The sequence below is a fragment of the Pseudomonas sp. FG43 genome (assembly GCF_057809175.1).
Genome location: NZ_JBMDJL010000001.1, coordinates 515,877 through 571,647, shown reverse-complemented (window position 1 = coordinate 571,647; position 55,771 = coordinate 515,877). Strand labels below are relative to the sequence as shown.

Sequence of the window (55,771 nt, the reverse complement as noted above, 5' to 3'; positions counted from 1 at the left end):
CGTATCGACCGTCGTCGCAAGCTGCCTGCTTCCGTATTGCTGCGCGCCCTTGGTTATACAACCGAGCAAGTGCTTGATGCGTTCTACACCACCAACGTTTTCCATGTTCGCGGTGAAAGCCTGAGCCTGGAGCTGGTGCCTCAGCGCCTGCGTGGTGAAATTGCTGTCCTCGATATCCAGGATGGCAACGGCAAGGTTATTGTCGAGCAAGGTCGCCGTATTACCGCTCGTCACATCAATCAGCTGGAAAAAGCCGGGATCAAAGAGCTGGAAGTGCCACTGGACTACGTCCTGGGTCGCACTACCGCCAAGGTCATCGTGCATCCTGCGACTGGTGAAATCATCGCTGAATGCAACACCGAACTGAACACCGAAATCCTGGCAAAAATCGCCAAGGCCCAGGTTGTCCGGATCGAGACTCTGTACACGAACGACATCGATTGCGGTCCGTTCATCTCCGACACATTGAAGATCGACTCCACCGGCAACCAACTGGAAGCCCTGGTCGAAATCTATCGCATGATGCGTCCTGGTGAGCCACCAACCAAAGATGCCGCTGAAACACTGTTCAACAACCTGTTCTTCAGCCCAGAACGCTACGATCTGTCTGCTGTAGGTCGCATGAAGTTTAACCGTCGTATCGGTCGCACCGAGATCGAAGGTTCGGGCGTACTGTGCAAAGAAGACATCGTTGCCGTTCTGAAGACTCTCGTCGACATCCGTAACGGTAAAGGCATTGTCGATGACATCGACCACCTCGGTAACCGTCGTGTTCGTTGCGTTGGCGAAATGGCCGAGAACCAGTTCCGTGTCGGTCTGGTCCGCGTAGAGCGTGCTGTCAAAGAACGTCTGTCCATGGCAGAAAGCGAAGGCCTGATGCCTCAGGACCTGATCAACGCCAAGCCTGTCGCAGCGGCAGTCAAGGAGTTCTTCGGTTCCAGCCAGCTTTCCCAGTTCATGGACCAGAACAACCCGCTTTCCGAGATTACCCACAAGCGTCGTGTTTCTGCACTCGGCCCTGGTGGTCTGACTCGTGAGCGCGCCGGCTTTGAAGTTCGTGACGTACACCCGACTCACTATGGTCGCGTATGTCCGATTGAAACACCGGAAGGTCCGAACATCGGCCTGATCAACTCCCTGGCAGCCTATGCCCGTACCAACCAGTATGGTTTCCTTGAGAGCCCGTACCGTGTTGTGAAGGAAGGTCTGGTAACCGACGAAATCGTTTTCCTTTCGGCAATCGAAGAAGCGGACCACGTCATTGCACAGGCTTCGGCCGCAATGAACGACAAGCAGGAACTGATCGACGAGCTGGTAGCCGTTCGTCACCTGAATGAATTCACCGTCAAGGCGCCTGCCGACGTAACCCTGATGGACGTTTCGCCCAAGCAGGTAGTTTCGGTCGCAGCTTCCCTGATTCCGTTCCTCGAGCACGACGACGCCAACCGTGCGTTGATGGGTTCGAACATGCAGCGTCAGGCTGTACCAACCCTGCGTGCCGACAAGCCGCTGGTCGGTACCGGCATGGAGCGCAACGTTGCCCGTGACTCCGGCGTTTGTGTCGTGGCTCGTCGTGGCGGTGTGATCGACTCGGTTGATGCAAGCCGCATCGTTGTGCGTGTTGCCGATGACGAAGTTGAAACGGGCGAGGCGGGTGTAGATATCTACAACCTGACCAAGTACACCCGCTCCAACCAGAACACCTGCATCAACCAGCGTCCGCTGGTGAGCAAGGGTGATCGCGTTCAGCGCAGCGACATCATGGCTGACGGTCCGTCCACCGATATGGGTGAACTGGCTCTGGGTCAGAACATGCGCATCGCGTTCATGGCCTGGAACGGTTTCAACTTCGAGGACTCCATCTGTCTGTCCGAGCGTGTAGTTCAGGAAGATCGTTTCACCACGATCCATATCCAGGAACTGACTTGCGTTGCTCGTGACACCAAGCTTGGCCCAGAGGAAATCACGGCTGACATCCCGAACGTGGGTGAAGCTGCTCTGAACAAGCTGGACGAAGCCGGTATCGTTTATGTCGGTGCTGAAGTAGGCGCTGGCGATATTCTGGTAGGCAAGGTCACCCCTAAAGGTGAAACCCAGCTGACTCCAGAAGAAAAACTGCTGCGCGCCATCTTCGGTGAGAAAGCCAGCGACGTTAAAGACACTTCCCTGCGCGTACCTACCGGTACCAAGGGTACTGTCATCGACGTACAGGTCTTCACCCGTGATGGTGTTGAGCGTGACGCTCGCGCACTGTCCATCGAGAAGTCGCAACTCGACGAGATCCGCAAGGATCTGAACGAAGAGTTCCGTATCGTCGAAGGCGCTACTTTCGAGCGTCTGCGTGCTGCTCTGGTTGGTCGCGTAGTTGAAGGCGGTGCTGGCCTGAAGAAAGGTCAGGAAATCACCGATGAAGTTCTCGACGGTCTTGAGCATGGTCAGTGGTTCAAGCTGCGCATGGCTGAAGATGCTCTGAACGAGCAGCTTGAGAAAGCCCAGGCTTACATCGTTGATCGTCGTCGCCTGCTCGATGACAAGTTTGAAGACAAGAAACGCAAGCTGCAGCAGGGTGATGACCTTGCTCCAGGCGTTCTGAAAATCGTCAAGGTCTACCTGGCAATCCGTCGTCGCATCCAGCCGGGCGACAAGATGGCCGGTCGCCACGGTAACAAGGGTGTGGTCTCCGTGATCATGCCGGTTGAAGATATGCCGCACGATGCCAACGGCACACCTGTGGATATCGTCCTCAACCCGCTGGGCGTACCTTCGCGTATGAACGTTGGTCAGATTCTCGAAACCCACCTGGGCCTTGCGGCCAAAGGTCTGGGCGAGAAGATCAATCGCATGCTCGAAGAACAGCGTAAAGTTGCTGAGTTGCGCAAGTTCCTCAACGAGATCTACAACGAAATCGGCGGTCGCCAGGAAAGTCTGGATGACCTCTCCGACAAGGAAATCCAGGATCTCGCGAAGAACCTTCGCAATGGCGTACCTATGGCTACTCCGGTTTTCGACGGTGCCAAAGAGCGTGAAATCAAGGCAATGCTCAAACTGGCAGACATGCCGGAAAGCGGCCAGATGCAACTGTTTGACGGTCGTACCGGCAACAAGTTTGAGCGCGCTGTAACAGTTGGCTACATGTACATGCTGAAGCTGAACCACTTGGTGGACGACAAGATGCACGCGCGTTCCACTGGTTCTTACAGCCTGGTTACCCAGCAGCCGCTGGGTGGTAAGGCGCAGTTCGGTGGTCAGCGTTTCGGGGAGATGGAAGTGTGGGCGCTGGAAGCATACGGCGCGGCGTACACTCTGCAAGAAATGCTCACAGTGAAGTCGGACGATGTGAACGGTCGTACCAAGATGTACAAAAACATCGTGGACGGCGATCACCGTATGGAGCCGGGCATGCCCGAGTCCTTCAACGTGTTGATCAAAGAAATCCGTTCGCTCGGTATCGATATCGATCTGGAAACCGAATAACACGTGACGCGAATCGGGAGTGGTGCCGTATGGCCCGCTCCCTGCTCCGCCAGGAGGGAAAGCCTTGAAAGACCTACTGAATTTGCTGAAAAACCAGGGTCAAGTCGAAGAGTTTGACGCGATCCGTATCGGGTTGGCGTCGCCTGAGATGATCCGTTCGTGGTCGTTCGGTGAAGTTAAAAAGCCGGAAACCATCAACTACCGTACGTTCAAGCCTGAGCGTGACGGTCTGTTCTGCGCCAAGATCTTTGGCCCGGTCAAGGATTACGAGTGCTTGTGCGGAAAGTACAAGCGCCTGAAGCACCGTGGCGTCATCTGCGAGAAGTGCGGCGTTGAAGTTGCACTGGCAAAAGTTCGTCGTGAGCGTATGGCTCACATCGAGCTGGCTTCGCCGGTTGCCCACATCTGGTTCCTGAAGTCCCTGCCGTCCCGTATCGGCCTGCTGATGGACATGACCCTGCGTGATATCGAGCGCGTTCTCTATTTCGAGAGCTATGTCGTTATCGATCCGGGCATGACTACCCTTGAAAAAGGTCAGTTGCTGAACGACGAGCAGTACTTCGAAGCGCTGGAAGAGTTCGGTGATGATTTCGATGCCCGCATGGGTGCTGAAGCTGTCCGTGAACTGCTGCACGCTATCGATCTGGAGCACGAGATTGGCCGTCTGCGTGAAGAAATTCCGCAAACCAACTCCGAAACCAAAATCAAGAAGCTTTCCAAGCGTCTGAAGCTGATGGAAGCCTTCCAGGGCTCGGGCAACCTGCCTGAGTGGATGGTTCTGACCGTTCTGCCGGTTCTGCCGCCAGATCTGCGTCCATTGGTTCCGCTGGATGGCGGTCGTTTCGCGACTTCCGACCTCAACGATCTGTATCGTCGAGTGATCAACCGTAACAACCGTTTGAAGCGCCTGCTGGATCTGTCTGCTCCGGACATCATCGTGCGCAACGAAAAGCGTATGTTGCAGGAAGCTGTCGATGCGCTGCTCGACAACGGCCGTCGCGGTCGTGCAATCACCGGTTCCAACAAGCGTCCTCTGAAATCCCTGGCTGACATGATCAAGGGTAAGCAGGGTCGTTTCCGTCAGAACTTGCTCGGTAAGCGTGTTGACTACTCTGGTCGTTCGGTAATTACCGTTGGTCCGACCCTGCGTCTGCACCAGTGCGGTCTGCCGAAGAAAATGGCTCTCGAGCTGTTCAAGCCGTTCATTTTCGGCAAGCTGGAAATGCGTGGCCTGGCTACGACCATCAAAGCTGCCAAGAAAATGGTCGAGCGCGAGCTGCCAGAGGTTTGGGACGTTCTCGCTGAAGTGATCCGCGAACACCCGGTCCTGCTCAACCGTGCGCCAACTCTTCACCGTCTGGGTATCCAGGCGTTTGAACCGGTTCTGATCGAAGGTAAGGCTATCCAGCTGCACCCGCTGGTCTGTGCTGCGTACAACGCCGACTTCGACGGCGACCAGATGGCTGTTCACGTACCGCTGACGCTGGAAGCCCAGCTTGAAGCGCGTGCGCTGATGATGTCGACCAACAACATCCTTTCGCCAGCGAACGGTGAGCCAATCATCGTTCCTTCGCAGGACGTTGTATTGGGTCTGTACTACATGACTCGTGAAGCGATCAACGCCAAGGGCGAAGGTCGTGTGTTTGCGGATCTGCAGGAAGTCGACCGCGTATTCCGCGCCGGCGAAGCTGCTCTGCACGCCAAGGTTAAAGTCCGTATCCATGAAACGGTCAATGATCGTGATGGCGGCAGCGTCAAGAACACCCGTATCGTCGACACTACTGTCGGCCGTGCGCTGCTGTTCCAGGTGGTTCCGGCCGGCCTGTCCTATGACGTCGTCAACCAGCCGATGAAGAAAAAGGCGATCTCCAAGCTGATCAACCAGTGCTACCGCGTGGTTGGTCTGAAAGAGACCGTTATTTTCGCTGACCAGCTGATGTATACCGGTTTTGCCTATTCGACCATTTCGGGTGTTTCGATCGGTGTTAACGACTTCGTTATCCCGGATGAAAAAGCTCGCATCATCGATGCTGCTACCGAAGAAGTTAAAGAGATCGAAAGTCAGTACGCCTCGGGCCTGGTAACTCAGGGCGAGAAGTACAACAAGGTGATCGACCTCTGGTCCAAGGCCAACGATGAAGTCTCCAAGGCGATGATGTCGAACCTCTCGAAAGAGAAGGTTGTCGACCGTCACGGTGAGACTGTTGACCAGGAATCGTTCAACTCGATGTACATGATGGCTGACTCCGGTGCCCGGGGTTCCGCTGCTCAGATTCGTCAGCTGGCCGGTATGCGTGGTCTGATGGCCAAGCCTGACGGCTCCATCATCGAGACGCCGATCACTGCGAACTTCCGTGAAGGCTTGAGCGTACTTCAGTACTTCATCTCGACTCACGGTGCTCGTAAAGGTCTTGCGGATACCGCGTTGAAAACCGCGAACTCCGGTTACCTGACTCGTCGTCTGGTGGACGTTGCCCAGGATCTGGTCGTTACCGAAGTTGATTGCGGTACCGAGCACGGCCTGCTGATGACTCCGCACATTGAAGGCGGTGACGTTGTCGAGCCTCTGGGTGAGCGCGTTCTGGGTCGAGTTATCGCCCGTGACGTATTCAAGCCGGGTACCGAAGACGTCATCGTGCCTGCCGGTACGCTGGTAGATGAGAAGTGGGTAGAGTTCATCGAGCTGAACAGCATCGACGAAGTTATCGTTCGTTCGCCAATCAGCTGTGAAACCCGCTACGGCATCTGTGCCAAGTGCTACGGTCGTGACCTGGCTCGTGGTCATCAGGTCAACATCGGTGAAGCTGTCGGCGTAATCGCTGCTCAGTCGATCGGTGAGCCTGGTACCCAGCTGACAATGCGTACGTTCCACATCGGTGGTGCTGCAAGCCGGACCTCCGCTGCTGACAGCGTTCAGGTCAAGAACGGCGGTACTGTTCGCCTGCACAACCTGAAACACGTTGAGCGAGTGGATGGTCACCTGGTTGCCGTGTCGCGTTCCGGTGAGCTGGCCATCGCTGATGACTTCGGTCGTGAGCGTGAGCGTTACAAGCTGCCTTACGGTGCTGTGATTTCGGTTAAGGAAGGCGACAAGGTCGACGCTGGTTCGATCGTGGCCAAGTGGGATCCGCACACCCACCCAATCGTTACCGAAATGAAAGGTACCGTGACCTACGTGGGCATGGAAGAAGGCATCACGATCAAGCGTCAGACAGACGAATTGACCGGTATGACCAACATTGAAGTTCTTGATGCCAAGGACCGTCCAGCTGCCGGTAAAGACATTCGTCCTGCCGTGAAGATGGTTGGTCTGGATGGCAAGGATCTGCTGCTGCCAGGTACCGACGTACCGGCTCAGTACTTCCTGCCAGCCAACGCCCTGGTCGGCGTGGCGGACGGTGCGCAGATCGCGATCGGTGATGTTATCGCTCGTATCCCGCAAGAAACTTCCAAGACCCGTGACATCACCGGTGGTCTGCCGCGTGTTGCCGACTTGTTCGAAGCTCGTCGTCCGAAAGAGGCGTCGATCCTTGCTGAAGTCAGCGGTACCATCGCGTTCGGTAAAGAGACCAAGGGCAAGCGTCGCCTGGTCATCACCCCGAACGACGGTAGCGATCCGTACGAAGAGCTGATCCCGAAATGGCGTCACCTGAACGTCTTCGAGGGTGAGCAGGTCAACCGTGGTGAAGTTATTTCCGACGGTCCTAGCGATCCGCACGACATCCTGCGTCTGTTGGGTGTCAGCGCTCTCGCCAAGTACATCGTCAACGAGATCCAGGACGTTTATCGTCTGCAAGGCGTGAAGATCAACGACAAGCACATCGAGACCATTCTGCGTCAGATGCTGCGTAAAGTTGAGATCGCCGAGTCTGGCGATTCCAGTTTCATCAAGGGCGACCAGATGGAGCTGACTCACGTTCTGGTAGAGAACGAGCGTCTGAGCACGGAAGACAAGTTTGTCTCCAAGTTCACTCGTGTATTGCTGGGTATCACCAAAGCTTCCCTGTCCACCGAGTCGTTCATCTCTGCGGCCTCCTTCCAGGAGACAACCCGCGTACTGACCGAAGCGGCAGTGACCGGCAAGCGTGACTACCTGCGCGGCCTGAAGGAAAACGTAGTCGTGGGTCGTCTGATCCCGGCTGGTACCGGTCTGGCGTACCACAGCGAGCGTAAGCGTCGCCGTGATATCGACAAGCCGTTGCGTGTCAGTGCGAGCGAAGTAGAAGCCGCTCTGACTGAAGCGTTGAACTCCAGCGGTAATTAAGAGTAAAGCCTCGGCATTTTCCTCCGGCAGCCACAGTATTCAGCTGTGGTCGCTGGAGGAAGAGGTCGGGGCTTTGTCTTGACTGGGGGCAGGATCCTCTTTAGACTCTTGTACCCCTAAATTTGGCGGGGCTTGCGCCCTGTCATTTGCTTTTCTTGTAAGACAATAGCGTCGCAAGACAACAGTGGAGCTAGTAGATGGCAACTATCAACCAGCTGGTACGTCAGCCGCGTAAGCGTATCGTCGAGAAATCCGACGTGCCTGCGCTGCAGAACTGCCCGCAACGTCGCGGTGTGTGCACTCGTGTGTATACCACCACGCCGAAAAAACCTAACTCGGCATTGCGTAAAGTCTGCCGTGTGCGCCTGACCAACGGTTTCGAGGTTTCCTCGTACATCGGTGGTGAAGGTCACAACCTGCAAGAGCACAGCGTGGTACTGATCCGTGGCGGTCGTGTAAAAGACTTGCCAGGTGTTCGTTATCACACCGTTCGTGGTTCTTTGGATACTTCCGGCGTTAAAGGTCGTAACCAGGGTCGCTCGAAATACGGTACCAAGAAGCCTAAGTAGTATTCGGCTTCTGTTTGAATTTGCAGATTTCTATTTTTCTGAGTCGATAAGAGTAAGGTCGGACGCATTCCTCTGGGGATGGTGGTTCCGAGCTAACCTGAAGACCGTTTGAGGGCTTATCCATGCCAAGAAGACGCGTAGCAGCCAAGCGCGAAGTGCTTGACGATCCAAAATACGGAAGCCAAATCCTGGCCAAGTTCATGAACCACGTGATGGAAAGCGGCAAGAAAGCCGTTGCCGAGCGTATCGTTTATGGCGCGCTGGACAAGGTTAAAGAACGCAAGAACAGCGACCCCCTGGAAATCTTCGAGAAAGCTCTCGACGCCATCGCTCCGCTGGTCGAAGTGAAGTCGCGCCGTGTAGGCGGTGCTACTTACCAGGTTCCGGTTGAAGTTCGTCCGTCCCGTCGTAATGCATTGGCAATGCGCTGGCTGGTAGACTTCGCGCGCAAGCGTGGCGAAAAGTCTATGGCTCTGCGTTTGGCTGGCGAACTGTTGGACGCCGCTGAAGGTAAAGGTGCTGCAGTTAAGAAGCGTGAAGACGTGCACCGTATGGCTGAAGCTAACAAAGCTTTCTCGCACTACCGCTTCTAATTCCGGCGTCACTAATTTTGCGAGGGCTTTATGGCTCGTACTACTCCGATTAACCGCTACCGTAACATCGGTATCGTTGCTCACGTGGATGCTGGTAAAACCACGACCACCGAGCGCGTCCTTTTTTACACTGGCGTAAACCACAAGATGGGCGAGGTGCATGATGGCGCCGCGACCATGGACTGGATGGTGCAAGAGCAGGAGCGGGGTATTACCATTACTTCCGCTGCAACCACAGCCTTCTGGGCTGGTTCTGCCAAGCAATTCGACAAGTATCGCTTCAACATCATCGATACCCCCGGCCACGTTGACTTCACTATTGAAGTAGAGCGTTCGCTGCGTGTTCTCGACGGTGCTGTCGTGGTTTTCTGCGGTACTTCGGGCGTTGAGCCTCAGTCGGAAACCGTATGGCGTCAAGCCAACAAATACGGCGTTCCGCGTCTTGTTTATGTAAACAAGATGGACCGTGCTGGTGCGAACTTCCTGCGCGTGATCGGTCAGATCAAGCAGCGTCTGGGTCACACTCCAGTGCCAATCCAGTTGGCTATCGGTGCAGAAGACAATTTCCAGGGTCAGATCGATCTGATGACCATGGAAGCTGTTTACTGGGATGATGCTGACAAGGGTATGGCTGCTCGTCGCGAAGCGATCCCTGCTGAGCTGCAGGAATTGGCTGAAGAGTGGCGCAGCAACATGGTTGAAGCTGCTGCTGAAGCCAGCGAAGAGCTGATGAACAAATACCTCGAGGGCGAAGAGCTTTCCATCGAGGAAATCAAGGGCGCACTGCGTCAGCGTACAATCGCTGGTGAAATCGTTCTTGCTGTTTGCGGTTCTTCCTTCAAGAACAAGGGTGTTCCCCTGGTTCTCGACGCCGTTATCGACTACCTGCCGGCGCCAGTCGACATTCCTGCCATCAAGGGTTCCGATCCGGATGACGAGACTGTTGAGATGGAGCGTCATGCAGACGACAACGAGCCGTTCTCGGCTCTGGCGTTCAAGATCGCTACCGACCCATTCGTGGGTACCTTGACCTTTGCTCGCGTTTACTCGGGCGTGTTGAGCTCCGGCGACGGCGTTATCAACTCGGTAAAAGGCAAGAAAGAGCGCGTGGGTCGTATGGTGCAAATGCACGCAAACACCCGTGAAGAGATCAAGGAAGTACGCGCTGGCGACATCGCGGCCCTGATCGGCATGAAGGACGTCACCACTGGTGATACCCTCTGCTCCGCTGAAAAGCCAATCATCCTGGTTCGCATGGACTTCCCGGAGCCGGTTATTTCGGTTGCCGTTGAGCCAAAAACCAAGGATGACCAGGAAAAAATGGGTATCGCTCTGGGCAAACTTGCTCAGGAAGACCCGTCTTTCCGCGTCAAGACTGATGAAGAGACTGGTCAAACGATCATCTCTGGCATGGGCGAATTGCACCTGGACATCCTGGTTGACCGGATGCGCCGTGAGTTCAACGTCGAAGCCAACATCGGTAAACCACAGGTTTCCTATCGTGAGAAGATCACGAAGGCTTGTGAGATCGAAGGCAAGTTCGTTCGTCAGTCCGGCGGTCGTGGTCAGTTTGGCCATTGCTGGATCCGTTTTGCCCCTGCTGATGAAGGTCAGGAAGGTCTGCAATTCGTGAACGAAGTAGTGGGTGGTGTTGTTCCTAAGGAATACATCCCGGCTATCCAGAAGGGTATCGAAGAGCAGATGAAGAACGGTGTTGTTGCCGGCTATCCGCTGATCGGCCTGAAGGCTACCGTTTTCGATGGTTCTTACCACGACGTCGACTCCAACGAGATGGCGTTCAAGGTGGCGGCCTCCATGGCGACCAAGCAACTGGCTACCAAAGGTGGCGGTGTTGTTCTTGAGCCGATCATGAAGGTTGAAGTTGTAACACCTGAGGACTACATGGGTGACGTGATGGGTGACCTGAACCGTCGTCGTGGTCTGATCCAGGGTATGGAAGATACGGTTTCCGGCAAGGTTATCCGCGCCGAAGTTCCGTTGGGTGAGATGTTCGGTTATGCAACCGACGTCCGCTCCATGTCTCAGGGTCGCGCGAGCTACTCTATGGAATTCTCCAAATACTCCGAAGCTCCGTCGAATGTCGTCGAAGCTATCGTTAAAAAACAAGGCTGATTCAGCCCCTTTAGGCTAGGAGTTCACTGTCGTGGCTAAAGAAAAATTTGAACGTAACAAACCGCACGTCAACGTTGGCACCATCGGTCACGTTGACCACGGTAAAACCACTCTGACCGCTGCTCTGACTCGCGTTTGCTCCGAAGTTTTCGGTTCCGCAAAGGTTGACTTCGACAAGATCGACAGCGCCCCGGAAGAGAAAGCTCGTGGTATCACCATCAACACCGCTCACGTTGAATACGATTCGTCCGTGCGTCACTACGCACACGTTGACTGCCCAGGTCACGCCGACTACGTAAAAAACATGATCACCGGTGCTGCTCAGATGGACGGCGCTATCCTGGTTTGTTCGGCTGCTGATGGTCCGATGCCACAAACTCGTGAGCACATCCTGCTGTCCCGTCAGGTTGGCGTTCCGTACATCGTTGTCTTCCTGAACAAGGCTGACATGGTTGACGACGCTGAGCTGCTGGAACTGGTTGAGATGGAAGTGCGCGATCTGCTGAGCACTTACGACTTCCCGGGCGACGACACTCCGATCATCATCGGTTCGGCTCTGATGGCTCTGAACGGCCAAGACGACAACGAAATGGGTACTTCGGCTGTCAAGAAGCTGGTTGAGACTCTGGACAGCTACATCCCAGAGCCTGAGCGCGCTATCGACAAGCCGTTCCTGATGCCAATCGAAGACGTATTCTCGATCTCCGGTCGCGGTACTGTTGTAACTGGTCGTGTTGAGCGTGGCATCATCAAGATCCAGGAAGAAGTAGAAATCGTAGGTCTGCGTGACACTACCAAAACTACTTGCACTGGCGTTGAGATGTTCCGCAAGCTGCTGGACGAAGGCCGTGCTGGTGAGAACTGCGGCGTTCTGCTGCGTGGCACCAAGCGTGACGACGTTGAGCGTGGCCAGGTTCTGGTCAAGCCAGGCACCGTCAAGCCGCACACTCAGTTCGAAGCTGAAATCTACGTTCTGAGCAAGGAAGAAGGCGGTCGTCACACTCCGTTCTTCAAAGGCTACCGTCCACAGTTCTACTTCCGTACTACCGACGTAACTGGTAGCTGCGAACTGCCGGAAGGCGTTGAGATGGTAATGCCAGGTGATAACGTGAAAGTTTCCGTTACCCTGATCAAGCCAATCGCAATGGAAGACGGTCTGCGTTTCGCTATCCGTGAAGGCGGTCGTACCGTCGGCGCTGGCGTCGTAGCCAAAATCATCGCTTAAGCGTTGATTCAAGAAAAAGCCTCCGCTTGCGGGGGCTTTTTTATTGGGTTGACACTCTGTTAGCTCGTCTATAGAATTGCGCCTCCTTTTAACGGGCGTATTGCGCTCGGTGGGAACAGCAATCTGGAGTCTGAAATCCAATGCAAAATCAGCAAATCCGTATCAGGTTGAAGGCTTTTGACCATCGCCTGATCGACCAATCAACCCAGGAAATCGTGGAAACCGCGAAACGTACTGGTGCTCAGGTGCGTGGTCCAATTCCACTGCCGACCCGTAAAGAGCGGTTCACCGTTCTGGTTTCCCCGCACGTCAACAAAGACGCGCGCGACCAGTACGAGATCCGCACTCATAAGCGCGTTCTGGACATCGTCCAGCCAACGGATAAAACCGTTGATGCTCTTATGAAGCTTGATCTTGCGGCCGGTGTGGAAGTGCAGATCAGCCTCGGCTAAGACTCGGGTCTTAGTCGTGTAACGCTCTGAAATGGGCGGCCATAGCGGGTGAAAGCCCCGTACACTCATGAGGTTTACAACATGACTATTGGTGTAGTCGGTCGTAAATGCGGTATGACCCGTATTTTCACCGAAGAAGGTGTCTCCATTCCGGTCACGGTCATTGAGATCGAGCCGAATCGCGTCACTCAGTTCAAAACCGAAGAAACCGATGGCTATCGTGCAGTGCAAGTCACTGTCGGCGAGCGTCGCGCTTCGCGTGTTACAGCTGCTCAAGCTGGCCACTTCGCCAAGGCGAATGTAGCTGCTGGTCGCACTGTTCTTGAGTTCCGTCTTGAAGAAGGCGAATACAAGGCTGGCGATCTGATCAACGCTGAAATCTTCGCTGCTGGTCAACTGGTTGATGTAACCGGTCAGTCCAAAGGTAAGGGTTTCCAGGGTACGATCAAGCGCTGGAATTTCCGTGGCCAGGATAACACCCACGGTAACTCCGTATCCCACCGCGTCCCAGGCTCTATCGGCCAGTGCCAGACTCCTGGTCGTGTATTCAAGGGCAAAAAAATGTCCGGTCATATGGGCGCTGAGCGCGTGACCGTGCAGTCCCTCGAAGTAGTGCGCGTGGACGCTGAACGCAATCTGTTGTTGGTCAAGGGCGCTGTTCCTGGCGCTACTGGCGGCAATCTGGTTGTACGTCCAGCAGCCAAGGCTCGCGGTTAAGGGGAAGCTGACATGCAATTAAATGTAAATGACGCTCAAGCAATCGAAGTTTCCGAACTGACATTTGGCGGCGAATTCAACGAGACACTGGTGCACCAGGCAGTCGTAGCCTACATGGCTGGCGGTCGTCAGGGCAGCAAGCAGCAAAAGACCCGTTCCGACGTTTCCGGTGGCGGCAAGCGCCCATGGCGTCAGAAGGGTACTGGTCGCGCTCGTGCCGGTACTATCCGTAGCCCAATCTGGCGTGGCGGCGGTACCACTTTCGCAGCACGTCCTCAGGACCACAGCCAGAAACTCAACAAGAAGATGTATCGCGCTGCTCTGCGTTCCATCCTTGGTGAGCTGGTTCGTACTGAACGTCTGGTCGTGGTTCAGGACTTCGCTGTTGAAGCACCGAAAACCAAAGATCTGCTGAGCAAGCTGAATGGCATGGGTCTGACTGATGTTCTGATCGTGTCGGACGCTGTTGACCAGAATCTGTACCTGGCTGCTCGTAACCTGCCTCACGTCGACGTGCGTGACGTTCAAGGTTCCGATCCAGTTAGTCTGATCGCATACGACAAAGTGTTGATCACTGTGTCGGCCGTGAAGAAATTCGAGGAGCTGCTGGGATGAACCAGGAACGCGTATTTAAAGTTCTACTTGGCCCGCACGTTTCCGAGAAGGCCACGGTTCTGGCTGACAAGAAAGGCCAGTTCGTTTTCAAGGTTGCTACTGATGCAACCAAGCTGGAAATCAAGAAGGCCGTCGAAAGCCTGTTCAGCGTGAAAGTAGAGCGTGTTACTACCCTGAATGTTCTGGGTAAGAGCAAGCGCACTGCTCGCGGTCTGGGCAAGCGTAATGACTGGAAGAAGGCAGTTATCTCCCTTCAGCCAGGCCAAGATCTCGATTTCAGCAGCAGTGCTGAGTAAGGAAGGGGTGCATCATGGCAATCGTTAAATGCAAACCGACTTCCCCTGGCCGCCGTTTTGTGGTCAAGGTGGTCAATCAGGAGCTGCATAAAGGCGCTCCTCACGCACCGCTGCTCGAGAAAAAATCGAAGTCTGGTGGTCGTAACAACAATGGCCGTATCACTACACGTCACGTGGGTGGTGGTCATAAGCAGCACTATCGTTTGGTTGACTTCCGTCGCAACGACAAAGATGGCATCGCTGCCACTGTCGAGCGTATCGAATACGATCCAAACCGTACTGCTCACATCGCTCTGCTGCTGTACGCAGATGGCGAGCGCCGCTACATCATCGCCCCTAAAGGCGTGAGTGCTGGCGACCAGCTGATTGCTGGTGCTTTGGCTCCAATCAAGCCGGGCAACGCTCTTCAACTGCGCAACATTCCAGTTGGTAGCACCGTACACGGCATCGAACTGAAGCCAGGTAAAGGCGCACAGATCGCTCGTTCCGCTGGTGCTTCTGCACAGCTGATCGCTCGTGAAGGCGTGTACGTTACCCTGCGTCTTCGCTCCGGTGAAATGCGCAAAGTACTGGCTGAGTGCCGTGCAACGCTTGGCGAAGTCTCGAACTCCGAGCACAGCCTGCGTTCCCTGGGTAAAGCTGGTGCCAAACGCTGGCGTGGCGTTCGCCCAACCGTTCGTGGTGTTGCCATGAACCCGGTTGACCACCCACATGGTGGTGGTGAAGGTCGTACCTCTGGTGGTCGTCATCCGGTATCGCCGTGGGGCTTCCCGACTAAGGGCGCGAAGACTCGTGGTAATAAGCGTACCGACAAAATGATCGTCCGTCGTCGCAAGTAAATAGAGGGATACGACAGTGCCACGTTCTCTGAAAAAAGGTCCTTTTATTGATCTTCACCTACTGAAGAAGATCGAAGTGGCGGCGGAAAAGAACGATCGCAAACCAGTGAAAACCTGGTCGCGCCGTTCGATGATCCTGCCACAAATGGTCGGTCTGACCATTGCTGTGCATAACGGTCGTCAGCATGTTCCAGTTCTCGTGAACGAAGACATGGTCGGCCATAAACTGGGCGAGTTTGCCGGTACCCGCACTTATCGTGGGCACGTGGCAGACAAGAAAGCCAAGCGTTAAGGGGTAAGGAACGATGGAAGTAGCCGCTAAGTTGTCGGGCGCTCGAATCTCCGCCCAGAAAGCCCGCTTGGTCGCCGACCAGATCCGCGGGAAGAAGGTGGGCGAAGCGCTCAACCTGTTGGCTTTCAGCAGTAAGAAAGCCGCCGAGATCCTGAAGAAAGTGCTGGAGTCGGCTGTAGCCAACGCCGAGCATAACGAAGGCGCAGACGTTGATGACCTGAAGGTCTCCACCGTTTTCGTCAACGAAGGGCGTTCGCTGAAGCGCATCATGCCACGTGCCAAAGGCCGTGCTGATCGCATCGTCAAGCGGTCTTGCCATATCACTGTCAAGGTCGCTGACAAGTAACGGAGTCGAAGAGATGGGTCAGAAAGTACATCCCATTGGCATTCGCCTGGGAATCGTCAAGGAGCACACCTCCGTCTGGTACGCAGACGGTCGCACTTACGCAGACTACCTGCTGGCAGATCTGCAGGTGCGTGAGTACCTCCAAGACAAACTAAAAAGCGCGTCCGTAAGCCGTATCGATATCCATCGTCCGGCTCAGACAGCACGCATCACCATCCACACCGCTCGTCCAGGTATCGTTATCGGGAAGAAAGGTGAAGATGTTGAGAAACTGCGTCAGGACCTGACCAAGCAAATGGGTGTGCCTGTGCACATCAATATCGAAGAGATCCGCAAGCCGGAGCTCGACGGTATGCTGGTTGCGCAGAGCGTAGCTCAGCAGCTGGAGCGCCGCGTAATGTTCCGTCGCGCTATGAAGCGCGCTGTACAGAACGCCATGCGCATTGGTGCCAAAGGCATCAAAATCCAAGTGAGCGGTCGTCTCGGCGGTGCTGAAATCGCACGTACTGAATGGTATCGCGAAGGTCGTGTGCCACTGCACACCCTGCGTGCCGACATCGACTATGCCAACTACGAAGCTCACACCACTTATGGTGTGATCGGTGTAAAGGTTTGGATCTTCAAAGGCGAAGTAATTGGTGGTCGCCAAGAAGAACTGAAACCACAAGCACCAGCGCCTCGTAAAAAAGCTGCTAAGTAAGGGGTACGCCAAATGTTGCAACCAAAGCGTACGAAGTTCCGCAAGCAAATGACTGGCCACAACCGTGGTCTGGCATTGCGCGGTAGCAAAGTCAGCTTCGGCGAGTTCGCGCTGAAGTCTGTTGCTCGTGGTCGTCTCACCGCTCGTCAGATCGAGTCAGCGCGTCGTGCACTGACACGTCACGTTAAACGTGGCGGCAAGATCTGGATCCGTGTATTCCCGGACAAGCCTATTTCCAAAAAGCCCCTCGAAGTTCGTATGGGTAAAGGTAAGGGTAACGTCGAGTACTGGGTTGCCCAGATTCAGCCAGGCAAAGTCCTGTATGAAATCGAGGGTGTTACTGAAGAGCTGGCGCGTGAGGCTTTCGCCCTGGCTGCTGCAAAGCTGCCGCTCGCCACCTCCTTTGTTAAGCGGACGGTGATGTGATGAAAGCGAATGAACTTCGTGAAAAATCAGCACAGCAGCTGAACGAGCAACTGCTCGGCCTGCTGCGCGACCAGTTCAATCTGCGTATGCAGAAAGCAACTGGCCAGTTGGGGCAGTCTCACCTGCTCTCGCAAGTTAAGCGTGACATCGCTCGCGTGAAGACTGTGCTCAACCAGCAGGCAGGTAAGTAATCATGGCTGAAGCCGAAAAAACCGTCCGTACGCTGACTGGCCGTGTTGTCAGCGACAAGATGGACAAGACCATCACCGTTCTGATTGAGCGTCGCGTCAAGCACCCAATCTACGGTAAATACGTTAAGCGTTCGACTAAGCTGCACGCGCACGACGAAACCAATCAGTGCCATATCGGCGACAAGGTCACTATTCGTGAAACTCGTCCGGTAGCCAAGACCAAGTCTTGGGCGTTGGTTGATATCCTCGAACGCGCTGTGGAAGTCTAAGGACTAGGGGTCGGAGAAATTATATGATTCAGACTCAATCCATGCTCGATGTGGCCGATAACAGCGGCGCTCGCCGCGTTATGTGCATCAAGGTGCTGGGTGGCTCCCATCGTCGTTACGCTGGTATCGGTGACATCATCAAAGTGACCGTCAAGGAAGCAATTCCGCGCGGTAAGGTGAAAAAAGGCCAAGTGATGACTGCTGTTGTAGTCCGCACTCGCCACGGTGTTCGTCGTGCAGACGGCTCCATCATCCGCTTCGATGGCAACGCTGCTGTTCTGTTGAACAACAAGCAAGAGCCGATCGGTACCCGTATCTTTGGGCCAGTGACCCGTGAACTTCGTACTGAGAAGTTCATGAAGATCGTCTCGCTCGCCCCAGAAGTACTGTAAGGAGATCCGACATGCAAAAGATTCGTCGTGACGACGAGATCATCGTGATCGCCGGCAAAGACAAAGGTAAGCGCGGTAAGGTGCTCAAGGTTCTCGCTGATGACCGTCTGGTCGTTGGTGGGATCAACCTGGTGAAGCGTCATACCAAGCCAAACCCGATGTCGGGCGTACAGGGCGGTATCGTCGAGAAAGAAGCGCCACTGCACGCTTCCAACGTCGCCATTTTCAACGGCGCAACCAACAAGGCTGACCGCGTTGGTTTCAAAGTTGAAGACGGCAAGAAAATTCGTGTCTTCAAGTCGACCCAAAAAGCGGTTGATGCTTGAACACTGCTAGGTAGAAGACCATGGCACGACTAAAAGAGATTTACCGGAAGGAAATCGCTCCGAAGCTTAAGGAAGAACTTAAGCTGGCGAACGTGATGGAAGTTCCGCGCGTTACCAAAATCACCCTGAACATGGGTCTGGGCGAAGCGATCGGCGACAAGAAAGTCATCGAGCACGCTGTTGCTGACCTGGAAAAGATCACCGGTCAAAAAGTTGTTGTGACTTACGCTCGGAAATCCATCGCTGGCTTTAAAGTCCGTGAAGGTTGGCCGATCGGCGTCAAAGTAACTCTGCGCCGCGATCGTATGTACGAATTCCTGGATCGTCTGCTGTCGATCTCCCTGCCTCGGGTTCGCGACTTCCGCGGCCTGAATGCCAAGTCCTTCGATGGTCGTGGTAACTACAGCATGGGCGTTAAAGAGCAGATCATCTTCCCGGAAATCGACTACGACAAGATCGATGCTCTCCGCGGTCTGGACATTACCCTGACCACCACTGCCAAGAACGATGACGAAGGCCGCGCACTGCTGCGTGCTTTCAAATTCCCGTTCCGCAACTGATTGGAGTAGGAAAATGGCCAAGAAGAGCATGAAAAACCGTGAGCTGAAGCGTCAGCTCACTGTTGCCAAGTTCGCCGTAAAGCGTGCAGCGCTCAAAGCAATCATCGTTGATCTGAACGCAAGTCCAGAAGCGCGTTGGGAAGCTACCGTAGCTCTGCAGAAGCAACCACGTGACGCAAGCGCTTCGCGCATGCGTAACCGTTGCCGCATCACCGGTCGTCCACACGGCGTCTATCGCAAGTTCGGCCTTGGCCGTAACAAGCTGCGTGAAGCAGCAATGCGTGGCGACGTTCCAGGTCTGGTTAAAGCCAGCTGGTAAGACGTACCTCTCGCTACCTGTCGTCGGTTTCGCAAGAAATCGACGCCAGGTAAGCCGGGAAATCAAATCAAGCCCCTTTTGGGGCTTGATTCGTTTCTGGTGTAGGTCTAGAATTGTCGGCTCGCCTGAGCCCGTGTTTTTACTTGCCCGGAAAATCTCGGCGACAAGCTGTAGCCGCAAGGCTAATTATTTTGTATTAGGAGCGTCTAGCCCATGAGTATGCAGGACCCGTTAGCGGACATGCTAACTCGTATCCGTAATGCCCAGATGGCTGAAAAGCCCGTCGTGAGCATGCCATCTTCCACGTTGAAGGTTGCTGTAGCCAAAGTCCTGAAAGACGAAGGTTACATTGCGGGTTATCAGATCAGCAGCGAAATCAAACCGTTGCTGTCCATCGAGCTGAAGTACTTCGAAGGCCGTCCAGTCATCGAAGAAGTGAAGCGCGTCAGCCGCCCAGGCTTGCGTCAGTACAAGTCCTCCGATGATCTGCCAAAAGTTCGTGGCGGTCTCGGTGTGTCTATCGTCTCCACCAACAAAGGTGTGATGACGGATCGTGCTGCGCGCGCTGCCGGTGTCGGTGGCGAAGTGCTTTGCACTGTGTTCTAAGGGGGGATAAGCATGTCACGCGTAGCTAAGAACCCCGTTAAGTTGCCATCCGGCGTCGAGATCAAACTCGTCGGCCAGCAGCTTTCGGTGAAGGGTGCCAAGGGTACTCTGGAACTGAACGTCCATTCGTCCGTTGAAATTGTTGAAGAAGCTGGTGAGCTGCGTTTTTCTGCTCGCAATGGCGATCAACAGACTCGCGCAATGGCAGGCACAACTCGTGCACTGGTTAACAACATGGTCCAGGGCGTAAGCCAAGGCTTCGAGCGTAAGCTCCAGCTGGTCGGTGTTGGTTACAAAGCGCAAGCAAAAGGCTCGGTCCTGAACCTGGCACTTGGCTTCTCGCACCCGGTGGATTACGAATTGCCAAATGGCATTACCGCTGAGACCCCCAACCAGACCGATATCCTGATTCGTGGTATCGACAAGCAGTTGGTTGGTCAAGTGGCCGCTGAGATCCGCGACTTCCGCCGTCCTGAGCCGTACAAAGGCAAAGGTGTGCGTTACGCAGACGAAGTCGTCCGCCGTAAAGAAGCCAAGAAGAAGTAGGGCATAGCAAATGACCGTCAAAAAAGTTACCCGACTGCGTCGCGCTCGCAAAGCACGCCTGAAAATGCACGAACTAGAAGTCGTGCGTCTCTGCGTGCACCGCTCTTCGCAGCACATTTATGCCCAGGTCATTTCGGCCGACGGCAGCAAAGTCCTGGCAAGCGCCTCGACTTTGGACAAAGAACTGCGTGATGGCGCCACTGGCAACATCGACGCGGCCACTAAGGTTGGCAAGCTGGTCGCCGAGCGTGCAAAAGCCGCTGGCGTATCGCAAGTGGCTTTCGACCGTTCTGGCTTCAAGTACCACGGCCGTGTCAAAGCGCTGGCTGATGCTGCTCGTGAAGGCGGGCTGGAGTTCTAAGTTATGGCAAATAACGACCAAAAACGCGACGAAGGCTACATCGAGAAGCTGGTTCAAGTTAACCGCGTGGCCAAAACCGTAAAAGGCGGCCGTATCTTCACTTTCACTGCGTTGACCGTAGTGGGTGATGGTAAAGGGCGTGTTGGCTTCGGCCGTGGCAAGTCACGTGAAGTGCCTGCTGCAATCCAGAAAGCGATGGAAGCTGCTCGCCGCAACATGATCCAAGTCGATCTGAACGGCACCACTCTGCAGTACGCAATGAAGTCTGCTCATGGCGCTTCCAAGGTGTACATGCAGCCTGCTTCTGAAGGTACCGGTATCATCGCTGGCGGCGCTATGCGCGCAGTGCTGGAAGTTGCTGGTGTCCAGAACGTATTGGCCAAGTGCTACGGCTCTACTAACCCTGTAAACGTGGTTCACGCCACTTTCAAGGGTCTGAAGGGCATGCAGTCTCCTGAGTCCATTGCTGCCAAGCGTGGCAAGCGTGTTGAGGAGATCATCTGATCATGGCTACCGTTAAAGTAACGCTGATCAAAAGCACCGCCGGCCGTCTCCCTAACCACAAACTGTGCGTTAAGGGTCTGGGTCTGCGTCGCATCGGTCACACTGTAGAAGTCCAGGATACTCCCGAAAATCGCGGGATGATCAACAAGGCTTACTACATGCTGCGAGTCGAGGGTTAATCGATGAAACTCAATGATCTGAGTCCAGCGCCGGGTTCCCGTCGCGAAAAGCATCGTCCGGGCCGTGGTATCGGTAGCGGTTTGGGTAAGACTGGTGGCCGTGGTCACAAAGGTCAGACCTCCCGCTCCGGTGGCACTATTGCTCCGGGCTTTGAAGGCGGCCAACAGCCGCTGCATCGTCGTCTGCCAAAATTCGGTTTCGTTTCCCTGAAAGCCATGGACCGCGCAGAAGTGCGTCTGTCCGAGCTGGCCAAAGTGGAAGGCGACATCGTAACTGTGCAGTCCCTGAAGGATGCCAACGTGATTAACCAGAACGTACAGCGCGTGAAAATCATGCTGTCCGGCGAAGTTACTCGCGCTGTCACCATCAAAGGTATCGCAGCCACCAAAGGTGCGCGTGCGGCTATCGAAGCAGCTGGCGGCAAGTTCGAGGAATAAATGGCTAAGCAAGGTGCTCTCTCTGCGCTCGGCAAAGGCGGTATGTCTGAACTCTGGGCTCGTCTGCGTTTTCTGTTCCTGGCGATTATCGTCTACCGAATAGGCGCACACATCCCGGTTCCAGGTATCAACCCGGAGCGACTCGCGGACCTGTTTCGACAGAATGAGGGGACCATTCTTAGCTTGTTCAACATGTTTTCCGGCGGTGCGCTGGAGCGGATGAGCATCTTTGCACTGGGGATCATGCCGTACATTTCGGCATCGATCATCATGCAACTGATGACCGCCGTCAGCCCACAGCTGGAGCAGTTGAAGAAGGAAGGTGAAGCTGGCCGTCGCAAGATCAGCCAGTACACCCGCTACGGCACCGTCGTCCTGGCCCTGGTTCAAGCTACCGGCATGTCCGTTGGCCTGGCTGGTCAGGGCGTTGCTTTCTCTGCAGACATCGGCTTCCACTTCGTAGCTGTCACCACCTTTGTGGCTGGTGCAATGTTCATGATGTGGCTGGGCGAGCAGATTACCGAGCGCGGTGTTGGTAACGGTATCTCGATGTTGATTTTCGCAGGTATCGTCGCCGGTCTTCCGAGAGCGATTGGGCAGTCTTTCGAGTCTGCACGTCAGGGTGATATCAATATCTTCGCCTTGGTCGCCATCGGTTTGCTGGCAGTAGCGATCATCGGTTTCGTGGTGTTCATTGAGCGTGGTCAGCGTCGTATTGCTGTTCACTACGCCAAGCGTCAGCAAGGCCGCAAGGTCTTCGCAGCGCAGACCAGCCACTTGCCGCTGAAAGTGAACATGGCCGGTGTTATTCCTGCCATTTTCGCGAGCAGCATCTTGCTGTTCCCGGCTTCGTTGGGGTCCTGGTTCGGTCAGTCTGAAGGTATGGGCTGGTTGCAGGACATCTCGCAGTCGATCGCTCCTGGTCAGCCGTTGAATATTCTGCTGTTTAGTGCAGGGATTATTTTCTTCTGCTTCTTCTATACGGCGTTGATGTTCAATCCGAAAGACGTAGCGGAAAACCTGAAGAAGTCCGGTGCCTTTATTCCGGGCATCCGTCCAGGTGAGCAGTCTGCGCGCTACATTGATGGCGTACTGACTCGCTTGACCATGTTCGGTGCTCTTTATATGACGGCCGTGTGTCTGCTTCCCCAGTTTCTGGTGGTTGCGGCAAACGTACCGTTCTACCTTGGCGGGACCTCGTTGCTGATCGTGGTCGTGGTTGTGATGGACTTTATGTCGCAAGTACAATCTCACCTCGTTTCGCACCAGTATGAATCCCTGATGAAGAAAGCCAACCTGAAGGGTTACGGCAGCGGCGGCGGAATGCTGCGCTGAGGTACCCATAAGGTTCGAGGAGTTGGTGATGAAAGTTCGTGCATCGGTGAAAAAGCTGTGCCGTAACTGCAAGATTATTCGCCGCGAAGGTGTTGTTCGAGTAATTTGCAGCGCGGAACCACGTCATAAACAGCGCCAAGGCTGATTGTGATTTGTGCTTAAGCCCAGCAGCTAGTGCGCTGCTGGGTTGATTATTTGTTACTACAGCGATATTATCTCGCGCCCTATTTCTTGGCTTCCGGGGCGTAGGTAGCTGTCAATTGGAGTCCCACTGAATGGCCCGTATTGCAGGCGTTAACATTCCAGATAACAAGCATACTGTTATCTCGCTGACCTACATCTATGGTGTTGGTCGCACTACTGCACAGAAAATTTGTGCAACCACTGGGGTTAACCCAGCGGCAAAGATCAAAGATCTGAGCGACGAGCAGATTGAACAGCTGCGTGGCGAAGTGGCGAAGTTCACCACTGAAGGTGACCTGCGTCGCGAAATCAACATGAAAATCAAGCGCTTGATGGACTTGGGCTGCTACCGCGGTCTGCGTCATCGTCGTGGTCTTCCAGTACGCGGTCAGCGTACCAAGACCAACGCGCGTACTCGCAAAGGTCCGCGTAAGCCGATCCGCAAGTAATCGCTCCAGCGTATCGACAGGAATTTAGTCATGGCAAAACCTGCTGCTCGTCCTCGTAAAAAAGTTAAAAAGACAGTGGTTGATGGCATCGCCCACATCCACGCGTCGTTTAACAACACAATCGTCACCATTACCGATCGTCAAGGTAACGCTCTTTCCTGGGCTACCTCCGGCGGTTCGGGTTTCCGTGGTTCCCGCAAGTCCACCCCGTTCGCTGCTCAAGTAGCTGCCGAGCGTGCTGGTCAAGCTGCGCTGGAGTACGGTCTGAAGAACCTCGACGTCAATGTCAAGGGTCCAGGCCCAGGTCGTGAATCCGCTGTCCGTGCATTGAACGGCTGTGGCTATAAGATCGCCAGCATCACCGACGTGACGCCAATCCCGCACAACGGGTGCCGTCCGCCGAAGAAGCGCCGCGTGTAATCCAGGAGACTGTAAGAAATGGCTCGTTACATTGGTCCAAAATGCAAACTTGCTCGTCGTGAAGGCACCGATCTCTTTCTGAAGAGCGGCGTTCGCGCTATCGAATCCAAGTGCAACATCGAAGCAGCTCCAGGCATCCACGGTCAACGCCGCGGTCGTCAGTCCGATTACGGTACCCAGCTGCGTGAAAAGCAAAAAGTCCGTCGTATCTACGGCGTTCTCGAGCGTCAGTTCAGCGGCTACTACAAAGAAGCTGCCGGCAAGAAAGGCGCAACAGGCGAAAACCTGCTGCAATTGCTCGAATGCCGTCTGGACAACGTTGTATATCGTATGGGCTTCGGCTCGACTCGTGCCGAATCCCGTCAACTGGTTTCGCACAAGTCGATCAGCGTCAACGGCAAAACCGTTAACGTTCCTTCTTACCAGGTTCGTGCTGGTGACGTAGTCGCTATTCGCGAGAAGGCCAAGAACCAACTGCGTATTGTCCAGGCTCTCGATCTGTGTGCCCAACGTGGCCGCGTAGAATGGGTAGAAGTAGACACTGAAAAGAAATCGGGCGTTTTCAAAAGCGTTCCAGCTCGCAGTGATCTATCCGCCGACATCAACGAAAGCCTGATTGTCGAGCTCTACTCCAAGTAAGGGCTAGAAAATAGGTGCATCCATGCAGATTTCGGTAAATGAGTTCCTGACACCCCGCCATATTGATGTGCAGGTTGTCAGTCCAACCCGCGCCAAGATTACTCTCGAGCCTCTCGAGCGTGGTTTTGGCCATACCCTGGGCAACGCGCTTCGCCGCATTCTGTTGTCCTCCATGCCCGGCTGTGCAGTAGTCGAGGCCGAGATTGACGGTGTACTCCATGAGTACAGCGCTATCGAAGGTGTACAGGAAGACGTAATTGAAATCCTGTTGAACCTTAAAGGTCTGGCTATCAAGCTGCACGGTCGAGACGAAGTTACGCTGACCTTGTCGAAGAAGGGTTCGGGGGTGGTTACCGCTGCCGATATTCAGCTGGATCATGATGTCGAGATCGTTAATCCCGATCACGTAATCGCTAACCTGGCGTCTAACGGCGCCTTGAACATGAAGCTCGTAGTAGCTCGTGGTCGTGGTTATGAACCGGCAGACTCGCGTCAGAGCGATGAAGATGAAAGCCGCAGCATTGGTCGTCTGCAGCTTGACTCTTCGTTCAGCCCAGTACGTCGCATCGCCTACGAGGTGCAAAACGCCCGTGTCGAGCAGCGTACCAACCTGGACAAGCTGGTTATTGATATGGAAACCAACGGTACTCTGGATCCTGAAGAGGCTATCCGTCGTGCTGCAACCATTCTGCAACAGCAGTTGGCTGCGTTCGTCGACCTCAAAGGTGACAGCGAACCAGTGGTAATCGAACAGGAAGATGAGATCGATCCGATCCTCCTCCGTCCGGTTGACGATTTGGAACTGACCGTGCGTTCGGCCAACTGCCTTAAGGCGGAGAACATTTACTACATCGGCGACCTGATTCAGCGTACCGAAGTAGAACTGTTGAAGACTCCGAACCTGGGCAAGAAGTCCCTGACTGAGATCAAGGATGTCCTGGCTTCTCGTGGTCTTTCCCTCGGCATGCGCCTCGACAACTGGCCGCCTGCAAGTCTTAAGAAGGACGACAAGGCGACTGCCTGATCGTCGTAATCACCGAACGTTGTGTTTGGTAAGGAATGAACCATGCGTCATCGTAAAAGTGGACGTCACCTGAGCCGTACCAGCTCTCACCGCAAGGCCATGTTCCAGAACATGGCGGTGTCGCTGTTCGAGCACGAGCTGATCAAAACTACACTGCCAAAAGCCAAGGAACTGCGCCGCGTTGCCGAGCCGCTGATCACCCTGGCCAAGGTAGACAGCGTTGCTAACCGTCGTTTGGCTTTCGACCGTACTCGTTCGAAAGAAATCGTTGGTAAGCTGTTCAACGATCTGGGCAAGCGCTATGCAACCCGTCAGGGCGGCTATCTGCGTATCCTCAAGTGCGGTTTCCGCGCTGGCGACAACGCGCCAATGGCGTACGTCGAGCTGGTTGATCGTCCTGTCGGTGGTGTTGTAGAAGCTGCTGAATAAGACGTCAGTCTGAACAAAGAACCGGGCCTTGTGCCCGGTTTTTTGTTTTTTGAAATTCGTAAAAACTATCAGCTCGTATAATTTAATAAATTTGAGAGTGTTTCAGTTCTGACCAATAATCCTCCTCAGACCATTAGCCAGCCCTATAAGACTGAGGAAGAATCGAATGAGCCAGACTAAAACGCTTACGACTGCGAGCGGTGCGCCAGTAGCGGATAACCAGAACTCCCGTTCGGCCGGCGCACGCGGTCCATTGCTGCTCGACGATTTCCATCTGATCGAGAAACTTGCCCATTTCAACCGTGAGAACATCCCGGAGCGTCGCGTACACGCCAAGGGTTCGGGTGCTCACGGCACTTTCACGGTCACCCGCGATATCACCCAATACTCCAGCGCCAAGCTCTTTGAGTCGGTCGGCAAGCAGACGCCTATATTCCTGCGCTTCTCCACCGTAGGCGGCGAGCGTGGTTCGGCTGATACCGAACGTGACCCACGTGGTTTCGCCGTGAAGTTCTACACTGAAGAAGGTAACTGGGACATCGTGGGTAACAACACACCAGTGTTCTTCATCCGCGACCCGCTGAAATTCCCGGATTTCATCCACACCCAAAAACGTCTGCCGCAGAGCAACCTGAAAAGCGCACAAGCGATGTGGGACTTCTGGTCGTACTCCCCCGAGGCTCTGCACCAGATCACCATCCTGTTTTCGGACCGGGGTATTCCTGATGGCTACCGCCACATGCACGGCTTCGGCAGTCACACCTACAGCCTGATCAGCGCTGCGGGTGAACGTCACTGGGTCAAATGGCACTACAAGTCCAAACAGGGCATCAAAAACCTGACACCTGCGGATGCGGCTCGTCTGGCAGGTACTGACCCGGACTACGCACAGCGCGACCTGTTTACTGCCATCGAGCGTGGTGAGTTCCCGAAATGGCAGGTGTGCATCCAGTTGATGACCGAAGCCCAGGCCGCCAATCATCACGAGAACCCGTTCGATGTGACCAAGACCTGGTCGCAGAAAGAGTTTCCTCTGATCGAAGTGGGTGAGCTGGAACTCAACCGTAACCCGCTCAACTACTTCGCCGAAGTCGAGCAGGCCGCTTTTGGTCCGAGCAATATGGTGCCAGGCGTTGGTCTTTCGCCTGACCGTATGCTCCAGGGGCGAGTGTTCGCCTACGCCGATGCTCACCGCTACCGTGTAGGAACCAATCACCAGCACTTGCCGATCAATGCTGCTAAAAGCCCGGTAAACAGCTATCAGCGTGACGGAGCAATGGCATTTGGCAGCAATGGTGGTGCAGCTCCGAACTATGAGCCAAACAGCTACGCGGACGCGCCAAAACAGGCTCCTCGTTATGCCGAACCGGCTCTGGCCTTGAGTGGCGCTGCCGATCGTCACGATCATCGTGAAGACACCGACTATTACAGCCAGGCTGGCAAGTTGTTCAACCTGATGGATGCCGATCAGAAGGCGCTGTTGATCAACAATATTGCCGGTGCGATGCAAGGGGTTTCCAGCGATGTGGTGCAGCGTCAGTTGCAGTACTTCTTCAAAGCTGACCCTGCTTATGGCGAAGGTATTGCCAAAGCTTTGGGCGTCCAGTTGGGCTAAGTCGAAGTGAGAAACAGAACCGCCCTCATTTGGGCGGTTTTTCGCTTCTGATAACCCTTTTTTCGCCGCTTTTTATCGGATTATTGCGTTTTTGGAAGTGACCTGACAGTCAGCTTGGTTCAAACTATGGCCTTTCAGCAGGGAGATCTGGTGCGATGCAAGGCCATCCAGAAGTAATCGATTATCTGAACACGTTGCTCACTGGCGAACTGGCTGCTCGTGACCAATATTTCATCCATTCGCGTATGTACGAAGACTGGGGTTTCGCCAAGCTCTACGAACGCATAAATCATGAAATGGAAGAAGAAGCGCAACACGCCGATGCGCTGATCCGCCGTATCCTGATGCTCGAAGGCACGCCGCGCATGCGCCCGGATGATCTGGATATCGGTACCACGGTGCCTGAAATGCTCGCCAGCGACCTGCGTCTTGAATACAAGGTGCGCGCTGCGCTGTGTAAAGGCATCGAGCTGTGCGAACTGCACAAGGATTACATCAGTCGCGACATCCTGCGCCTGCAACTGGCTGACACTGAAGAAGATCACACCTACTGGCTGGAGCAGCAGACCGGTCTGATCAAAGCTATCGGCCTGGAAAACTACCTGCAATCGCAGTTCTGATTTCCCCCCGTATAGCAAAAAGCCCCTGCACACTGACGTGGCAGGGGCTTTTTCATTTTGCGTTTCTAGACAATCGACTGACTCAAGCACGGTCCCTGATCAGCAGAGGCTTGAGATAGTGTCCGGTATAGGACTGCTCCATCTCTGCCACTTCTTCCGGCGTGCCGGTGGCGATAATCTGTCCGCCTCTTGAACCACCTTCCGGCCCGAGATCCACCAGCCAGTCGGCGGTCTTGATGACGTCCAGGTTGTGCTCAATCACTACCACTGTGTTGCCGTGATCGCGCAGGCGATGCAAGACATCAAGCAATTGCTGAATATCGGCAAAGTGCAGACCGGTGGTAGGTTCGTCGAGGATATACAGCGTCTTGCCGGTATCACGCTTGGAGAGCTCGCGAGACAGCTTTACCCGTTGTGCCTCACCGCCTGACAAGGTTGTCGCCGACTGCCCCAGCTTGATGTAGGAAAGCCCCACATCCATCAGCGTTTGCAGCTTGCGCGCCAGGGCCGGAACGGCATCGAAGAAGACACGGGCCTCTTCAATGGTCATTTCCAGCACCTCATGGATGCTCTTGCCCTTGTACTTGATCTCCAGCGTTTCGCGGTTGTAGCGCTTGCTCTTGCACACGTCGCAAGGGACATAAATGTCCGGCAGGAAGTGCATCTCGACCTTGATCAGGCCGTCACCCTGGCAAGCCTCGCAGCGCCCGCCCTTGACGTTGAACGAGAAGCGCCCAGGACCATAACCGCGAGACCGAGATTCCGGCACACCAGCAAACAGCTCACGAATAGGCGTGAACAGTCCGGTGTAGGTCGCCGGGTTCGAGCGAGGTGTACGGCCGATCGGGCTCTGGTCGATGTCCACGACCTTGTCCAGATGCTGCAAGCCATTGATGCTGTCGTGGGTTGCGGCTTCCAGAGTTGTTGCGCCGTTGAGCGCTGTGGCGCTGAGCGGGAACAGAGTGTTGTTGATCAGTGTCGACTTGCCTGAGCCGGAAACACCGGTCACGCAGGTCAGCAAACCAATCGGGATATCCAGGTTCACATTGCGCAGGTTGTTGCCGCGCGCGCCCTTGAGCGTAAGCGACAGCTTCTTGTTACGTGGCGTGCGCTTGGCCGGTACTTCAATCTTGACCCGGCCTGACAGGTACTTGCCTGTCAACGAGTCAGGATGGCTCATCACCTCGTCAGGTGTACCTTCAGCGACAATATTGCCGCCGTGTACGCCAGCGCCCGGGCCGATGTCCACGACATAGTCAGCAAGGCGAATAGCATCTTCATCATGCTCGACCACGATCACGGTATTGCCGATATCGCGCAGGTGCTTGAGTGTGCCCAGCAAGCGGTCGTTATCGCGTTGATGCAGACCAATCGACGGCTCGTCGAGGATGTACATCACCCCCACCAGGCCAGCACCGATCTGGCTCGCCAGGCGAATACGCTGCGCTTCACCACCCGACAGGGTATCGGCGCTGCGATCCAGCGTCAGGTAATCCAGGCCGACGTTGACCAGGAACTGCAAGCGCTCGCGGATCTCCTTGAGAATCTTGTCGGCGATTTCGCCACGGCGTCCGGTCAGCTTCAGGCCACTGAAATAGTCGGTGGCATCGCCAATCGGCAGGTTGGTGACCGCTGGCAGGGTTTTCTCGCCGACCCAGACGTGACGAGCCTCGCGACGCAAACGAGTGCCACGGCAATCCGGGCAAGGCTGAGTGCCGAGGAACTTGGCCAGCTCTTCACGGACGGTTGCCGACTCGGTTTCCCGGTAGCGTCGCTCAAGGTTCGGCACGATGCCTTCAAATGGATGCGCACGTTTGACGATATCGCCGCGATCATTCAGATAACGGAAGTCGACATTCTGTGTGCCGCTACCGTTAAGCAGGATTTTCTGCGTTTCGGGAGCCAGCTCCTTGAACGGCACTTCCAGGCTGAAGTCGTAGTGCTTGGACAGCGAGCCCAGCATCTGGAAGTAATAGACGTTACGCCTGTCCCATCCGCGTATCGCTCCCTCTGCCAGCGTCAGCTCGGCATTGACCAGTCGCTTCACATCGAAGTACTGCTTCACGCCCAGCCCGTCACAGGTCGGGCACGCACCGGCCGGGTTGTTGAAGGAGAACAACTTGGGTTCCAGCTCGCTGATGGCATGGCCGCAGATCGGGCAGGCAAAGCGCGCAGAGAAGATGATTTCTTCGCCTGGCTCATCATCCATCGGCGCGACCAGCGCGATGCCGTCGGCCAGCTTCAATGCGGTCTCGAACGACTCGGCCAGGCGCTGCTGCAAGTCCGGGCGAACCTTGAAACGGTCTACCACCACGTCGATGGAGTGCTTCTTTTGTTTGTCCAGCTTGGGCAGTTCGTCGAGTTCAAACAGCTTGCCGTTGACGCGAGCCCGGACGAAGCCCTGAGCGCGCAGTTCCTCGAATACCGAAAGATGCTCGCCCTTGCGCTCGCGAATGACCGGTGCCAGCAGCATCAATTTGCTGCCTTCGGGCTGCGCCAGAACCAGATCGACCATCTGGCTGACGGTCTGGGCTTCCAGCGGAATATCGTGATCCGGGCAGCGTGGTTGACCGACCCGCGCGTACAGCAGACGCAGGTAGTCGTAAATCTCGGTAATGGTGCCGACGGTCGAACGCGGGTTATGGGAGGTGGATTTCTGCTCGATGGAAATCGCAGGCGACAGGCCTTCGATAGTATCGACGTCCGGTTTTTCCATCATCGAAAGAAATTGACGGGCGTAGGCAGAAAGAGACTCGACATAACGTCGCTGGCCTTCGGCATACAACGTATCGAACGCCAGCGATGACTTGCCGGAACCGGACAACCCGGTAATAACGATCAGTTTGTCGCGCGGAAGGGTCAGGTCAATGTTTTTCAGGTTGTGGGTTCGTGCCCCACGTATCAGGATCTTGTCCACTGCGGCCTCGCTTGGCGGGCATAAACATCGGAGTATACGGCTGCATGCCATTACGCGGCAAAGCGTCGCGTATCTCTCGTGTATGTGCTGTACCTCGATGGGACTGGTAGAATCGCCGCCGGTTCACACGAGGTTTTTCCATGCACGATCCCTACAGCGAACGGATGAGTAGCGGCGAGACACGCGCAGCAGGCGGTCTGGCCCTGGTGTTCGCTTTCCGAATGCTTGGCATGTTCATGGTTCTGCCGGTCCTGGCAACATACGGTATGGACCTGGCGGGCGCGAGTCCGGCCCTGATTGGTCTGGCCATCGGGGCCTATGGACTGACGCAGGCCGTGTTGCAGATTCCGTTCGGCGTCATCTCCGACCGGATCGGGCGACGTCCCGTGATTTATCTGGGGCTGATCGTCTTTGCACTTGGCAGCCTGGTGGCCGCCAATGCCGACACGATCTGGGGCGTTATTCTCGGGCGCGTCCTGCAAGGTGCCGGCGCGATATCCGCGGCCGTCATGGCCTTGCTGTCAGACCTGACCCGCGAGCAGCACCGCACCAAGGCCATGGCCATGATCGGCATGACCATCGGTCTGTCGTTCGCCATCGCCATGGTGGTGGGGCCTTTGCTGACGGGGGCTTTTGGCCTGTCAGGACTGTTTCTGGCTACGGGTGGCATGGCGCTGCTGGGAATACTGATCGTGGCGTTCGTCGTCCCGAAAGCCAATGGTCCGTTATTGCACCGTGAGTCGGGCGTCGCTAAACAGGCATTGGGAGCGACCCTGCGTCATCCGGATCTGCTGCGTCTGGATTTGGGTATCTTCGTGTTGCACGCGATGCTGATGTCCAGTTTCGTCGCATTACCGCTGGCGCTGGTGGAAAAGGCCGGTTTGCCCAAGGAGCAGCACTGGTGGGTCTACCTCACGGCACTGTTGATCTCCTTCTTTGCGATGATCCCGTTCATCATCTACGGAGAAAAAAAGCGTCAGATGAAGCGCGTGTTGCTCGGCGCCGTCACAGTTCTGATGCTCTCTGAGCTATCCTTCTGGGCATTCGGCGACACGCTGCGGGCGCTGGTGATCGGGACAGTGGTATTCTTTACCGCGTTCAACCTGCTGGAAGCGTCCTTGCCGTCCCTGATCAGCAAAGTATCGCCGGCGGGCGGAAAAGGCACGGCGATGGGAGTTTATTCAACCAGCCAGTTCCTTGGTTCGGCTGCAGGTGGGATACTCGGCGGCTGGTTGTTCCAGCATGGTGGCCTCGACGTGGTTTTCCTGGGAGGCGCTGGCATGGCCGCCATCTGGCTTGCCTTTGCAGTAACCATGCGTGAACCGCCGTACGTGACGAGCCTGCGCCTGCCGTTGTCGGCCGAGGCCCAGCGTGAAGCAGGCCTGGTAGAGCGTTTAATGTCCGTAGCAGGCGTGACGGATGCAGTGGTGGTGGCTGAAGAGGCCGCCATCTATATCAAACTCGATACAAAATTATTGGATCGTGCGTCTCTGGAAAAGCTGGTCAACCCGGCCCCTGAAGCGTGCGAAGCCTAGGAGAACGTTATGGCCCGTGGGGTTAACAAAGTCATATTGGTCGGTACATGCGGCCAGGATCCCGAAGTTCGCTACTTGCCTAACGGTAACGCCGTGACCAACCTGAGTCTGGCAACCAGCGAACAATGGACTGACAAGCAGACCGGTCAGAAAGTCGAAAAGACCGAATGGCACCGTGTTTCGATGTTCGGCAAGGTCGCCGAAATCGCTGGCGAATACCTGCGCAAGGGTTCCCAGGTCTACATCGAAGGCAAGCTGCAGACCCGTGAGTGGGAAAAAGACGGCATCAAGCGCTACACCACCGAAATCGTCGTCGACATGCAAGGCACCATGCAACTGCTGGGCGGCCGTCCACAAGGCGATGCCCAACAAGGTCAAGGCGGTGGCAACTACGGCAACTCCGCGCCACGCCCACAGCAGTCGCGCCCGCAATCGGCTCCGCCACAGCAGTCGTATTCGCAACAGCCACAACGCGAATCCCGCCCGGCTCCGCAACAGCAAGCACCACAGCCGGCTGCTGATTTCGACAGCTTTGATGATGATATTCCGTTCTGAGTATTCAGCCTTTTCAGAACCGCGCTAATTGAAAAGCGAAGCCCTTGCCGGCTTCGCTTTTTTATTGCCCGCAGATTCCAGTTTCTCCCACACCCTTCTCAGCTTTGATAAATTCCCACCCCACAAACCCTACCGCTCCAGACCCCGGAACCATCATGGCGAAAAAAGCAGGCAAGTCGTCCGAGGCAGCGGATTCATCGCTGTCCAAAAAGGCATCGAGCCTCACTCTGATTGACGTGGCGAAGGTGGCGGGTGTTTCGCCCATCACGGTTTCCCGGGCCTTGCATCGTCCTGATGTGGTCAGCAAGGAGGCGCGGGAGAAGGTGCTTGAGGCGGTGCGCAAGACGGGTTATGTGCCGAATATGCTGGCCGGTGGGCTCGCCAGTAACAAGAGCCGGCTGGTGGCGATTTTCCTGCCGACCATCGCCAACTCCATTTTTGCCGATACCGTCCAGGCGCTGATGGACCGTTTGGCCGAAGCTGGTTATCAGACGCTTCTGGGGCTCACCGGTTATTCGGCCGAGCAGGAAGAGAAATTGCTTGAGGCCGTATTGGGGCGGCGTCCTGATGGCATCGTGTTGACGGGGACTTTGCACACCGAGTCCAGTCGCCTGCGGCTGGCGCAGGCGGGGATTCCTGTCGTCGAGGCCTGGGACTTGAGTGATGACCCGCTCGATATGCTGGTGGGGTTTTCCCATGAGGGCGTCGGCCAGGCCACTGCCCGGCATCTGCTTGCCAAGGGTTACAAGCGTTTTGCTGTGGTGACCATCAGCGACCCTCGCGGCCTGCGTCGCAGCGACAGCCTGGTCGCCGAACTGAACCGGCACGGGATGAATAATGTGCCCATGCAAGTGCTGACGCCGCCCGCGACGCTGGAAACCGGGCGGGAAGGGCTGCGGCAGTTACTGGAAAGCTCTGAAACGCCGGATGTGGTGGTGTGCAGTTCCGATACCGTGGCTCAAGGTGTTCTGGCCGAAGCTGCCAGTCGAGGGCTGCGAGTGCCGGAGGACCTGGCGGTCATGGGCTTCGGGGATCTGAGCAGTGCCGCTCAGGTTTATCCGGCGCTTTCGACGGTGCGGGTCGATGGCAAGCACATTGGCGATCAGGTCGCGCAGGCGTTGCTGGATCGTTTCAACTACCCGGCTTCAAGCGCTGATCCAGTGCGGATAGATACGGGATTCACCTTGGTCGATCGCCAAAGTACCTGAGTTCCTTTTCTCGTCAGTCACTGTACGAGTCGTTGAATGATTGCGCAATCAGTGTAGTATCGGCTTCACGGTCACCGGCGTAGTCCCGCGGTGGCTTTTTTTTGAGTGCGAATGATTGCGCAATCATTTTGCCGTCTGGACAGCCAAGGAGAAGAGCCTGATGCATGCACAACAACAAAACCTCAAGTCTTCCGATGATGACCGGATTGCCTACGTCAAGGTGTCCTCGGTATTCCTGCCGCTGGCCAACCCGATCAGCGATGCCAAGGTGCTGACCGGTCGGCAAAAGCCGATGACCGAAATCGCCATTCTGTTCGCCGAAATCGAAACGGTAGACGGCCATCGTGGCCTGGGCTTCAGCTATTCCAAGCGCGCCGGTGGGCCGGGGCAGTTTGCCCATGCGAAGGAAATTGCCCCGGCTTTGATTGGCGAAAATCCCAGTGACATTGCCAGGCTGTGGACAAAACTCTGCTGGGCTGGTGCTTCGGTCGGGCGCAGCGGCATGTCGACCCAGGCCATCGGTGCTTTCGACGTCGCGCTCTGGGATCTCAAGGCCAAGCGCGCGAACTTGTCTCTGGCACGGCTGCTCGGCGCTCAGCGTGATTCGGTGCGTTGCTACAACACCTCGGGCGGCTTTCTGCATACCCCGCTGGAGCAGTTGATGAAGAACACCGACTTGTCCCGCGAGAAGGGCATCGGCGGTATCAAGTTGAAAGTCGGACAGCCGGATTGCGCCCTCGATATTCATCGTGTCAGCACCGTTCGCAAGCACCTTGGGGATAACTTCCCGTTGATGGTCGATGCCAACCAGCAATGGGACCGTCCGACCGCTCAACGCATGTGCCGTCGTTTCGAGGAGTTCAACCTGATCTGGATCGAAGAGCCGCTGGATTGCTACGACGCCGAAGGCCATGCCGCGCTGGCGCAGCAGTTCGACACGCCGATTGCGACCGGGGAGATGCTCACCAGCGTTGCCGAGCACGCCGAGTTCATCAAGTTGCGCGGTGCTGATTTCCTTATGCCGGATGCGCCGCGAGTGGGTGGTATTACGCCTTACCTGAAAGTTGCAGCCATGGCCGAGCAGGCAGGTGTGATGCTGGCACCGCACTTCGCCATGGAGCTTCACGTTCATCTGGCCGCGACTTATCCGACAGAACCTTGGGTCGAGCACTTCGAGTGGCTGGAGCCGCTGTTCAACGAGCGTCTGGAAACCCGCGATGGCCGTATGCTGGTGCCAACCCGCCCAGGCCTTGGCCTGTCGTTGAGCGAGCAGGTCAAGCCGTGGACTGCGCAGGTCGCAGAAGTCGGCGCCCGCCCATAAACCTGTTTTGACTGCCCGGCATGCGGCGAATGCCGGGCGGTCTTTTTATCCTCAGTGTGAATGCCGCGGAGCGCCGCCGCTGCGTGCAATCACTTTCATATGCAGGGTGGCCGGTTCCAGACAGCCACCTGTGGATAACTGCCCGACCAGTTGCCGGTAAAGTTCCTGCCATGGCGTCTGTGACGGCGGGATGCTGGGTGTCCAGGCCTGTCGGCGCTGGGCGAGTTCTGCTTCATCCACCAGCAGATTGACCGAGCGAGCATTGAGGTCAACGCGCAGCAAGTCGTTGGTGCGCAGCAGCGCCAGGCCGCCACCTATAGCCGCTTCCGGCGACATATTGAGAATCGACGGGCTGGCCGAGGTCCCGCTCTGGCGACCGTCGCCCAGGCAGGGCAGTGACTCGATACCGCGTTTGATCAGTTCGGCAGGCGGGTCCATGTTGACCACTTCGGCACTGCCGGGATAACCGACAGTGCCAGCGCCTCGAATTACCAGAATGCAGCGTTCATCGATGTCGAGCGCCGGGTCATTGATACGGGCATGGTAATCCTCCGGTCCTTCAAAAACGATGGCGCGGGCTTCAAAGCTGTTTTCGGCACCGGGTTCGGACAGATAGCTTTTGCGGAAGGCCTCGCCTACGACAGACATCTTCATGATGGCGCTGTCGAAGAAGTTGCCGCTGAGCACAATGAAGCCTGCCTTGTGTTTGAGGGGCGCGTCGTAGGGCAGGATCACATCGGTATTACTGGTGAGCGAGTGGCGGACAATGTCGCCCACCGTCTTGCCGCTGACGGTGGCGCAGTCTTCATGCAGGCGTCCGGCTTTTTGTAGCTCGTGCATTACGGCCGGAACGCCACCGGCGTGGTGGAAGCCTTCGCCCAGGTATTTCCCGGCGGGCATGCAGTTGACCAGTAATGGCACATCGACGCCGATGCGCTGCCAGTCGTCCAGGCTCAAGTCGACGCCTATATGGCGAGCGATGGCGATCAGATGGGGCGGGCAATTGCTGGAGGCCCCCAGCGCCGAAGCCACGGCAATCGCATTCTCGAAAGCTTCGCGGGTCATGATCTGCGAGGGGCGCACGTCTTGCAGTACCAGTTCGCAGATACGTTTGCCGGTGGCATAAGCCATTTGCCCGCGCTCGCGATAAGGGGCCGGAATGCTGGCGCAGCCGGGCAGCGACATGCCCAGCGCTTCGGCCAGTGCATTCATGGAAAGCGCAGTGCCCATGGTGTTGCAGTGCCCGACAGAAGGCGACGCTGCCGTGGTCATTTCCATGAAGCCTTCGTAGTCGATTTCTTCGGCGGCCAGCAGTTTGCGGGCGTGCCAGAGCACGGTACCGGAACCGATCAACTCGCCTTTGTGGTGGCCATCGAGCATGGGCCCGCCGGACAGGACGATGGCGGGCAAGTCGGTGGTGGCGGCAGCCATCAGACAGGCCGGAGTGGTCTTGTCACAGCCAGTGGTCAGCACCACGCCATCGAGGGGATAACCGTGCAGGATTTCCACCAGCCCCAGATAGGCCAGGTTGCGGTCCAGAGCTGCTGTTGGTCGACGACTCTGCTCGGCAATCGGATGGACGGGAAACTCCATGGGAATGCCACCTGCATCCCGAATACCAGCCTTGACCCGCTGGGCGAGTTCGATGTGATGGCGGTTGCAGGGCGTCAGGTCGCTGCCGGTCTGGGCGATGCCGATGATCGGGCGGCCGGATTGCAGTTCATCCCGTGTCAGGCCGTAGTTCATGTAGCGTTCGACATAGAGGGCGGTCATGTCGGCGTGATCGGGGTCGTCGAACCATTGCTGGCTGCGTAGAGGGCGTTTCGGGGGCAGGCTCATATTCATTTGTTCTCTTGTTGTCGATTGAGTCTTGAGGGGCTGTCTGTTTCAGCGGGCCAGTAATCCTCGTGCCGAAAGGTTGCGTAGCAGGGCGCCGATACCGAAGGTCCAGGGCGAGGCGATGTCGCTATGAGTGACTTGATTGTGCAGGGCTCCGAGCAACGGGCTGCTGATGCGCACCAGGTCGCCCGTTTTGTGGGTGAACCCCGCACCGGGGTGATCGCGGTCCTCTGTCGGCGCGAACAACGTCCCGAGAAACAGCATGAAACCATCCGGGTATTGATGGTGAGCGTTGAGTGTTTGCCCGACCAGCTCCAGCGGGTCACGGCTGATCTGATTCATGGAACTGGAGCCGTGCAGTAAATAACCTTCCTCACCGCGTACTTGCAGGTCGATGACACAGTTGCGGATATCGTCGAGGCTGAATTGCTCATCGAAGAGCCGGATGAACGGGCCGATGGCGCAGGACGCATTGTTGTCCTTGGCCTTGCCCAGCAACAGCGCGCTGCGACCTTCCACATCCCGCAGGTTGACGTCGTTGCCCAGTGTCGCGCCGTGAACCTGACCATGGCTGTTCACCGCCAGCACCACCTCAGGTTCCGGGTTGTTCCATTGCGAACCGGGATGGATGCCGATCTGGCTGGCGCTACCCACGGCAGCCAGCACCGGGGCCTTGGTGAAAATCTCGGCATCCGGGCCGATACCGACCTCCAGATATTGCGACCACATGCCTTTTTCAATCAGCAGCGCTTTCAGGCGCATGGCCTGCTCGGAGCCGGGTTTGACCGCGCGCAGGTTGTCACCGATCACCTCCCGTACGGTGGCGCGAACCCCTTCGGCCAGGGCCGCGTCACCGCCTGCTTTTTCCTCGATGACTCGTTCGATCATGCTGGCAGCAAAGGTGACGCCCGCCGCCTTGATGACTTGCAGGTCTACCGGTGCCAGCAGGAAAGGCTTTGAGGTATCGGCGTGAGCGCCTGTGTTGGCCAGCAGTTCTTCAACGCTGGCGATGAAGTCGCCAGGGGCGTGGGCAAGCGCTTGCAGAGGCGCGTCCTGCTCAAGCAGGTCACTGAGCGTCGCGAAATGACGGGACAGGTCGAATACTCCGTCAGCCCGCAGAACGATGGGGGAAGGCCCGGCCAAGGGGCCGGGAATCCATGCACGACCGATCAGGGTCGCGGACGGGCTGTCCAGTGGCAGGGTGTTTTCAGGCGTGAGGTTGATCGACATGGCGCAAGCTTCCTGGTCCATAAAAACTGCACGCTAGGTTGGCCTGTGGATAAACTCCAATGGCAAATTCTCACTTATCGATAACCTGGCGTTATTGCCTTGCAGAGGGAAACCCATGTCTGACCTGTCATTCTCCAACTTCTGCAGTTGGCTCAAATTCAGGCACCTTACGCTTATCGATACCTTGGGGCGCACGCAGAACATGCACCTGGCGGCCCAGCAGATGAATCTCAGCCAACCGGCCCTGAGCAAGATGCTCAAGGAACTCGAAAGCCTGTTCGGCTTTGCGATTTTCGAGCGCTTGCCACGTAGCATGGTGCCCACCGCCCTTGGCGTGCAGGTGGTTCGTTATGCTCAACTCGCACTGAACGACGCCAGAACCTTTGTCGAGCAGATCAACAACCTGAGCGCCGGTGGCCATGGTCATCTCAAGGTGGGCGGTATCTTTGCCGCAACGGCAGTGGTGTTGCCCGAAGCCATTGTGCAGATCAAGGAGCGCTGGCCGTTGCTGGCCATTGAGGTGGTCGAGCAGACCAGCGATCACTTGATGGAGATGCTGGAGGAGCGAACGCTGGATCTGGCCATCGGACGCTTTACCGATCAAGGGCAGCAACAGCGCTACGACTTTCAGGCGCTGGCGCCCGAGCCGTTCAGCATTGTGGTCAACAGCAGACACCCGTTGTGCGATGCCGGTCCCATGACCTTGCAGCAACTGGTGGATTGGCCGTGGATGCTTTATCCCAAGGGCACGCCGATTCGCGGTCGCATGGAAGAGGCGTTCGCCACTGCCGGGGTGCAGGTGCCGCGCAACACCATCGAAACCATCTCCATGCAGACCTTTCTGAAGGTGCTGCAGAGCGGCCCGATGATCGGCATGCTGCCTGATGCCATGGTTGCGCCGCATCTGGAAAGCGGGTTGCTCAAGACCCTTGAAACGCAAATGCACCTGACGCCGCAGTACTACGGCATCCTGACCCGCAAGGGCGATCAATTGACGGGGCCGGCTCTGGAGTTCGCCGGCATTCTGCTGGAAAACGCTCGTCTGGCTCAGGAAAAACAGACCTGAATCCTCTGCCATTCCGATAACCAACTGTTATCGCTTAATCCAAAAATGCCATTGGGACTGAATCGATCCCTGGCATAGATTACCCATCAGCTTCTGCACGTGATCGGGTAATCGCCTTCTCCTCCCGACAACGATCCCTTCAATAAAAACAATCAGGCATGTAAACGTGCCAAGGGTGACTCCCATGCAAACCCACGCTGATAGTCAGAGTGCCAGTGCGCACGTTCATGACTCCGCTTTCGAGGACCGGACCTATCGCAAGGTCATCCTGAGGATTCTGCCGGTCCTGCTGCTGTGTTACATGGCGGCCTATCTGGACCGGGTCAATATCGGCTTTGCCAAGCTGGATATGCTCAACGATCTACAGTTCAGCAACACTGTCTATGCCTTGGGCGCCAGCGTGTTCTTCTGGGGCTATTTCCTGTTTGAAGTCCCCAGTAACCTGTTGCTGCACCGGTTCGGCGCCCGCTTCTGGATCGCCCGGATCATGTTCAGTTGGGCCGTGGTTTCCATTGCCGTTGCCTTTACGGTGCCTTTGGCGCGAGTGTTCAGTATCGAGCCGAGCACCATGTTCTACGTGCTGCGCTTTCTGCTGGGTGTCTGCGAGGCCGGTTTCTTTCCCGGCGTCATCCTGTACCTCAATTACTGGTTCCCGACCCATCGGCAAAGCCGGGTCATGTCGGGGTTTCTGATGGCCTTGCCAGTCAGCCTGACATTGGGTGGCATGTTGTCGGGCTGGTTGATGAGCAGCATGAACGGCGTGCAGGGCATGGCCGGCTGGCAGTGGATGCTGATCATCGAAGGCATTCCCTCGATCGTCATGGCTTGTGTGGTGATTGCCTGTCTGTGCGACAACATCGATTCGGCCAAATGGCTCTCGGCGGCAGAAAAAACCTTGCTCAAGGCCAATTTGCAAAAGGACAGCCACGGCAAGGCCACGCGCATGAGTGAAGTCTTCTTCAACCCGCGAGTGTGGCTGCTGGTGCTGATCTTGCTGACCTTCAATACCGGCTTTTACGGCCTGGCGTTCTGGATGCCTTCGATCATCAAGAGCGCCGGTATCTCCAACACGCTGCATATCGGCTTGCTGACTGCCATTCCCTATGGTGTGGCGACCGTCGCAATGCTGCTCAATGCCCGGCACTCCAATCGCACGGGCGAACGCCGGATGCATGCGGCGATTCCGGCCTTCATTGGGGGTGTTGGCTTGATCCTCAGTGCCTACTTTTCTCAGGACCTGGTGCTTTCCGTGCTGTTTCTCACGGTGGCCGCTTCGGGGATTCTGAGCCTGATGCCTATCTTCTGGACCTTGCCGGGCACACTGCTGTCCGGTGTCGCCGCCGCAGCCGGGATCGGCATGATCAACGCCATCGGCAATCTGTCCGGTTTCACCGGTTCAATGATCACGGCAGTCGCCGAAACACTCACCGGCAACATCAATAACGGGACCTACGTACTGGCGCTCTGCTTGCTGGTCAGTGGCGGGCTGATTCTGGCGATTCCCGGCAGCATGCTTGGCAAGGCGACGGTCGCCAGGTTTGCGCTTCCCAATCATCTGGGCATGGAGAAAGCATGATGAAGAACAAGCGCGTTCTGATTACGGCAGGTGGCCAGGGGATTGGCCTGGCCAGCGCCATGGCTTTTGCCGAGGCAGGAGCTGAAGTGATTGCGACCGATATCGACATTCGCGGGTTGCAGGCGATTGAAGGCCTGCAAGCACTGACACTGGATGTCACTTCGGCCCGGGACATTCTGGCCATCCGCGAACAGGTCGGCCCGGTGGACGTATTGTTCAACTGCGCGGGCTACGTGCATGCAGGCAATATTTTCGAGTGCGATGAGGCCGCCTGGAGCCGTTCCATGGACCTTAATGTCACGGCCATGTACCGCATGATCCGGGCTTTCCTGCCCGGCATGCTTGAGCGCGGCGCAGGCTCGATCATCAACATGGCGTCGGTGGCTTCCAGCGTCAAAGGCGTGCCCAATCGTTTTGCCTACACCGCCAGCAAGGCAGCCGTGGTGGGGCTGACCAAGTCGGTCGCGGCAGACTTCATTGGGCAGGGCATTCGCTGCAATGCCATTTGTCCAGGCACCGTGGACTCGCCTTCGCTACGCGCACGCATTGCTGAACAGGCGGTGCAGCAAGGCCTTTCCGAAGAGCAGGTGTACCGGCAGTTTGTCGAGCGCCAGCCCATGGGGCGGCTCGGCACTGCTCAGGAAATCGCTCGACTGGCTCTTTATCTGGGCTCTGATGCCTCGTCCTACACTACAGGCACTTTGCATGTGATCGATGGCGGCATGAGTATCTGAATCCCGGTTTGTATCTTCGACAGAAACAGGAGAACCCAATGAAATTGCTACGTTACGGCGAAAAAGGTTCGGAAAGACCCGGCCTGCTGGATGCCGACAACCAGATCCGCGATCTTGGCGCTCATGTGGCGGATATTGCCGGTGATGCCTTGAGCCCGGCCGGCCTGGCGGCGTTGGCCGCAATTGATCCCGCCAGCCTGCCATTGGTGCCGGGCAAGCCGCGTATCGGTGCCTGTGTCGGGCGAGTAGGGAAGTTCATCTGCATCGGGCTGAACTACGCCGACCATGCTGCCGAATCCAATATGGAAGTGCCCAAGGAACCCATCATCTTCAACAAGTGGACCAGCGCCATCTGCGGGCCGAACGATGCGGTGGAAATTCCTCGCGGCTCGGTCAAGACCGACTGGGAAGTAGAGCTGGGAGTGGTGATCGGCAAAGGCGGGCGCTACATCGACGAAGCCAACGCCATGGAGCATGTGGCCGGGTACTGCGTGATCAACGATGTGTCCGAGCGTGAATGGCAACTGGAGCGCGGAGGCACCTGGGACAAGGGCAAGGGCTTCGATACCTTTGGCCCTATCGGGCCCTGGCTGGTGACCCGTGACGAAATTGCCGATCCACATTCACTCGACCTGTGGCTGGAGGTCGATGGGCACCGCTACCAGCAGGGCAATACACGCACGTTGATATTCAATATCCCGCAACTGATTGCCTATCTGAGCCGCTGCATGAGCCTTCAGCCGGGGGATGTCATCTCCACCGGCACGCCGCCGGGTGTCGGCCTGGGCGTCAAGCCCGCGCCGGTCTTCCTGCGTCCGGGTCAGACCATGCGCCTTGGCATTGCGGGGCTTGGAGAACAGCAGCAGGTGACGGTTCAGGCTGATTGATGGCTTCGCGAATGAATTCGCCCCTACATCAACCCCGTAGGAGCGAATTCATTCGCGAACAACGGTATTACAACCCCAATTCCGAAAGCCCCGGATGGTCATCCGGTCTGCGCCCCAGCGGCCAGTGGAACTTGCGCTCCGACTCCTTGATAGGCAGGTCGTTGATGCAGGCAAAACGTCTGGCCATCAGCCCGTTTTCTTCAAACTCCCAGTTTTCGTTGCCATAGGAACGAAACCAATTGCCCGAATCGTCATGCCATTCGTAGGCATAGCGCACGGCGATGCGATTGTCGGTGAAGGCCCACAGTTCCTTGATCAGGCGATAGTCCAGCTCCTTGGCCCATTTGCGGGCAAGGAAATCCCTGGCTTGTTCACGATTGGTGACAAATTCGGCACGGTTCCGCCACTGGGTATCTTCGGTGTAGGCCAGAGAGACTTTTTCCGGGTCCCGACTGTTCCAGCCATCTTCAGCCAGGCGGACCTTTTGAATGGCGGTTTCGCGGTTGAAAGGCGGTAACGGCGGGCGTGGCTGAGCGGTTGTAGACATGGCGGAACCTCGGGGCGGTGAGTGTCAGGGCGTTGAACGGCTGGCGGCCTTGAGCAGAAGTCGGGCCACCTCGCGGGCATCGTTGGCAGCAGCGTGATCGCCCATCACCAGAGCCTGGGTAATGGCCCCATCGATCAGGATCAGCAGTTGCCTGGCCAGCGCTTCAGGCGCTGACGCGGGAAGTTGTTCACACAGTTCGAGCACGTAATCGAGCAGCTTCTGTTTATGGTCCTTGGCGATCAGGCGCACAGGATCTTCAGGGTCGCCGATTTCGCCTGCGGTATTGATAAAGGCGCAGCCCCGAAAGCCTTCGGACTCGAACCAGCCGGTGAGCACTGTAAACATGCCGAGGATGCGTTCCTCGGGTGTTTCGGCCTTGTCGGCTTCGGTCCTGAACCACTGCATCCAGCGGATATCACGGGCACTCAATGCCTGTGCGGCAATCTCGTCCTTGGTCGCGAAGTAGCGATAGATACTCTTGCGGGCCACGCCTGAGGTCCGCACCAGCAAGTCCATGCCCATGGCGTGAATGCCGATGCGATAGATCAGCGTTTCGGCGGTTTGCAGAATCTTGTCTTGCACGTTGGGTGGTGTTTGGGTCGTCATGGGTAAAAGGGTAGAACGATCGTTCTCCATCGGTCAAGCACCCGTGCAGGCTGATTTTAAAATGCCATGCATTTGCGGGCATGATCGAACTTGCGAGCCGAACCGGAATCAGTTGCATGGAGTTTTGGCTCTGTCGGTCATTTCAAAGAGGAGAAACTGTCCGGTGTCTCAGTTAAGAACCTTGATCCTGTTGGGGCTCCTGTTTTGTGCAGGCAGTTTTCATGTTCAGGCCGCTGACGTGCCTGCTCTTCCTATGGCGGCAGCGGCTCCGGTCGACGACAAGGCCACTGAGAAAAAGGCAGACAAACCCGACGAGAAAGCTGCCGAAAAGCCCGCCGAAAAAACCGATGAAAAACCAGCAGAGGCCGAACCCGCTGCTTCGGAGATTCTGGTGCAAGGTGGTTTGCTCGGTGCGATCAGCACCAGCATCGATGACATCCAAAGGACACTCAACCTGGACGAAAGCCTGTGGGATGCCTGGCGCTTGCGGGCCGACCGTGCCGCTGACGAGATCGGTGATCTGGTCAATAAACGCACGGCACGCTCTCCGTGGAGCGTAGTGGGCGATTTCCTGATTCTGTCGGTGGTGTGGATCGGTGCGTTTGCGGTGCTGACGACATTGGGGCGTTTTCTGGCAATTCGACTGAATCGACGGCCGTTTCTCCAGGTGCGCGAGCGCAGTCAGGCCCTGCTGAAATATGTGCTGCCTTTTACATTGCCCGCCGTGATCTGCCTGCCGTTGACCCTGTATGTCAGCCATTTCATGCCGACTTCCGTCGGGCGTGCGCTGGCGCTGTGTTTTGCCTACGCGACCAGCAGCGGCATTGTTTCCACGTCGGTGCTGCTATGCGTCATCGTCATGTTCAACTCGGGGCACAAGCGCGCGGCCGTGCGCATGATTCGTCGCTACAGCCCGAGGCCGTTGTTCATCATCGGCTTCCTGGCGGCGCTGAGCGATGCGCTGACCAGCCCACAGATTGCCCGGCAACTGGGCAGCAACTTCACCACCAGCGTGTCGGTGTTCACCGGGCTTTTCGCTTCGGTCGTGTTCTGCATGCTGGTGATCAAGGTGCGTCGCCCGATCGCCCACCTGATCCGTAACCGCTCGCTGAACAGCCGCCTGCAGAGGCCCGCATTGCAGCGTTCCCTGAAAATCTTCTCCAACCTGTGGCACTTGCCGATTCTGCTGATGATCCTGGTTTCAGCCATCAACCTGATCGGGGCCGGCGAGGACAGTCAGGAAGCATTGCGGTGTGCGCTGTTCACCACCTTGTTGCTGATTAGCACGGTATTCCTGAGCACGGTATTCGAGCATCTGTTCAAGCCCGCTGAAGAAGTCGGACGTGGTGGGCATGTGTACAAGGCGCGCCTGCTCCGTCTGGTATATGCGCTGTTGCGGATTCTGCTGGCGGTAGCGTTCATCGAAATCCTGGGACGGATCTGGGGGTTCTCGATGTTCGAGTTCGCCCAGCGCAATACACTCGGACGAGTCATCAGCGACTCGCTGAGCAGCATCGGCCTGATCTTTCTGGTCACCTGGCTGTTGTGGGTGGTGCTCGACACGGCCATTCAGGAAGCCCTCAAGCCTCCCGTCAACCATCGCAATGCACGTCAGCCCAGCACGCGGATCAAGACCATCCTGCCGTTGCTGCGTAATGCGGTGAAAATCATTCTGGTGGTGATTTGCGCAATCACCACCATGGCCAATCTGGGGATCAATGTCGCCCCCTTGCTGGCTGGTGCCGGGGTCGTTGGTCTGGCCATCGGTTTCGGTTCGCAACAACTGGTACAGGATGTGATCACCGGCCTGTTCATCATCATCGAAGACACCTTTTCCGTCGGCGATTGGGTGGTGCTCAGTACCGGCCATTCCGGCTCGGTCGAAAGCCTGACGATTCGTACCGTGCGCCTGCGTGACGGCAAGGGGTTCGTACATTCGGTGCCGTTCGGGCAGATCAAGGCGGTGACCAACCAGTCCCGGCAGTTTGCCTATGCATTCTTCTCGGTGCAGTTCACCTATGACTCCGATATCGACGAAGCCATGGCGCTGATCCGCGAAACAGGGCAATCGATCACCGAAGACATTCTGCTCAAGAACAATCTGCAAGGGCCGCTGGAAGTTTTCGGTGTGGACCGCATGGATCTCAATGGCGTGGTCCTGACCGCACAGTTCCGTACCTCGTCGGGTGGGCAATACAGTGTGGGCCGGGCTTTCAACGAGCGTCTTAAACGGCTTGTGGATAAGCATCCGGACGTTCGTTTTGCCCAGACTTATCCACAGGTGGTGATGAATCCCGCTCCGGCACCTGCCGCTGAGTAAGCCTTACAAGCGAATTCATTCACGAATGAATTCGCTCCTTGGCTGCAACTGTTGGGGGTTAGCGGCCAACGTGATATGTTTGCAGGCGTTTTTCACCTGATTATTTGATGATTCTGATACCGAGCCTGCTGACTCTATGCGAATGCGCCTTATGCTATTGGGCGGCGGGAATGCCCTCGGGCAGGCGCTGATTCGTCTGGGTGCCGAGGAAGACATTGGTTTCCTCGCGCCGCGTCCACCGCAAGACGGTTGGGATGCGGCGAGCCTGACGCAACTGCTCGATGACACCCGTCCCGATGCCTTGATCAACCTTGCTTACTACTTCGACTGGTTTCAGGCGGAGACAGTGAGCGAAGCGCGTCTGACCCACCAGGAGCGCTCTGTCGAGCGCCTGTCCGAACTGTGTCAGCACCACAACATTGTGCTTCTTCAGCCGTCCAGCTATCGAGTGTTCGATGGCTCGCGTGCAACTGCCTATAGCGAAAAAGACGATCCTGTGCCTCTGGGGCTGCGGGGTCAGGCTTTGTGGCGTATCGAGCAGAGCGTGCGTGCGGCTTGCCCGCAACATGTGCTCTTGCGCTTTGGCTGGTTGCTGGATGACAGCGCCGATGGTGTGCTGGGCCGTTTCCTGACTCGGGCCGAGCAGCCGGAAGAATTGCTGCTGGCCGATGATCGCCGTGGAAATCCGACCCCTATCGACGATGCTGCCCGCGTGATCATCTCGGTACTCAAGCAACTCGATTGCGCAGCACCGCTGTGGGGGACTTACCACTACGCCGGTCATGAGGCCACGACGCCTCTGGCGCTGGGGCAGGCGGTTCTCAATGAGGCGCGCCTGCTGCATCCCCTGGCAATCGAGTCGCCTACTGCGCAGGCCCACGCCGCACGGCCCGATGCAGCACAAGAGCCGCAACATGGCGTGCTGGCCTGCAAGAAAATTCTCCATACTTTCGGCATCAAGCCGCGCGCCTGGCGTGCTGGCTTGCCAAGCCTGCTGGATCGGTACTATCGACATGTCTGACGCTCCAGTTCTGATCACCGGCGGTGCTGGCTTCATTGGCTCACATCTGGCTGATGCCCTGTTGGCTCAAGGGTACGCGGTGCGCATCCTCGATGACCTTTCAACCGGCAAGCGCAGCAACCTGCCGCTGGATAACCCTCGTATCGAGCTGATCGAAGGCGATGTCGCCGACAGTGCTCTGGTGACCCGCGCAGCCCGGGGATGTCAGGCAGTGGTGCATCTGGCGGCGGTTGCTTCGGTGCAGGCATCGGTAGAAGACCCGGTCAAAACCCATCAAAGCAACTTCATCGGTACGTTGAACGTCTGTGAAGCCATGCGCGAAGCGGGTATCAAGCGCGTCCTGTTCGCGTCCAGTGCTGCGGTGTACGGCAACAATGGTGAAGGTGAGTCGATCACCGAAGACACGACCAAAGCGCCGTTGACGCCTTATGCCTCGGACAAGCTGGCCAGCGAGCAGTATCTGGACTTCTATCGTCGTCAACACGGGCTGGAGCCGGTGGTGTTCCGCTTTTTCAACATCTTCGGGCCTCGCCAGGACCCGTCATCGCCTTATTCCGGTGTGATCAGTATTTTTGCCGAGCGTGTCGAGAAAGGGCTGCCGATCACGGTGTTTGGTGATGGCGAACAGACGCGGGACTTCTTCTACATCGGCGATCTGGCCAGGCTGCTGATCCAGGCTCTTGAGCAAAAGAACCCGGCCGAAGGCGCGATCAATGTCGGATTGAACAAGGCCACTTCGCTTAATCAGCTGTTGGCAGCGTTATCGGACGTCGTCGGGAGCTTGCCGCCAGTCAGCTATCAGGCGCCACGTTCTGGCGACATTCGCCACTCAAGGGCGGACAACCAGCGTCTGCTGGAGCGTTTCACGCTCGAAGAAACGACACCGTTGAGTGTAGGACTGGCACGTTTGCTTGAGCGTTGAATACCCGGGTTGCCCTGTTTGCAGGTGAGTTGTAAGTCTTGTGAACAGGGTATTCGGGTAGTAACTATTGCTGGTTGTTACTTATAAATGTAGCCGTTTTCCTAGATGGCTGTAGGGCATTTCCGTATCGTTTGTAGTTTGCCTTTTTGAAATTTTAAAACGTTTAAATAGCCTTTAGCATCCAACGCCCTTTTACACGGAGCGTATGGAATGAAGAGCGAAAACGAAGTCAGCCCCATTAAAAAAATTGTAGTGGACACGTTGCCGTGTGAGCTGGTCGTGGCCGGTTTTGCCGAGGAATATGCACAGTATCTGGAGCACTATAAAAATACTGGACAAAACCCGCTCTCCCTGCCTTTTCTGTTACTTGGCATCTCTGCCTGGCTGATGATTCTGGTTGGTTTCTTCACTATTGTGTTTGGTCCCGAAGTCATCAGTTATGACAGTCAGACCGGGCCGACCTTTGGGCAGATCATTCAGATCTATCCCGGCCCTATCGTTTCTGTCGGGGTTCTTCTACTCACCATCGGCAAGTTTTTTGACAGCGACAGCAGCGGTGCCCTATTAACGCCAGAGCTGTTTCTGCTGGCTTTCTATGAGTTGCAACTACCTGAAGGGCCGGCAAATCTGGCAGAGGTTTCTATCGCGCATGTCGACGGTGCCTTGTTTCAGATAAACCGTGCTTAGCCCAAAGCGACAAAAGCACCCATCAGGGTGCCTTTGTGCGTTTATCGGGGTGTGTCATGGATATCAGAACTTGTAACCCACGCCCACCATGTAGACCCATGGGTCGATGTCTACATTGACTTTGGTCTTGCCGACGCTCAGGGCTGATGGGCCATCCACGGTGGCTTCGGTGTCGATATCGACATACCAGACCGAGGCGTTGAGCAGGACGTTGTCGGTGATCAGGTAATCAACGCCCAACTGGCCAGCCAGGCCAACCGAATCCTTGAGCTTGAGGTTGCTGAAGCCCTGATCCTTGCGGTTGCCGGTCAGGTCGGTGTCAAAGAAAGTGGTGTAGTTGATACCGATGCCTGCATAAGGCTGGAACTTCGACGAAGGCTCCATCGGGTAGTATTGCAGGGACAGGGTCGGTGGCAGGTGTTTGACATCGGCCAGTTTGCCGTCAAGCCCAGGGCCAAGGCCGCTGACTGAAACCGTGTGGCTGAAAGGGGTTGCTGCCAGCAGTTCGATACCGACATGAGAAGTCAGCATGTAGGCGAAGGTCAGGCCGAGTTGCGTATTGCCATCAAGGCTTGCCTTGGTGCCAGAGACTCTGGAGCCGTCGAGCTTCACCTCGCCGCTGTCTTCGTTAGGTTGGACATGCGCGGCGCCGGCACGGACGATGAAATCACCCGCCTCATAGGCCTGTGCGGCAGTAGGGGCGGCGATGGCGAGCGCTATGAGTGAAGCGCGAAGCAAGGACTTTTTCATGAGTGGCTCCAAGGGGTCAGTAAGTTTTATGGGCTAATGTTAAAGCGCTGTTTTGAGGCGACTTTGATACAGCTCAATGAAACTGTTGAGAGCCCCGGAAACTTCACGAATCCGGCAATTCGTAGACAAATATCTTGTCTGCCTGCATTTGATAACCCGCCTCGGCCAACTCGCTGGTCGATGATTTTGCCTGCATCGGTCCTTCAATCCAGTACGGTTGATACAGTTCATCGACCTTCACGCCCAGCTCACTGGTGACGTGCACGATCTGGTTGGCGGGCGGGGGCGGAACATGAATGCAGGCACCGAAATACGGCACCAGCAAAAACTCCGTCACCCGACCTTCCTCGCTGACCTCAAGTGGCACGATGTACCCCGGCAGACGTACCAGCTTGCCATCCAGTGCCTTGACGACAGGTGCATGGGGCGCCAGTTGTCTTGCTGCCGGTGCCGACTCCATGGCCAGTGCATCGGACAGCTTCGACATGTCATGCAGTGGCGCTGTAATCGGCGCCACGACAGGTGCATCGGGTGGAATCATGTCATTCCAGGTCAGCTCGCGCGGCTCGACGGCCCACACCGAAGTGCTGGCCGAGAGCAGCAGGGTTATCAGCAAGCGCCGCATTGTTGAGTTCCTCATAAGCGAATCGATAGCCCATCGGCCAGCGATTGCCTGTAGGCTCGCCATGCTGGCACGGTACCCATCAACAGCGCAGCAGCAAGGATGCCACCGAGCAATTTCCATTCATATTGGCCAGGTGGCATAGAGGACAGGTACAAACCGTAAGTGTCCTGCACGTAATCCTGCGCCAGAAAAATCCCGAGATAGAGCAGTACAAGGCCACTGACGACGCCCGCCAACGCCAGTGCGAAGGCTTCAAGAATCAGCAGGCTTGCGATGTGCCAGGGACGTGCGCCGACCGATCTGAGGATCGCCATTTCACGACGACGCTCGTTCAGGCTGGTCAAGATAGCCGTCAGCATACCAATAAGCCCCGTGAGCACCACGAACAATGAAATCACGAAAAGGGCTTTTTCGGCGGTCCCCATCAGGCTCCACAACTCTTGCAAGGCCACACCGGGCAGAATCGCCAGCAGCGGTTCGCCGCGGAACTCATTGATCTCGCGTTGCAGGCTGAACGTCGCAATCTTGCTGTTCAGGCCCAGCATGACCGCAGTGATTGCCGTGGGCGTCAGGTCCATGTTGCGTGCCTGATCGGCAGAGATACGCTCATTGCCCCGTGCAGGCGCGCCGTTGTGCCAGTCAATGTGAATGGCCTCCATACCGCCCAGGCTGATATGCAGCGTGCGGTCGACCGGTGTGCCAGTCGGTTTCAGTATTCCCACCACCGTGAACGGCTTGTCGTCATGCTTGACCAGGCTGATTGCGGCCACGCCATGAGCCAGTACCAGCTTGTCGCCCAGCTTGTAGTGCAGGGCCCTGGCGACCTCCGAACCCAGGACCACTTCAAACGGATCGGTCTGGAAGGCACGACCATCAGCCAGTGTCAGATGTTGCTGGCGGCCGTACTGGTAGTTCTCGAAATAGGATTCGTTGGTGCCCATCACCCGATAGCCGCGATGGGAGTCGCCCAGGGAAATCGGGATCGCCCATTTCACCTGTTTGTGATTGGCCAGGTGCTCGAAACTGTCCCAGCGAATGTTGTTGGTGGCATTACCGATGCGAAAGACCGAGTAGAGCAGCAGGTTGATCGAGCCGGAACGTGCGCCGACGATCAGGTCCGTACCGCTGATGGTGCTGGCGAAGCTGGCGCGAGCCTCGGTACGTACCCGCTCGACGGCCAGTAACAGGCAGACCGACAGGGCAATGGCGAAAACGGTAAGGAATGCGGTGAAGCGGCGGTTGGCCAGACTGGCCATTGCCAGACGAAACAGATACATCTCAAATCTCCACGTCGACGGCAGCGCGATTGAGTTCGGACAACGACAGGTTGCGGTCGAACAGGGGCGCCAGGCTCTGGTCATGGCTGACAAACAACAGGCTGGACCCGGCTTCACGGCATTCTGCAAACAACAGGCGAATGAAGGACTCCCGGGTATCGGCATCCAGTGCCGAGGTGGGTTCGTCGGCGATCACCAGCTCTGGCTGGCCGATCAAGGCACGAGCCGCCGCAACCCGTTGTTGCTGGCCGATGGACAGGGAACCGGCGCGTCGGGTCAACAATGCCGGGTCTTTCAAGCCCAGGTGTGCGAGCAACGTGCTGGTGGCTTGCTCGACACTGCCATGACGCTGTTTTGCCCGTTCGGCCCGGACTTTGGAGAAGTGGCAGGGCAGTTCGATGTTCTCCCGTACCGAGAGAAACGGCAGCAGGTTGAACTGCTGGAAGATATAACCCGTGTGGTCAACCCGAAAGCGATCCCGCGCACCTGCCGACAATTGCGACAAGTCCTGGCCCAACAGACGAATGCTGCCGCTCCCCGGTTTCTGTACGCCACCCAGCAGGCCCAGCAAGGTGGTCTTGCCACTGCCGCTCGGGCCTTTGAGGAACAGTGTTTCTCCCGGCTCCAGGCGAAAGGCCGGGATGTCCAGCAATTGCGGATGCCCGGGCCAGTTGAAGCTCAGGTCCGACAGCTCGATAAGTGCTTGGGTCATAGCCTGACTCGCGGTGTGTTGAGGTGTACATGAAAAGTAAAAGACCGGGCCAGGCCCGGTCGTTCTACAGCACGCGGTAATCAGAACTTGATCGACGGGTTCGCCGCAATCACTTCTGCGCCGGACTGGCCGCTTGGCGAGATCAACTGTACCTGGAGCTTCTTGGTATCGGGGAAGGTCAGGAAAATCTGGGTCAGATCCAGCTTTTTCAGAATGGCCGGAGCGTCGCAGACGAACTTGTAATGGCCTTTGATCTCACTGTGTTCGTGATGTTCGTCGCCGTCTTTGGCGTGGTCATCATGATCGTCATCCTTGTCGCCGAACAGTGGGCTTTCAAGCTTCACCGAGGTAGCCGAACAGTTGGCGGCATCCGAGATGCTGAACAGGGCATTGGGCTTGAGCAGTTGCTCGCGAGCCTTGGCCAGTTTTGCCTTGTCCTCGGCAGACGTCGCTGCATGCTCGAAGCCCACAATGTTCATGGCCGGGCTCTCGAATTCCAGCTCTAGAGTCTTGCCCGAAAGCACCACATCCAGACGACCCACGCCATGTTCATGCGCGCCCAGGCTGCCATGCTCGTGTTCGTGATCGTGTGGTTCGGCAGCATTGGCAACGGCCAGTGGCAGCAAGGCGAAGGGTAGAGCAAGAAGCAGACGACGCATGACGGACTCCGGACATGATTTGAAAAAATCTGTTATGTGATCTTATAACAATTGGCGGCGCGGGTGACCTGTTTTTTATGTGCGCCTTCGATTTGGCATACAACGCACTCAAGTTATGACGAAGCAATCTCATAGCGCCTGAAATTCCTCCTACCGTCAAATGAAGAAGGCATTCGATCGGTTCAGGACCGAGTCTCAGGGAGAGAGAAACATGCCAACGCTTTGTTGCCCGGCCGTTGCCGTGCCGGAGTTCACGATCAGTCTTGAGGAAACGCTGGCGCTCGTTTCCAGCCTGTATCCGCATCATCCTCAGTTGCCGCTTGTGCGGCGTCTGATCCGCAATACCAAGGTAAGCAAACGCCATTTGGTGCAATCGATAGAACAGACTCTGGAACATCCGGGCTTCGAGATGCGTAACCGGACCTATGAGCGTGAAGCCAAGGCCCGCATTCCCGATGTCGTGAGCCGGGCGTTGAGTAATGCCCAACTGCTTCCCCGGCAGATTGACGCAATCATCTATGTGTCCTGCACCGGTTTCATGATGCCTTCGCTGACGGCCTGGATGATCAATGAACTGGAGTTTCGCAGCGATACACGACAGATACCCATTGCCCAACTGGGGTGTGCGGCTGGCGGCTCGGCCATCAATCGCGCCCACGATTTCTGCCTGGCCTATCAGGAGGCCAACGTGCTGATTGTGGCCTGCGAGTTCTGTTCGCTGTGTTACCAGCCAACGGACATGACGGTCGGCAATCTGCTGTCCAATGGCCTGTTCGGCGATGCGCTGGCTGCTGCGGTGGTGCGAGGTCAGGGCGGTGAGGGCATCCAACTGGTGGGCAATGGCTCGCGTCTGGTGCTGGGCACCGAAGACTGGATCAGCTATGCCGTCAAAGCCACCGGTTTTCACTTCTGCCTTGACCGACGGGTACCGGGAACCATGGCGCAACTGGCGCCTGAGCTGCGTTCGGTGGCTGCGGATCATGGCTGGCAGGCCGACGATCTGGATTTCTACATCATCCACGCCGGTGGTCCGCGGATTCTCGATGACCTGTCGCACTATCTGGGCGTGGATTGCGCTCTGTTTGTCCACAGTCGGGCCACTTTGACCGAGTACGGCAACATCGCATCTGCGGTTGTGATGGATGCATTGCGCCGACTGTTCGAGGCCGGCGGCGCCCGGCAGGGCGCGCGCGGAATCATTGCCGGGTTCGGTCCTGGTATCACCGCTGAAATAACCTTGGGTACATGGAACAACAGGGAGGTTTCACCATGACTGTTACAGCATCTTCAGCGCCCGATACTTTTTTGCTGGGAGGTGACATGCCCATCAAGCGCATGGGTTATGGCGCCATGCACCTGACCGGCTACGGCATGTGGGGGCCTGCGGAAAATCCTGAGCAGGCCAAGGCCGTGCTGCGTCATGCCGTTCATGAGTTGGGCGTCACGTTCATCGACACGGCAGACTCTTACGGGCCGGGTGATAACGAAGCCATCATTCGCAGTGCGCTTCATCCATATCCTGAGGATCTGGTCATTTCCACCAAGGGCGGAATGCTGCGGTCTGGCCCCAATGACTGGATACATGGCGCGCCGGGTGCTCCGTATATCGAGCCCTTGGGGCGACCCGAGTATTTGCGTCAGCAGGTGGAAATCAGCTTGCGCCGCCTTCAGGTCGAACGCATCGACTTGTATCAATTGCACAGCATCGATCCTCAAGTACCGCTGGCCGATTCTCTGGGCGAGCTTGTCCGTTTGCGCGAGCAGGGCAAGATCCGCCATATCGGATTATCCAACCAGCCTGGCGTGACGCTTGAGCAGTTGGAGCAGGCCCATCGTGTGGCGAACATTGCTGCCGTCGAGAACCTCTACAACATTGCCGACCGCACTGATGAGCCGGTATTGCAGCGGGCACAGGCACTGAATATCGCGTTCATTCCATGGTTCCCGCTCGGCCATGGCGCGCTTGTCGGGTCTGACAGTGCGTTGCAGCCGCTTGCCAGCCAATATGGCCTGACACCTTCGCAACTGGCTCTGGCGTGGCTGTTCAATCATGCCCCTGGCACAGTGCTGATTCCCGGAACCACGTCCATCGCCCATCTGGAGGAAAACGCCAAGGCTGTGAGCGTGCAACTGGATGAGGATCAACTGTCAGCCATTGTTCGGGAGGTCGATAGTCTTTCGCTGCCGACCTGGCGTCCCGAGCGCTGAGGAGGAAATGCCATGAGCACCTGCCAGCGGAATATCGCAACCCTGCGGGCTATCTATGAGGATCTGGCCCGTATTGCCGAGTTCGCGGACGATGACATCGTGTTGCACAAGGCCGATCAGAATGCCTGCCCGCCCACCGCCATTGGCAAGGAGGCGGTGCGCTCTCATGAAGTCGATCTCATCGCTCTGACGCACTATTCGCTGTACATGGATGTGCAGGAAA

Annotated in this window: 60 protein-coding genes and 1 pseudogene (2 of these 61 only partly in view); 51 read left to right on the top strand and 10 right to left on the bottom strand. The window is 56.6% G+C overall.

All coding sequences use genetic code 11. The annotated features are described in order from the left end of the window. The 36 genes from rpoB to bfr form a co-directional block, all read left to right on the top strand. A protein-coding gene (gene rpoB / locus ACODS3_RS02720) for a DNA-directed RNA polymerase subunit beta (RefSeq protein ID WP_201007048.1) crosses the window boundary here: on the top strand, positions 1–3,474 show its 3' portion. The gene continues 600 nt to the left of window position 1, outside the view; the window shows 3,474 of its 4,074 coding nt (coding positions 601–4,074); the start codon falls outside the window, past its left edge; the stop codon is at positions 3,472–3,474. Between the two features lie 64 nt (positions 3,475–3,538). Then, complete coding sequence (rpoC, locus tag ACODS3_RS02715; RefSeq protein ID WP_122318495.1) at positions 3,539–7,738, top strand: DNA-directed RNA polymerase subunit beta'; 4,200 nt, start codon at positions 3,539–3,541, stop codon at positions 7,736–7,738. 197 nt (positions 7,739–7,935) lie between these two features. Further along, a complete protein-coding gene (gene rpsL, locus ACODS3_RS02710; RefSeq protein ID WP_002555494.1) occupies positions 7,936–8,307 on the top strand; it encodes a 30S ribosomal protein S12 in 372 nt (123 codons plus the stop codon). Positions 8,308–8,429: 122 nt separating this feature from the next. Next, positions 8,430–8,900: a 30S ribosomal protein S7 gene (gene rpsG / locus ACODS3_RS02705; protein WP_010490886.1), complete on the top strand. Its 471-nt coding sequence runs from the start codon at positions 8,430–8,432 to the stop codon at positions 8,898–8,900. Between the two features lie 30 nt (positions 8,901–8,930). Continuing rightward, entirely contained in the window at positions 8,931–11,033 is a 2,103-nt protein-coding gene (gene fusA / locus ACODS3_RS02700; RefSeq protein ID WP_201007046.1) for an elongation factor G, read from the top strand. 31 nt (positions 11,034–11,064) lie between these two features. Continuing rightward, on the top strand, positions 11,065–12,258 hold the full coding sequence (gene tuf / locus ACODS3_RS02695) for an elongation factor Tu (RefSeq protein WP_025262054.1): 1,194 nt from the start codon (positions 11,065–11,067) through the stop codon (positions 12,256–12,258). A 140-nt stretch (positions 12,259–12,398) separates the two neighbouring features. After that, positions 12,399–12,710, top strand: coding sequence for a 30S ribosomal protein S10 (gene rpsJ, locus ACODS3_RS02690; protein WP_003186070.1), 312 nt, complete (start codon positions 12,399–12,401; stop codon positions 12,708–12,710). Between the two features lie 81 nt (positions 12,711–12,791). Continuing rightward, positions 12,792–13,427 carry a 50S ribosomal protein L3 gene (gene rplC / locus ACODS3_RS02685; RefSeq protein WP_025262053.1) on the top strand — a complete coding sequence of 212 codons (636 nt, stop codon included), beginning with the start codon at positions 12,792–12,794 and terminating at the stop codon, positions 13,425–13,427. 12 nt (positions 13,428–13,439) lie between these two features. Next, complete coding sequence (rplD, locus tag ACODS3_RS02680) at positions 13,440–14,042, top strand: 50S ribosomal protein L4 (RefSeq protein ID WP_201007044.1); 603 nt, start codon at positions 13,440–13,442, stop codon at positions 14,040–14,042. Then, complete coding sequence (rplW, locus tag ACODS3_RS02675) at positions 14,039–14,338, top strand: 50S ribosomal protein L23 (protein WP_002555488.1); 300 nt, start codon at positions 14,039–14,041, stop codon at positions 14,336–14,338. The genes rplD and rplW overlap by 4 nt, the downstream gene beginning before the upstream one ends. Positions 14,339–14,352: 14 nt before the next feature. Next, positions 14,353–15,177 carry a 50S ribosomal protein L2 gene (gene rplB / locus ACODS3_RS02670; RefSeq protein ID WP_007924198.1) on the top strand — a complete coding sequence of 275 codons (825 nt, stop codon included), beginning with the start codon at positions 14,353–14,355 and terminating at the stop codon, positions 15,175–15,177. Positions 15,178–15,193: 16 nt separating this feature from the next. Beyond that, positions 15,194–15,469: a 30S ribosomal protein S19 gene (gene rpsS, locus ACODS3_RS02665; RefSeq protein WP_002555486.1), complete on the top strand. Its 276-nt coding sequence runs from the start codon at positions 15,194–15,196 to the stop codon at positions 15,467–15,469. 13 nt (positions 15,470–15,482) lie between these two features. After that, a complete protein-coding gene (gene rplV, locus ACODS3_RS02660) occupies positions 15,483–15,815 on the top strand; it encodes a 50S ribosomal protein L22 (protein ID WP_002555485.1) in 333 nt (110 codons plus the stop codon). A gap of 13 nt (positions 15,816–15,828) precedes the next feature. Next, positions 15,829–16,515, top strand: a complete 687-nt coding sequence (gene rpsC, locus ACODS3_RS02655) for a 30S ribosomal protein S3 (protein ID WP_025262051.1) — start codon at positions 15,829–15,831, stop codon at positions 16,513–16,515. 12 nt (positions 16,516–16,527) lie between these two features. Beyond that, on the top strand, positions 16,528–16,941 hold the full coding sequence (gene rplP, locus ACODS3_RS02650; RefSeq protein ID WP_025262050.1) for a 50S ribosomal protein L16: 414 nt from the start codon (positions 16,528–16,530) through the stop codon (positions 16,939–16,941). Continuing rightward, entirely contained in the window at positions 16,941–17,132 is a 192-nt protein-coding gene (rpmC, locus tag ACODS3_RS02645; RefSeq protein WP_002555481.1) for a 50S ribosomal protein L29, read from the top strand. Before rplP ends, rpmC begins: the two co-directional genes overlap by 1 nt. Before the next feature lie 2 nt (positions 17,133–17,134). Continuing rightward, positions 17,135–17,401, top strand: coding sequence for a 30S ribosomal protein S17 (gene rpsQ / locus ACODS3_RS02640; RefSeq protein ID WP_002555480.1), 267 nt, complete (start codon positions 17,135–17,137; stop codon positions 17,399–17,401). A gap of 23 nt (positions 17,402–17,424) precedes the next feature. Next, complete coding sequence (gene rplN / locus ACODS3_RS02635) at positions 17,425–17,793, top strand: 50S ribosomal protein L14 (RefSeq protein ID WP_002555479.1); 369 nt, start codon at positions 17,425–17,427, stop codon at positions 17,791–17,793. An 11-nt stretch (positions 17,794–17,804) separates the two neighbouring features. Then, the gene (gene rplX, locus ACODS3_RS02630; protein WP_002555478.1) at positions 17,805–18,119 is read left to right on the top strand and encodes a 50S ribosomal protein L24; all 315 of its coding nucleotides are present in this window, start codon (positions 17,805–17,807) and stop codon (positions 18,117–18,119) included. Positions 18,120–18,139: 20 nt separating this feature from the next. Next, positions 18,140–18,679 carry a 50S ribosomal protein L5 gene (gene rplE, locus ACODS3_RS02625; RefSeq protein WP_004883677.1) on the top strand — a complete coding sequence of 180 codons (540 nt, stop codon included), beginning with the start codon at positions 18,140–18,142 and terminating at the stop codon, positions 18,677–18,679. Between the two features lie 13 nt (positions 18,680–18,692). Then, complete coding sequence (gene rpsN, locus ACODS3_RS02620) at positions 18,693–18,998, top strand: 30S ribosomal protein S14 (RefSeq protein WP_025262049.1); 306 nt, start codon at positions 18,693–18,695, stop codon at positions 18,996–18,998. 213 nt (positions 18,999–19,211) lie between these two features. After that, positions 19,212–19,604, top strand: a complete 393-nt coding sequence (rpsH, locus tag ACODS3_RS02615) for a 30S ribosomal protein S8 (RefSeq protein ID WP_025262048.1) — start codon at positions 19,212–19,214, stop codon at positions 19,602–19,604. A gap of 12 nt (positions 19,605–19,616) precedes the next feature. Further along, positions 19,617–20,150: a 50S ribosomal protein L6 gene (rplF, locus tag ACODS3_RS02610; protein ID WP_201007041.1), complete on the top strand. Its 534-nt coding sequence runs from the start codon at positions 19,617–19,619 to the stop codon at positions 20,148–20,150. A gap of 10 nt (positions 20,151–20,160) precedes the next feature. Beyond that, entirely contained in the window at positions 20,161–20,511 is a 351-nt protein-coding gene (rplR, locus tag ACODS3_RS02605) for a 50S ribosomal protein L18 (RefSeq protein WP_002555473.1), read from the top strand. 3 nt (positions 20,512–20,514) lie between these two features. Next, entirely contained in the window at positions 20,515–21,015 is a 501-nt protein-coding gene (rpsE, locus tag ACODS3_RS02600; RefSeq protein WP_024687031.1) for a 30S ribosomal protein S5, read from the top strand. Between the two features lie 2 nt (positions 21,016–21,017). Next, positions 21,018–21,194 (top strand): 50S ribosomal protein L30, encoded by a 177-nt coding sequence (rpmD, locus tag ACODS3_RS02595; protein WP_009397493.1) that lies wholly within the window; start codon positions 21,018–21,020, stop codon positions 21,192–21,194. A 3-nt stretch (positions 21,195–21,197) separates the two neighbouring features. Then, the gene (gene rplO, locus ACODS3_RS02590) at positions 21,198–21,632 is read left to right on the top strand and encodes a 50S ribosomal protein L15 (protein WP_007924183.1); all 435 of its coding nucleotides are present in this window, start codon (positions 21,198–21,200) and stop codon (positions 21,630–21,632) included. Further along, on the top strand, positions 21,633–22,967 hold the full coding sequence (gene secY, locus ACODS3_RS02585) for a preprotein translocase subunit SecY (protein ID WP_201007039.1): 1,335 nt from the start codon (positions 21,633–21,635) through the stop codon (positions 22,965–22,967). 28 nt (positions 22,968–22,995) lie between these two features. Next, the gene (gene rpmJ, locus ACODS3_RS02580; RefSeq protein ID WP_002555468.1) at positions 22,996–23,112 is read left to right on the top strand and encodes a 50S ribosomal protein L36; all 117 of its coding nucleotides are present in this window, start codon (positions 22,996–22,998) and stop codon (positions 23,110–23,112) included. Between the two features lie 130 nt (positions 23,113–23,242). After that, positions 23,243–23,599, top strand: a complete 357-nt coding sequence (rpsM, locus tag ACODS3_RS02575; protein WP_004883692.1) for a 30S ribosomal protein S13 — start codon at positions 23,243–23,245, stop codon at positions 23,597–23,599. Positions 23,600–23,629: 30 nt separating this feature from the next. Further along, on the top strand, positions 23,630–24,019 hold the full coding sequence (gene rpsK / locus ACODS3_RS02570; RefSeq protein ID WP_002555466.1) for a 30S ribosomal protein S11: 390 nt from the start codon (positions 23,630–23,632) through the stop codon (positions 24,017–24,019). 18 nt (positions 24,020–24,037) lie between these two features. Further along, positions 24,038–24,658, top strand: coding sequence for a 30S ribosomal protein S4 (gene rpsD / locus ACODS3_RS02565; protein ID WP_122318502.1), 621 nt, complete (start codon positions 24,038–24,040; stop codon positions 24,656–24,658). 22 nt (positions 24,659–24,680) lie between these two features. Next, positions 24,681–25,682, top strand: coding sequence for a DNA-directed RNA polymerase subunit alpha (locus tag ACODS3_RS02560; protein ID WP_025262044.1), 1,002 nt, complete (start codon positions 24,681–24,683; stop codon positions 25,680–25,682). Positions 25,683–25,724: 42 nt separating this feature from the next. Beyond that, the gene (gene rplQ / locus ACODS3_RS02555; RefSeq protein WP_025262043.1) at positions 25,725–26,111 is read left to right on the top strand and encodes a 50S ribosomal protein L17; all 387 of its coding nucleotides are present in this window, start codon (positions 25,725–25,727) and stop codon (positions 26,109–26,111) included. Positions 26,112–26,277: 166 nt separating this feature from the next. Further along, a complete protein-coding gene (locus tag ACODS3_RS02550) occupies positions 26,278–27,726 on the top strand; it encodes a catalase (protein ID WP_489033107.1) in 1,449 nt (482 codons plus the stop codon). A 155-nt stretch (positions 27,727–27,881) separates the two neighbouring features. Next, a complete protein-coding gene (gene bfr / locus ACODS3_RS02545) occupies positions 27,882–28,346 on the top strand; it encodes a bacterioferritin (protein WP_201007036.1) in 465 nt (154 codons plus the stop codon). Positions 28,347–28,428: 82 nt separating this feature from the next. Here bfr and uvrA read toward each other — a convergent pair whose 3' ends face one another. Then, positions 28,429–31,263, bottom strand: coding sequence for an excinuclease ABC subunit UvrA (gene uvrA / locus ACODS3_RS02540; RefSeq protein WP_201018612.1), 2,835 nt, complete (start codon positions 31,261–31,263; stop codon positions 28,429–28,431). Between the two features lie 140 nt (positions 31,264–31,403). On the opposite strand from uvrA, the gene ACODS3_RS02535 reads away from it, so the two are divergent. From ACODS3_RS02535 to ACODS3_RS02520, 4 genes are all read left to right on the top strand, one after another. After that, on the top strand, positions 31,404–32,798 hold the full coding sequence (locus ACODS3_RS02535; protein WP_201018613.1) for an MFS transporter: 1,395 nt from the start codon (positions 31,404–31,406) through the stop codon (positions 32,796–32,798). A 9-nt stretch (positions 32,799–32,807) separates the two neighbouring features. After that, complete coding sequence (locus tag ACODS3_RS02530; protein ID WP_201007019.1) at positions 32,808–33,353, top strand: single-stranded DNA-binding protein; 546 nt, start codon at positions 32,808–32,810, stop codon at positions 33,351–33,353. 155 nt (positions 33,354–33,508) lie between these two features. Beyond that, positions 33,509–34,561 (top strand): LacI family DNA-binding transcriptional regulator, encoded by a 1,053-nt coding sequence (locus ACODS3_RS02525; RefSeq protein WP_489033104.1) that lies wholly within the window; start codon positions 33,509–33,511, stop codon positions 34,559–34,561. A gap of 160 nt (positions 34,562–34,721) precedes the next feature. Then, complete coding sequence (locus ACODS3_RS02520; RefSeq protein WP_201018618.1) at positions 34,722–35,882, top strand: L-talarate/galactarate dehydratase; 1,161 nt, start codon at positions 34,722–34,724, stop codon at positions 35,880–35,882. A 51-nt stretch (positions 35,883–35,933) separates the two neighbouring features. Here the strand turns inward: ACODS3_RS02520 and ACODS3_RS02515 are convergent, their stop codons facing one another. Further along, positions 35,934–37,721 carry an IlvD/Edd family dehydratase gene (locus tag ACODS3_RS02515; RefSeq protein ID WP_489033102.1) on the bottom strand — a complete coding sequence of 596 codons (1,788 nt, stop codon included), beginning with the start codon at positions 37,719–37,721 and terminating at the stop codon, positions 35,934–35,936. 48 nt (positions 37,722–37,769) lie between these two features. Further along, the gene (locus ACODS3_RS02510; protein ID WP_489033100.1) at positions 37,770–38,951 is read right to left on the bottom strand and encodes a fumarylacetoacetate hydrolase family protein; all 1,182 of its coding nucleotides are present in this window, start codon (positions 38,949–38,951) and stop codon (positions 37,770–37,772) included. 115 nt (positions 38,952–39,066) lie between these two features. Between ACODS3_RS02510 and ACODS3_RS02505 the strand changes: the two genes are divergently transcribed. From ACODS3_RS02505 to ACODS3_RS02490, 4 genes are all read left to right on the top strand, one after another. Next, complete coding sequence (locus ACODS3_RS02505; protein ID WP_201007014.1) at positions 39,067–40,017, top strand: LysR family transcriptional regulator; 951 nt, start codon at positions 39,067–39,069, stop codon at positions 40,015–40,017. Between the two features lie 184 nt (positions 40,018–40,201). Then, positions 40,202–41,593 carry an MFS transporter gene (locus ACODS3_RS02500; protein WP_489033098.1) on the top strand — a complete coding sequence of 464 codons (1,392 nt, stop codon included), beginning with the start codon at positions 40,202–40,204 and terminating at the stop codon, positions 41,591–41,593. Further along, the gene (locus tag ACODS3_RS02495) at positions 41,593–42,327 is read left to right on the top strand and encodes an SDR family oxidoreductase (RefSeq protein ID WP_201007060.1); all 735 of its coding nucleotides are present in this window, start codon (positions 41,593–41,595) and stop codon (positions 42,325–42,327) included. The genes ACODS3_RS02500 and ACODS3_RS02495 overlap by 1 nt, the downstream gene beginning before the upstream one ends. 38 nt (positions 42,328–42,365) lie before the next feature. Further along, complete coding sequence (locus ACODS3_RS02490; RefSeq protein ID WP_304575602.1) at positions 42,366–43,214, top strand: ureidoglycolate lyase; 849 nt, start codon at positions 42,366–42,368, stop codon at positions 43,212–43,214. Between the two features lie 67 nt (positions 43,215–43,281). On the opposite strand, the gene ACODS3_RS02485 is transcribed toward ACODS3_RS02490, so the two are convergent. Both ACODS3_RS02485 and ACODS3_RS02480 read right to left on the bottom strand, forming a co-directional pair. Beyond that, positions 43,282–43,761, bottom strand: a complete 480-nt coding sequence (locus ACODS3_RS02485) for a nuclear transport factor 2 family protein (protein WP_489033095.1) — start codon at positions 43,759–43,761, stop codon at positions 43,282–43,284. Between the two features lie 24 nt (positions 43,762–43,785). Further along, the gene (locus ACODS3_RS02480; RefSeq protein ID WP_489033143.1) at positions 43,786–44,367 is read right to left on the bottom strand and encodes a TetR/AcrR family transcriptional regulator; all 582 of its coding nucleotides are present in this window, start codon (positions 44,365–44,367) and stop codon (positions 43,786–43,788) included. A gap of 253 nt (positions 44,368–44,620) precedes the next feature. Between ACODS3_RS02480 and ACODS3_RS02475 the strand changes: the two are divergent. From ACODS3_RS02475 to ACODS3_RS02460, 4 genes and pseudogenes are all read left to right on the top strand, one after another. Further along, a pseudogene (locus tag ACODS3_RS02475) lies at positions 44,621–46,663 on the top strand (mechanosensitive ion channel family protein); the annotation flags it as partial. Positions 46,664–46,823: 160 nt separating this feature from the next. After that, a complete protein-coding gene (locus ACODS3_RS02470; protein WP_201006998.1) occupies positions 46,824–47,708 on the top strand; it encodes a sugar nucleotide-binding protein in 885 nt (294 codons plus the stop codon). Further along, a complete protein-coding gene (locus tag ACODS3_RS02465; protein ID WP_304575599.1) occupies positions 47,701–48,630 on the top strand; it encodes an NAD-dependent epimerase/dehydratase family protein in 930 nt (309 codons plus the stop codon). Before ACODS3_RS02470 ends, ACODS3_RS02465 begins: the two co-directional genes overlap by 8 nt. 210 nt (positions 48,631–48,840) lie before the next feature. Then, positions 48,841–49,317 (top strand): hypothetical protein, encoded by a 477-nt coding sequence (locus ACODS3_RS02460; RefSeq protein WP_489033093.1) that lies wholly within the window; start codon positions 48,841–48,843, stop codon positions 49,315–49,317. 63 nt (positions 49,318–49,380) lie between these two features. Here the strand turns inward: ACODS3_RS02460 and ACODS3_RS02455 are convergent, their stop codons facing one another. The 5 genes from ACODS3_RS02455 to ACODS3_RS02435 all read right to left on the bottom strand — a co-directional run bounded on the left by ACODS3_RS02455 (position 49,381) and on the right by ACODS3_RS02435 (position 53,340). After that, complete coding sequence (locus tag ACODS3_RS02455) at positions 49,381–50,067, bottom strand: OmpW/AlkL family protein (protein ID WP_201006992.1); 687 nt, start codon at positions 50,065–50,067, stop codon at positions 49,381–49,383. A gap of 103 nt (positions 50,068–50,170) precedes the next feature. Beyond that, a complete protein-coding gene (locus ACODS3_RS02450) occupies positions 50,171–50,692 on the bottom strand; it encodes a DUF3299 domain-containing protein (RefSeq protein ID WP_201006990.1) in 522 nt (173 codons plus the stop codon). Positions 50,693–50,703: 11 nt separating this feature from the next. After that, a complete protein-coding gene (locus tag ACODS3_RS02445; protein WP_304575597.1) occupies positions 50,704–51,969 on the bottom strand; it encodes an ABC transporter permease in 1,266 nt (421 codons plus the stop codon). 1 nt (position 51,970) lies between these two features. Next, complete coding sequence (locus ACODS3_RS02440) at positions 51,971–52,681, bottom strand: ABC transporter ATP-binding protein (RefSeq protein WP_201018626.1); 711 nt, start codon at positions 52,679–52,681, stop codon at positions 51,971–51,973. A gap of 80 nt (positions 52,682–52,761) precedes the next feature. Then, entirely contained in the window at positions 52,762–53,340 is a 579-nt protein-coding gene (locus tag ACODS3_RS02435; RefSeq protein WP_201018627.1) for a DUF2796 domain-containing protein, read from the bottom strand. A gap of 211 nt (positions 53,341–53,551) precedes the next feature. On the opposite strand from ACODS3_RS02435, the gene ACODS3_RS02430 reads away from it, so the two are divergent. The 3 genes in view from ACODS3_RS02430 to ACODS3_RS02420 are tightly spaced (at most 12 nt apart) and all read left to right on the top strand, a layout consistent with a single transcriptional unit that may run on beyond the window. Next, the gene (locus tag ACODS3_RS02430) at positions 53,552–54,613 is read left to right on the top strand and encodes a type III polyketide synthase (protein WP_489033089.1); all 1,062 of its coding nucleotides are present in this window, start codon (positions 53,552–53,554) and stop codon (positions 54,611–54,613) included. Further along, positions 54,610–55,548 carry an aldo/keto reductase gene (locus ACODS3_RS02425; protein ID WP_489033087.1) on the top strand — a complete coding sequence of 313 codons (939 nt, stop codon included), beginning with the start codon at positions 54,610–54,612 and terminating at the stop codon, positions 55,546–55,548. The genes ACODS3_RS02430 and ACODS3_RS02425 overlap by 4 nt, the downstream gene beginning before the upstream one ends. 12 nt (positions 55,549–55,560) lie before the next feature. Continuing rightward, positions 55,561–55,771, top strand: the 5' portion of a protein-coding gene (locus tag ACODS3_RS02420) for a nuclear transport factor 2 family protein (protein ID WP_201018630.1). It continues 206 nt past the right edge of the window; the window shows 211 of its 417 coding nt (coding positions 1–211); its start codon is at positions 55,561–55,563; the stop codon falls past the right edge of the window.

Excerpts from the sequence above, each read along its gene's own strand:
- ACODS3_RS02495 (WP_201007060.1), top strand. The coding sequence starts at position 41,593 with ATGAAGAACAAGCGCGTTCTGATTACGGCAGGTGGCCAGGGGATTGGC.
- ACODS3_RS02560 (WP_025262044.1), top strand. The coding sequence starts at position 24,681 with ATGCAGATTTCGGTAAATGAGTTCCTGACACCCCGCCATATTGATGTG.
- ACODS3_RS02550 (WP_489033107.1), top strand. The coding sequence starts at position 26,278 with ATGAGCCAGACTAAAACGCTTACGACTGCGAGCGGTGCGCCAGTAGCG.
- ACODS3_RS02435 (WP_201018627.1), bottom strand. The coding sequence starts at position 53,340 with ATGCGTCGTCTGCTTCTTGCTCTACCCTTCGCCTTGCTGCCACTGGCC.
- rplF (WP_201007041.1), top strand. The coding sequence starts at position 19,617 with ATGTCACGCGTAGCTAAGAACCCCGTTAAGTTGCCATCCGGCGTCGAG.
- ACODS3_RS02535 (WP_201018613.1), top strand. The coding sequence starts at position 31,404 with ATGCACGATCCCTACAGCGAACGGATGAGTAGCGGCGAGACACGCGCA.
- rpsG (WP_010490886.1), top strand. The coding sequence starts at position 8,430 with ATGCCAAGAAGACGCGTAGCAGCCAAGCGCGAAGTGCTTGACGATCCA.
- rplN (WP_002555479.1), top strand. The coding sequence starts at position 17,425 with ATGATTCAGACTCAATCCATGCTCGATGTGGCCGATAACAGCGGCGCT.
- rpmJ (WP_002555468.1), top strand. The coding sequence starts at position 22,996 with ATGAAAGTTCGTGCATCGGTGAAAAAGCTGTGCCGTAACTGCAAGATT.
- ACODS3_RS02520 (WP_201018618.1), top strand. The coding sequence starts at position 34,722 with ATGCATGCACAACAACAAAACCTCAAGTCTTCCGATGATGACCGGATT.
- rpmC (WP_002555481.1), top strand. The coding sequence starts at position 16,941 with ATGAAAGCGAATGAACTTCGTGAAAAATCAGCACAGCAGCTGAACGAG.
- secY (WP_201007039.1), top strand. The coding sequence starts at position 21,633 with ATGGCTAAGCAAGGTGCTCTCTCTGCGCTCGGCAAAGGCGGTATGTCT.
- rpsE (WP_024687031.1), top strand. The coding sequence starts at position 20,515 with ATGGCAAATAACGACCAAAAACGCGACGAAGGCTACATCGAGAAGCTG.
- rplP (WP_025262050.1), top strand. The coding sequence starts at position 16,528 with ATGTTGCAACCAAAGCGTACGAAGTTCCGCAAGCAAATGACTGGCCAC.
- ACODS3_RS02425 (WP_489033087.1), top strand. The coding sequence starts at position 54,610 with ATGACTGTTACAGCATCTTCAGCGCCCGATACTTTTTTGCTGGGAGGT.
- rpsK (WP_002555466.1), top strand. The coding sequence starts at position 23,630 with ATGGCAAAACCTGCTGCTCGTCCTCGTAAAAAAGTTAAAAAGACAGTG.
- rplX (WP_002555478.1), top strand. The coding sequence starts at position 17,805 with ATGCAAAAGATTCGTCGTGACGACGAGATCATCGTGATCGCCGGCAAA.
- ACODS3_RS02445 (WP_304575597.1), bottom strand. The coding sequence starts at position 51,969 with ATGTATCTGTTTCGTCTGGCAATGGCCAGTCTGGCCAACCGCCGCTTC.
- ACODS3_RS02485 (WP_489033095.1), bottom strand. The coding sequence starts at position 43,761 with ATGTCTACAACCGCTCAGCCACGCCCGCCGTTACCGCCTTTCAACCGC.
- ACODS3_RS02515 (WP_489033102.1), bottom strand. The coding sequence starts at position 37,721 with ATGAGCCTGCCCCCGAAACGCCCTCTACGCAGCCAGCAATGGTTCGAC.
- rplW (WP_002555488.1), top strand. The coding sequence starts at position 14,039 with ATGAACCAGGAACGCGTATTTAAAGTTCTACTTGGCCCGCACGTTTCC.
- ACODS3_RS02500 (WP_489033098.1), top strand. The coding sequence starts at position 40,202 with ATGCAAACCCACGCTGATAGTCAGAGTGCCAGTGCGCACGTTCATGAC.
- rplV (WP_002555485.1), top strand. The coding sequence starts at position 15,483 with ATGGAAGTAGCCGCTAAGTTGTCGGGCGCTCGAATCTCCGCCCAGAAA.
- rpmD (WP_009397493.1), top strand. The coding sequence starts at position 21,018 with ATGGCTACCGTTAAAGTAACGCTGATCAAAAGCACCGCCGGCCGTCTC.
- rplQ (WP_025262043.1), top strand. The coding sequence starts at position 25,725 with ATGCGTCATCGTAAAAGTGGACGTCACCTGAGCCGTACCAGCTCTCAC.
- ACODS3_RS02525 (WP_489033104.1), top strand. The coding sequence starts at position 33,509 with ATGGCGAAAAAAGCAGGCAAGTCGTCCGAGGCAGCGGATTCATCGCTG.
- fusA (WP_201007046.1), top strand. The coding sequence starts at position 8,931 with ATGGCTCGTACTACTCCGATTAACCGCTACCGTAACATCGGTATCGTT.
- ACODS3_RS02430 (WP_489033089.1), top strand. The coding sequence starts at position 53,552 with ATGCCAACGCTTTGTTGCCCGGCCGTTGCCGTGCCGGAGTTCACGATC.
- ACODS3_RS02510 (WP_489033100.1), bottom strand. The coding sequence starts at position 38,951 with ATGTCGATCAACCTCACGCCTGAAAACACCCTGCCACTGGACAGCCCG.
- ACODS3_RS02530 (WP_201007019.1), top strand. The coding sequence starts at position 32,808 with ATGGCCCGTGGGGTTAACAAAGTCATATTGGTCGGTACATGCGGCCAG.
- rpsN (WP_025262049.1), top strand. The coding sequence starts at position 18,693 with ATGGCCAAGAAGAGCATGAAAAACCGTGAGCTGAAGCGTCAGCTCACT.
- ACODS3_RS02450 (WP_201006990.1), bottom strand. The coding sequence starts at position 50,692 with ATGCGGCGCTTGCTGATAACCCTGCTGCTCTCGGCCAGCACTTCGGTG.
- rpsL (WP_002555494.1), top strand. The coding sequence starts at position 7,936 with ATGGCAACTATCAACCAGCTGGTACGTCAGCCGCGTAAGCGTATCGTC.
- rpsM (WP_004883692.1), top strand. The coding sequence starts at position 23,243 with ATGGCCCGTATTGCAGGCGTTAACATTCCAGATAACAAGCATACTGTT.
- bfr (WP_201007036.1), top strand. The coding sequence starts at position 27,882 with ATGCAAGGCCATCCAGAAGTAATCGATTATCTGAACACGTTGCTCACT.
- ACODS3_RS02480 (WP_489033143.1), bottom strand. The coding sequence starts at position 44,367 with ATGACGACCCAAACACCACCCAACGTGCAAGACAAGATTCTGCAAACC.
- rpsQ (WP_002555480.1), top strand. The coding sequence starts at position 17,135 with ATGGCTGAAGCCGAAAAAACCGTCCGTACGCTGACTGGCCGTGTTGTC.
- rplC (WP_025262053.1), top strand. The coding sequence starts at position 12,792 with ATGACTATTGGTGTAGTCGGTCGTAAATGCGGTATGACCCGTATTTTC.
- ACODS3_RS02455 (WP_201006992.1), bottom strand. The coding sequence starts at position 50,067 with ATGAAAAAGTCCTTGCTTCGCGCTTCACTCATAGCGCTCGCCATCGCC.
- rpsH (WP_025262048.1), top strand. The coding sequence starts at position 19,212 with ATGAGTATGCAGGACCCGTTAGCGGACATGCTAACTCGTATCCGTAAT.
- rpsD (WP_122318502.1), top strand. The coding sequence starts at position 24,038 with ATGGCTCGTTACATTGGTCCAAAATGCAAACTTGCTCGTCGTGAAGGC.
- rpsJ (WP_003186070.1), top strand. The coding sequence starts at position 12,399 with ATGCAAAATCAGCAAATCCGTATCAGGTTGAAGGCTTTTGACCATCGC.
- rpsC (WP_025262051.1), top strand. The coding sequence starts at position 15,829 with ATGGGTCAGAAAGTACATCCCATTGGCATTCGCCTGGGAATCGTCAAG.
- rplE (WP_004883677.1), top strand. The coding sequence starts at position 18,140 with ATGGCACGACTAAAAGAGATTTACCGGAAGGAAATCGCTCCGAAGCTT.
- ACODS3_RS02440 (WP_201018626.1), bottom strand. The coding sequence starts at position 52,681 with ATGACCCAAGCACTTATCGAGCTGTCGGACCTGAGCTTCAACTGGCCC.
- ACODS3_RS02505 (WP_201007014.1), top strand. The coding sequence starts at position 39,067 with ATGTCTGACCTGTCATTCTCCAACTTCTGCAGTTGGCTCAAATTCAGG.
- ACODS3_RS02460 (WP_489033093.1), top strand. The coding sequence starts at position 48,841 with ATGAAGAGCGAAAACGAAGTCAGCCCCATTAAAAAAATTGTAGTGGAC.
- rplB (WP_007924198.1), top strand. The coding sequence starts at position 14,353 with ATGGCAATCGTTAAATGCAAACCGACTTCCCCTGGCCGCCGTTTTGTG.
- rplD (WP_201007044.1), top strand. The coding sequence starts at position 13,440 with ATGCAATTAAATGTAAATGACGCTCAAGCAATCGAAGTTTCCGAACTG.
- ACODS3_RS02470 (WP_201006998.1), top strand. The coding sequence starts at position 46,824 with ATGCGAATGCGCCTTATGCTATTGGGCGGCGGGAATGCCCTCGGGCAG.
- rplO (WP_007924183.1), top strand. The coding sequence starts at position 21,198 with ATGAAACTCAATGATCTGAGTCCAGCGCCGGGTTCCCGTCGCGAAAAG.
- rplR (WP_002555473.1), top strand. The coding sequence starts at position 20,161 with ATGACCGTCAAAAAAGTTACCCGACTGCGTCGCGCTCGCAAAGCACGC.
- ACODS3_RS02465 (WP_304575599.1), top strand. The coding sequence starts at position 47,701 with ATGTCTGACGCTCCAGTTCTGATCACCGGCGGTGCTGGCTTCATTGGC.
- ACODS3_RS02490 (WP_304575602.1), top strand. The coding sequence starts at position 42,366 with ATGAAATTGCTACGTTACGGCGAAAAAGGTTCGGAAAGACCCGGCCTG.